This window comes from Pseudomonas sp. WS 5412, from assembly GCF_012985615.1.
GTDB classification, from domain to species: domain Bacteria; phylum Pseudomonadota; class Gammaproteobacteria; order Pseudomonadales; family Pseudomonadaceae; genus Aquipseudomonas; species Aquipseudomonas shahriarae.
Genome location: NZ_JAARMB010000029.1, coordinates 1 through 51,077, shown reverse-complemented (window position 1 = coordinate 51,077; position 51,077 = coordinate 1). Strand labels below are relative to the sequence as shown.

At 60.8% G+C, this 51,077-nt stretch carries 44 protein-coding genes; 20 read left to right on the top strand and 24 right to left on the bottom strand.

The genetic code is table 11. The features are described from left to right. The coding region (locus HBR94_RS26305; RefSeq protein WP_170045806.1) for a retention module-containing protein at positions 1-3,421 on the bottom strand (3,421 nt) is incomplete at its 3' end. 464 nt (positions 3,422-3,885) lie between these two features. On the opposite strand from HBR94_RS26305, the gene HBR94_RS26300 reads away from it, so the two are divergent. From HBR94_RS26300 to HBR94_RS26290, 3 genes are read left to right on the top strand one after another with little or no spacing between them, the layout of a single operon-like run. After that, complete coding sequence (locus HBR94_RS26300) at positions 3,886-5,244, top strand: TolC family outer membrane protein (RefSeq protein ID WP_115127631.1); 1,359 nt, start codon at positions 3,886-3,888, stop codon at positions 5,242-5,244. Between the two features lie 23 nt (positions 5,245-5,267). Next, the gene (locus HBR94_RS26295; RefSeq protein ID WP_170045804.1) at positions 5,268-7,427 is read left to right on the top strand and encodes a type I secretion system permease/ATPase; all 2,160 of its coding nucleotides are present in this window, start codon (positions 5,268-5,270) and stop codon (positions 7,425-7,427) included. 9 nt (positions 7,428-7,436) lie between these two features. Beyond that, a complete protein-coding gene (locus HBR94_RS26290; protein WP_170045802.1) occupies positions 7,437-8,792 on the top strand; it encodes an HlyD family type I secretion periplasmic adaptor subunit in 1,356 nt (451 codons plus the stop codon). Between the two features lie 102 nt (positions 8,793-8,894). On the opposite strand, the gene HBR94_RS26285 is transcribed toward HBR94_RS26290, so the two are convergent. Next, positions 8,895-9,491, bottom strand: a complete 597-nt coding sequence (locus HBR94_RS26285; RefSeq protein ID WP_170045801.1) for a DTW domain-containing protein — start codon at positions 9,489-9,491, stop codon at positions 8,895-8,897. 2 nt (positions 9,492-9,493) lie between these two features. Beyond that, positions 9,494-10,387, bottom strand: a complete 894-nt coding sequence (locus tag HBR94_RS26280; RefSeq protein ID WP_057441205.1) for a LysR family transcriptional regulator — start codon at positions 10,385-10,387, stop codon at positions 9,494-9,496. A 176-nt stretch (positions 10,388-10,563) separates the two neighbouring features. On the opposite strand from HBR94_RS26280, the gene speB reads away from it, so the two are divergent. Both speB and HBR94_RS26270 read left to right on the top strand, forming a co-directional pair. Then, on the top strand, positions 10,564-11,514 hold the full coding sequence (speB, locus tag HBR94_RS26275; RefSeq protein WP_120732183.1) for an agmatinase: 951 nt from the start codon (positions 10,564-10,566) through the stop codon (positions 11,512-11,514). Between the two features lie 53 nt (positions 11,515-11,567). Continuing rightward, on the top strand, positions 11,568-12,950 hold the full coding sequence (locus HBR94_RS26270; protein ID WP_170045799.1) for a sodium:solute symporter: 1,383 nt from the start codon (positions 11,568-11,570) through the stop codon (positions 12,948-12,950). 52 nt (positions 12,951-13,002) lie between these two features. Here the strand turns inward: HBR94_RS26270 and HBR94_RS26265 are convergent, their stop codons facing one another. The 4 genes from HBR94_RS26265 to HBR94_RS26255 form a co-directional block, all read right to left on the bottom strand. Further along, positions 13,003-13,383 (bottom strand): hypothetical protein, encoded by a 381-nt coding sequence (locus HBR94_RS26265; protein WP_178112939.1) that lies wholly within the window; start codon positions 13,381-13,383, stop codon positions 13,003-13,005. Continuing rightward, positions 13,380-13,946, bottom strand: coding sequence for an N-acetylmuramoyl-L-alanine amidase (locus tag HBR94_RS26260; protein WP_262153169.1), 567 nt, complete (start codon positions 13,944-13,946; stop codon positions 13,380-13,382). The genes HBR94_RS26265 and HBR94_RS26260 overlap by 4 nt, the downstream gene beginning before the upstream one ends. 281 nt (positions 13,947-14,227) lie before the next feature. After that, positions 14,228-14,350 carry a PA1414 family protein gene (locus HBR94_RS28830; RefSeq protein WP_003210728.1) on the bottom strand — a complete coding sequence of 41 codons (123 nt, stop codon included), beginning with the start codon at positions 14,348-14,350 and terminating at the stop codon, positions 14,228-14,230. 139 nt (positions 14,351-14,489) lie between these two features. After that, positions 14,490-15,383 carry a LysR family transcriptional regulator gene (locus HBR94_RS26255; RefSeq protein WP_057441212.1) on the bottom strand — a complete coding sequence of 298 codons (894 nt, stop codon included), beginning with the start codon at positions 15,381-15,383 and terminating at the stop codon, positions 14,490-14,492. Positions 15,384-15,485: 102 nt separating this feature from the next. On the opposite strand from HBR94_RS26255, the gene HBR94_RS26250 reads away from it, so the two are divergent. Continuing rightward, positions 15,486-16,649, top strand: a complete 1,164-nt coding sequence (locus HBR94_RS26250; RefSeq protein ID WP_170045797.1) for a YbfB/YjiJ family MFS transporter — start codon at positions 15,486-15,488, stop codon at positions 16,647-16,649. Here the strand turns inward: HBR94_RS26250 and HBR94_RS26245 are convergent. Both HBR94_RS26245 and HBR94_RS26240 read right to left on the bottom strand, forming a co-directional pair. After that, positions 16,639-17,046, bottom strand: a complete 408-nt coding sequence (locus HBR94_RS26245) for a DUF2177 family protein (protein WP_120732179.1) — start codon at positions 17,044-17,046, stop codon at positions 16,639-16,641. The two genes, HBR94_RS26250 and HBR94_RS26245, sit on opposite strands and share 11 nt — an antisense overlap. Positions 17,047-17,112: 66 nt before the next feature. Then, the gene (locus HBR94_RS26240; protein ID WP_170045795.1) at positions 17,113-17,949 is read right to left on the bottom strand and encodes a S1-like domain-containing RNA-binding protein; all 837 of its coding nucleotides are present in this window, start codon (positions 17,947-17,949) and stop codon (positions 17,113-17,115) included. Positions 17,950-18,283: 334 nt separating this feature from the next. On the opposite strand from HBR94_RS26240, the gene HBR94_RS26235 reads away from it, so the two are divergent. From HBR94_RS26235 to HBR94_RS26225, 3 genes are all read left to right on the top strand, one after another. Next, positions 18,284-18,463: a hypothetical protein gene (locus HBR94_RS26235; RefSeq protein ID WP_007946007.1), complete on the top strand. Its 180-nt coding sequence runs from the start codon at positions 18,284-18,286 to the stop codon at positions 18,461-18,463. A gap of 218 nt (positions 18,464-18,681) precedes the next feature. Further along, positions 18,682-19,404 carry a TorF family putative porin gene (locus HBR94_RS26230; protein WP_057958836.1) on the top strand — a complete coding sequence of 241 codons (723 nt, stop codon included), beginning with the start codon at positions 18,682-18,684 and terminating at the stop codon, positions 19,402-19,404. Between the two features lie 66 nt (positions 19,405-19,470). Continuing rightward, entirely contained in the window at positions 19,471-20,337 is an 867-nt protein-coding gene (locus tag HBR94_RS26225; protein WP_115127624.1) for a DUF6279 family lipoprotein, read from the top strand. A 165-nt stretch (positions 20,338-20,502) separates the two neighbouring features. On the opposite strand, the gene HBR94_RS26220 is transcribed toward HBR94_RS26225, so the two are convergent. Further along, complete coding sequence (locus HBR94_RS26220; RefSeq protein WP_057441218.1) at positions 20,503-20,892, bottom strand: hypothetical protein; 390 nt, start codon at positions 20,890-20,892, stop codon at positions 20,503-20,505. A gap of 155 nt (positions 20,893-21,047) precedes the next feature. On the opposite strand from HBR94_RS26220, the gene HBR94_RS26215 reads away from it, so the two are divergent. Next, a complete protein-coding gene (locus HBR94_RS26215; RefSeq protein WP_057441219.1) occupies positions 21,048-21,323 on the top strand; it encodes a hypothetical protein in 276 nt (91 codons plus the stop codon). A gap of 48 nt (positions 21,324-21,371) precedes the next feature. On the opposite strand, the gene HBR94_RS26210 is transcribed toward HBR94_RS26215, so the two are convergent. Next, a complete protein-coding gene (locus HBR94_RS26210) occupies positions 21,372-22,718 on the bottom strand; it encodes a DEAD/DEAH box helicase (protein WP_057441220.1) in 1,347 nt (448 codons plus the stop codon). Between the two features lie 193 nt (positions 22,719-22,911). On the opposite strand from HBR94_RS26210, the gene HBR94_RS26205 reads away from it, so the two are divergent. Further along, complete coding sequence (locus HBR94_RS26205; protein WP_057958828.1) at positions 22,912-24,210, top strand: mechanosensitive ion channel family protein; 1,299 nt, start codon at positions 22,912-22,914, stop codon at positions 24,208-24,210. A 121-nt stretch (positions 24,211-24,331) separates the two neighbouring features. Here HBR94_RS26205 and HBR94_RS26200 read toward each other — a convergent pair whose 3' ends face one another. The 3 genes from HBR94_RS26200 to HBR94_RS26190 all read right to left on the bottom strand — a co-directional run bounded on the left by HBR94_RS26200 (position 24,332) and on the right by HBR94_RS26190 (position 26,464). Continuing rightward, positions 24,332-25,201, bottom strand: a complete 870-nt coding sequence (locus HBR94_RS26200) for a carboxylate/amino acid/amine transporter (RefSeq protein ID WP_057441227.1) — start codon at positions 25,199-25,201, stop codon at positions 24,332-24,334. 203 nt (positions 25,202-25,404) lie between these two features. Next, entirely contained in the window at positions 25,405-26,004 is a 600-nt protein-coding gene (locus HBR94_RS26195; RefSeq protein WP_057444346.1) for an FMN-dependent NADH-azoreductase, read from the bottom strand. A 145-nt stretch (positions 26,005-26,149) separates the two neighbouring features. Beyond that, the gene (locus HBR94_RS26190) at positions 26,150-26,464 is read right to left on the bottom strand and encodes a hypothetical protein (RefSeq protein ID WP_057441229.1); all 315 of its coding nucleotides are present in this window, start codon (positions 26,462-26,464) and stop codon (positions 26,150-26,152) included. Between the two features lie 49 nt (positions 26,465-26,513). Here HBR94_RS26190 and HBR94_RS26185 point away from each other — a divergent pair, with 49 nt between their 5' ends. The 5 genes from HBR94_RS26185 (at position 26,514) to aqpZ (ending at position 31,604) form a co-directional block, all read left to right on the top strand. Next, the gene (locus tag HBR94_RS26185; RefSeq protein WP_057441231.1) at positions 26,514-27,437 is read left to right on the top strand and encodes a LysR family transcriptional regulator; all 924 of its coding nucleotides are present in this window, start codon (positions 26,514-26,516) and stop codon (positions 27,435-27,437) included. A gap of 14 nt (positions 27,438-27,451) precedes the next feature. Next, the gene (locus tag HBR94_RS26180) at positions 27,452-28,255 is read left to right on the top strand and encodes an alpha/beta hydrolase (protein ID WP_170045793.1); all 804 of its coding nucleotides are present in this window, start codon (positions 27,452-27,454) and stop codon (positions 28,253-28,255) included. A gap of 3 nt (positions 28,256-28,258) precedes the next feature. After that, the gene (locus HBR94_RS26175) at positions 28,259-28,822 is read left to right on the top strand and encodes a peptidylprolyl isomerase (protein WP_057441236.1); all 564 of its coding nucleotides are present in this window, start codon (positions 28,259-28,261) and stop codon (positions 28,820-28,822) included. Positions 28,823-28,905: 83 nt separating this feature from the next. Then, a complete protein-coding gene (locus HBR94_RS26170; protein ID WP_057441238.1) occupies positions 28,906-30,738 on the top strand; it encodes an ABC transporter ATP-binding protein in 1,833 nt (610 codons plus the stop codon). A gap of 164 nt (positions 30,739-30,902) precedes the next feature. After that, entirely contained in the window at positions 30,903-31,604 is a 702-nt protein-coding gene (gene aqpZ, locus HBR94_RS26165) for an aquaporin Z (RefSeq protein WP_057441240.1), read from the top strand. A gap of 102 nt (positions 31,605-31,706) precedes the next feature. On the opposite strand, the gene HBR94_RS26160 is transcribed toward aqpZ, so the two are convergent. The 7 genes from HBR94_RS26160 to aceK form a co-directional block, all read right to left on the bottom strand. Next, positions 31,707-32,831 (bottom strand): GNAT family N-acetyltransferase, encoded by a 1,125-nt coding sequence (locus HBR94_RS26160; RefSeq protein ID WP_170045791.1) that lies wholly within the window; start codon positions 32,829-32,831, stop codon positions 31,707-31,709. A 165-nt stretch (positions 32,832-32,996) separates the two neighbouring features. Then, positions 32,997-34,331, bottom strand: coding sequence for an OprO/OprP family phosphate-selective porin (locus HBR94_RS26155; protein ID WP_057441247.1), 1,335 nt, complete (start codon positions 34,329-34,331; stop codon positions 32,997-32,999). A gap of 336 nt (positions 34,332-34,667) precedes the next feature. Beyond that, positions 34,668-34,901: a zf-HC2 domain-containing protein gene (locus tag HBR94_RS26150; protein WP_057441249.1), complete on the bottom strand. Its 234-nt coding sequence runs from the start codon at positions 34,899-34,901 to the stop codon at positions 34,668-34,670. Then, on the bottom strand, positions 34,895-35,509 hold the full coding sequence (locus tag HBR94_RS26145) for an RNA polymerase sigma factor (protein WP_057441254.1): 615 nt from the start codon (positions 35,507-35,509) through the stop codon (positions 34,895-34,897). The genes HBR94_RS26150 and HBR94_RS26145 overlap by 7 nt, the downstream gene beginning before the upstream one ends. 43 nt (positions 35,510-35,552) lie before the next feature. Then, positions 35,553-36,674, bottom strand: coding sequence for a beta-ketoacyl-ACP synthase III (locus HBR94_RS26140; RefSeq protein ID WP_057958823.1), 1,122 nt, complete (start codon positions 36,672-36,674; stop codon positions 35,553-35,555). Positions 36,675-36,900: 226 nt separating this feature from the next. Beyond that, the gene (gene hrpA, locus HBR94_RS26135) at positions 36,901-40,812 is read right to left on the bottom strand and encodes an ATP-dependent RNA helicase HrpA (RefSeq protein ID WP_057958822.1); all 3,912 of its coding nucleotides are present in this window, start codon (positions 40,810-40,812) and stop codon (positions 36,901-36,903) included. A gap of 207 nt (positions 40,813-41,019) precedes the next feature. After that, complete coding sequence (aceK, locus tag HBR94_RS26130) at positions 41,020-42,753, bottom strand: bifunctional isocitrate dehydrogenase kinase/phosphatase (protein WP_057441325.1); 1,734 nt, start codon at positions 42,751-42,753, stop codon at positions 41,020-41,022. A gap of 226 nt (positions 42,754-42,979) precedes the next feature. On the opposite strand from aceK, the gene HBR94_RS26125 reads away from it, so the two are divergent. Further along, positions 42,980-43,876 (top strand): DMT family transporter, encoded by an 897-nt coding sequence (locus HBR94_RS26125; protein WP_170045789.1) that lies wholly within the window; start codon positions 42,980-42,982, stop codon positions 43,874-43,876. Positions 43,877-43,906: 30 nt separating this feature from the next. On the opposite strand, the gene HBR94_RS26120 is transcribed toward HBR94_RS26125, so the two are convergent. The 3 genes from HBR94_RS26120 to cysK form a co-directional block, all read right to left on the bottom strand. Further along, a complete protein-coding gene (locus HBR94_RS26120) occupies positions 43,907-44,767 on the bottom strand; it encodes a DMT family transporter (protein ID WP_057958820.1) in 861 nt (286 codons plus the stop codon). A gap of 689 nt (positions 44,768-45,456) precedes the next feature. Further along, the gene (locus HBR94_RS26115; protein ID WP_057441260.1) at positions 45,457-46,395 is read right to left on the bottom strand and encodes an aspartyl/asparaginyl beta-hydroxylase domain-containing protein; all 939 of its coding nucleotides are present in this window, start codon (positions 46,393-46,395) and stop codon (positions 45,457-45,459) included. Positions 46,396-46,600: 205 nt separating this feature from the next. Next, positions 46,601-47,575 (bottom strand): cysteine synthase A, encoded by a 975-nt coding sequence (cysK, locus tag HBR94_RS26110; RefSeq protein ID WP_057958819.1) that lies wholly within the window; start codon positions 47,573-47,575, stop codon positions 46,601-46,603. Positions 47,576-47,700: 125 nt separating this feature from the next. Here cysK and HBR94_RS26105 point away from each other — a divergent pair, with 125 nt between their 5' ends. From HBR94_RS26105 to HBR94_RS26095, 3 genes are all read left to right on the top strand, one after another. Beyond that, positions 47,701-48,777, top strand: a complete 1,077-nt coding sequence (locus HBR94_RS26105; protein WP_170045787.1) for a DUF748 domain-containing protein — start codon at positions 47,701-47,703, stop codon at positions 48,775-48,777. Positions 48,778-48,894: 117 nt separating this feature from the next. Further along, entirely contained in the window at positions 48,895-49,740 is an 846-nt protein-coding gene (locus HBR94_RS26100) for a MoxR family ATPase (protein ID WP_029292347.1), read from the top strand. 11 nt (positions 49,741-49,751) lie between these two features. Continuing rightward, complete coding sequence (locus HBR94_RS26095; protein WP_170045785.1) at positions 49,752-50,930, top strand: VWA domain-containing protein; 1,179 nt, start codon at positions 49,752-49,754, stop codon at positions 50,928-50,930. Positions 50,931-51,077: the final 147 nt, after the last annotated feature.

The window sequence follows — 51,077 nt, the reverse complement described above, 5'->3', positions numbered from 1 at the left end:
GGGTGCCGTTGCCGCCGCCATTCAGGGCCATGAACTGCGGGTCAGTCTTGTCGAGGGTGTAGACATAACTGCCATCGGCAAACAGTTGCAGGGTGCCGTAGGTACCCACGATGGTAGTTGGCGTAACAGGCCCGGTCGTTATGCGGTCAGCACCTTGTACATCATTGCCCAGCACGCTGCCGCTCAGAATGAGCTGGCTCTCAGAAGCAATACCAGCGGGGTTGTCGTCGACGGCTTTTGGCACGTCGTCGACCACATTGACGTCCAGTAAACCATTGTCGCTGCTGTTGTTGCTGTCGGTGGCGACCACCGCGAACGACTCACTGATGCTATTGGTGCCCGCGCCGTTTGGGTGGCTGTCGATACCGTTGAGGGTGTAGCTGTAGCTGATCACCCCCGTGCTGGCGTTGTAACCGGTGATGGTCAGGGTGTTTCCGAAGCCAGTGGGTTCCGATTGTGGGAAGGTCGCGGCGACGCCGTTGGTGACGACGCTGATGCCGCCCACAGTAAGGTTTTTCAGGCCGTCCAAGGCCGTCACCGTGAAGGTGCCGGATTGGGTCAGCGCAGGCCCATCGTTAGCGCTGCCCAACGGCAGGTTTTTCTCGTAGACGGTGACTTCGCCACCATTGACGTTCAGGCCGGTCAACACCACTGGGTCGTCGTTGTTATGCACCTGCAACACCAGGTTGGCGGTGCTGGTGTCGCCGTCGAGATCGTTAAGCTGATAGGTGAAGGTTTCGGTGCCGTTGCCGCCGCCATTCAGGGCCATGAACTGCGGGTCAGTCTTGTCGAGGGTGTAGGTGTAGCTGCCATCCGCGAACAGCTGCAGAGTGCCGTAGGTACCCACGATGGTAGTTGGCGTAACCGGCCCGGTCGCTATGCGGTCAGCACCTTGTACGTCATTACCCAAAACACTGCCGCTCAAGGTCAACAGACTTTCCGAGGCCACTTGTGTATTGGTGTCATCAACTGCAGTCGGCACGTCGTCGACCACACTGACGTCCAGCGAACCATTGGCACTGCTGTTGTTACTGTCGGTGGCGACCACCGTAAACGACTCGCTGATGCTATTGGTACCCGCGCCGGCTGGGTGGCTGTCGATACCGTTGAGCGTGTAGCTATAGCTGATCACCCCCGTGCTGGCGTTGTAGCCAGTGATGGTCAGGGTGTTGCCGAAGCCGGTAGGTTCCGACTGCGGAAAAGTAGCGGCAACGCCGTTGGTGACGACGCTAATCCCGCCCACAGTCAGGTTTTTCAGGCCGTCCAAGGCGGTCACCGTGAAGGTGCCGGATTGGGTCAGCGCAGGCCCATCAATAGCACTGCCCAACGGCAGGTTCTTCTCATAGACCGTAACCTCCCCGCCATTCACCTCAAGCCCCGTCAACACCACCGGGTCGTCATTGTTATGCACCTGCAACACAAGGTTGGCGGTGCTGGTGTCGCCATCGGCATCCGTCAGGGTATAGGTAAAGGTTTCAGTCCCATTACCGCCGCCATTCAATGCCAGAAAATCGCTATCGGCGGTATTCAGCGTGTACACATACGTGCCATTCGCCGCCAACTCCAACGTGCCGTAAAGCCCCGTGAAGGAGCCCGGCGTAATCGGCCCGGACGCGACCCGATCGGCGCCTTGCGCGTCATTGGTCAACACCGTGCCGCTCAGGGTCAGCAGGCTTTCGGAGGCCACTTGCGCATTGCCGTCATCGGCAGCGGTCGGTACATCGTCCACCACACTCACGTGCAGAGTGCCGGTGGCGGTGCTGTTGTTGGTGTCGTTGGCGATAACGCTGAAGCTCTCGGTCAGGTCATTCAACCCGCCCGCCGACGGATGCGCCTCGGTGCCCGTCAGGGTATAGCTGTAGCTGATCACCCCGGTGGCCGGGTCAAACCCGGTGATGGTCAGGGTATTGCCCAGGCCGGTGGCGATGGATTGCGGGAAGCCGGCGGCGACACCGCCGGACACCACGCTGATACCGCCCACCGACAGGTTCTGCAAGCCGTCCACGGCCGATACGGTCAGGCTGCCGGCGCGGGTCAGCGCGCCAGCGTCAGGGCTGCTGCCGTCCACCAGGTTTTTTTCATAGAGGGTCAGGTCGGCGCCATTTACGCTGATGCCGCCAATCACCACCGGGTCATCATTGTTGTGCACTTGCAGCACCAGGTTGGCGGTGCTGCTGTCGCCGTCGGCGTCGGTCAGGGTGTAGGTGAAGGTTTCGCTGCCATTGCCGCCGCCCTGCAGCGCGACAAAATCAGGGTCGGCGGTGTTCAGCGTGTAGGTGTAGCTGCCGTCAGCCGCCAGCACCAGAGTGCCGTATTGACCGCTGAACGTGCCGCCGGTGATCGGGCCGCTGGCGACGCGGTCGGCACCTTGGGTGTCGTTATCCAGGACGTTGCCGCTGAGGGTCAGCAGGCTTTCCGAAGCGCGGCCCTCATGGCTGTCATCCAGCGCCTTGGGCACGTCGTCGATGAGGGTGATATCCAGCGAGCCGGTGGCGCTGTCGTTATCGCTATCGGTGGCGACCACCGCGAATTGTTCACTCAGGCTGTTGCTGCCGTTGCCCGACGGATGGGCCTCATTGCCGGTCAAGGTGTAGCTGTAGCTGATCACCCCGGTGGCTGCGTTGTAGCCGGTGATGCTCAGGGTGTTGCCCAGCCCGGTGGTGATAGTTTGCGGGAAGCTGCTGGCCACCCCGCCGCTGACCACGCTGATGCCGCCCACGGTCAGGCTTTGCAGGCCATCGGGCGCCGAGACGTTGAAGGTACCGGTCTGCACCAACGCCGCCGGATTGCTGGCCGAGCCTTGTGCAAGATTGGCCTCGTTGAGCGTCAACTCGCCGCCCTCGACCTCCAGCCCACCCAGGCTCACCGGGTTGTCGGGAGGCACTACCACGGGCTGGTCGTTGCCGGTATCGGGCTGGCCGGCGACCTGGAACAACGGAAACTCAGGGATCCCGCCAAACCCTGCCGTGGGAAAGCCGATGACCGGCTCCACCCGCCCGGCGACTTCGGTCAACAACACAAAGGAGTGCCCACCGCCCAGCTCACCTGCCGCCGTGCTGCCGGTTTGGCCGGCGGCCGTGGCTTCAGCGGTCTGGGTCGGGTCGTCACCGGCGGCGATGGCTTTTTGCAGTTGCTGCACATCGGTCAACTGTGCCTGGCTCGGTGCGAGGTCTTCCGAGGCGTGAATCTGCGGCGCCTGGCCAGCCAGCAATTGCGGGGAAAGGCCCAGGCTGCTGTCGCGCCCCAGGGTCAGCTCCTGGCCGTTGGTCAGTTGCACCGCGACTGCACCGGCCGCACCGGTCTGCAGTTGCTCGCCGGCAAACAGTCGGTCGCCTTCGATCAGGCTTCGGCGACTGCCATCTCCTGCCACGGCAAAGACTTCCCCAACCACCTTGCTGACAACACCGATTAACTTGGCCATGCGCTTATCTCCCTGTCCGACCCCAGTAGTCGGCACCTCGGTTACGTGCACAAGTGCAGTGGATCGGGGGGGCCGGAAGTGGCACAAAACTGATTCAAATCAGCCGCCAACCCGCGCTTCAACCCCGTTACAGAGAGCCTTTCAAAAGAGGCAGCGACAGAAAACCGTCACAAAAAATCGCCCCTTTTTTCGCTACCCCATCACCTGCTTGCACTTGCGATTGAACTTTCCCCGAGCCGAAAAACACGCCACAGCGCACATAACTCAAGGCTTGTGCTTTGAACAATGTCTTGCTTCGCGCAGAACGCATAAGTTTTTTTGGACATAAACATTATGAGAAATCCTTCTTAGGTCCCCCCGCAAATGTTCTTAGCTGTGTTGTTACAAGCCTGAGACGGTTTGCCCTCTAAATTCGTCAAATAAATGGCGACAGACCAGTAACACTGACACCGGGAGATGTACCCATGCGCGCCTTTACCCCCCTCTGCAGCGCGATTCTGATCGCCATGGCCTGCACCAACACCCAAGCAATGTCACTGACCCAAGCGATCCAAAGCACGCTGGACACTCACCCGGAACTGAATGCCAGCCGTAACAGCCGGCTTTCGGCCGATGAAGATGTAAAAGTCGCCAAAGGCGGCTTCTACCCCAGCCTCGACCTCAATGCCGCCTACGGCCGTGGCTACAGCGACAACAGCACCACCCGCGCCCGTGGTGGCAATCACCACACCGAGACCGACAACTACACCCAGTCGGAACTGCGCCTGCGCCAGATGCTGTTCGACGGTTTCAACACCTCCAACGAAGTGCAGCGCACCGGGGCGGTGGTCAACTCCCGCGCCTATTACACCCGTGGCACCGCCGAGAGCCTGGCCCTGCGCACCGTCGAGGTGTACCTGGAAGTGCTCAAGCGCCGCGACCTGCTGACATTGGCCAAGAACAACCTGCAGGCGCACCTGCGCGTCACCGACCAGATCGGCCTGCGCACCGAGCGCGGCATCGGCAGCACCGCCGACCGCGACCAGTCCACCGCCCGCCGGGCCCTGGCAGACAACAACTACCAGACCGCACTGGTCGACCTGCAAGACGCCGAATCGAACTTCTATAGCGTGGTCGGGCGCATGCCGGATGAATTGGAAAGCCCGGCGTCGATCAAGGGCGAGCTGCCCAGCGACCAACTCGGCGCCCGGCGCAGCATGCTGGAGAACAACCCCTATCTGAAGTCGGCCCAGTCCGATGTGATGGCCGCCGAGAGCCAGTACGAGGTGGCCAAGTCGCCGTTCTATCCACGCTTCGATGCCGAGGCGGCGGTGGGCGCCAATAACAATGTGCAGGGCGACCTGGGCCACGACAACGAATGGCGGGTGGGTGTGGTGATGAACTACAACCTGTTCCGTGGCGGCAGCGACAAAGCCCGCCTGGCGTCGGACTCGCACAAGATCAACCAGGCCATGGACATCCGCAACAACGCCCTGCGCATGCTCAACGAGAACCTCAACCTGGCCTGGCATGCCATGGACAACGCCCGCATCCAGACCCCCACCGCCCGCGAATATGCCGAAACCACCCAGCGCGTACGCGCGGCCTATCAGGACCAGTTCGGCCTGGGCCAACGCACCCTGCTGGACCTGCTGGACAGTGAAAACGAGCTGTACAACGCCAACCGGCGCTACACCGAAGTGCGCTACACCGAAGAGTTCTCCATGTACCGCGTGCTGGCCAATATGGGCGAGTTGCTGAACAAGGAGCGCGTGGTGGTGCCGGCCGAAGCCATTGCCCAGTCGGAAGTCAGAAGCGAAGCCCACCTGCCTGACCTGAAGTAGCCAACGACGTGGAGCAGATCGCCGTGAGCCAGATGGAACCGCTGAACCCGGGTGTCGACCCGCGCCAGAGCTTTGATGACCCGTTGCTCGACGGCCTGCTGATCCTCTGCAAGCTGCACGGCTGCAGCGTCAGCCGTAGCAGCCTGAGCGCCGGCCTGCCCTTGGCGCAACAACGCCTGAGCCTGGACTTGCTGCCACGGGCCGCGGCCCGGGCCAGCTTGCAGGCGCGGGTATTGCGCCGGGACTTGAAGGCCATCTCGGCGCTGAACCTGCCAGTGCTGTTGCTGCTCAACGAAGGTCGCTGCGCGGTGTTGCGGCGCTGGGGCGAGGATGGCCAGGCGCTGATCCTGCCCAGCGAAGCCGAAGGCGGCGAACAGTGGGTCAGCCGCGAAGAGCTCGGCGCGGCCTACAGCGGCCAGGCCCTGTTTGCCCGGCCACGGCACGAAATCGAAGACCTGCGCGCGCCGCTGGTGCCAAGAGTCGAGGCGTGGTTTCGCGACACCTTGAAGCTGTCGCGCTGGCTGTACAGCGATGCAATTCTCGCCAGTTTGCTGATCAACCTGCTGGGCCTGATGGTGCCGCTGTTCGTGATGCAGACCTACGACCGCGTGGTGCCGAACCAGGCCACCTCGACCTTGTGGGTACTGGTGATCGGCCTGCTGATCGGCACGGCGTTCGAGCTGGTACTGCGGGTGGTGCGCGCCCATCTGCTGGACACCGCCGGCAAGAAGACCGATGTGATTTTGTCAGCGACCCTGTTCGAGCGCATCACCGGCATGTCGATGAAGGCGCGCCCCGCCACCATCGGCGGTTTTGCCCAGAGCATCCATGACTTCCAGGGCCTGCGCGAATTCCTCACCGCGGTGACCCTTACCAGCCTGATCGACCTGCCCTTCGCCGTGCTGATGCTGGTGGTGATCGGCCTGCTCGGCGGCTGGCTGGTGATCATCCCTTTGTGTGCGTTCCCGCTGACCATCGGCTTTGCGATGCTGATCCAGGTACGCCTGCGCGACACCGTGCAAAAAAGCCTGAGCCTGGGCGCCGAACGCCAGGCGCTGTTGATCGAAACCCTCAGCGGCCTGGAAACCCTCAAGGCCTGCAGCGCCGAAAGCGAGCGCCAGCACCAGTGGGAAAGCACCCACGGCGCCCTCACCCGCCTCGACAGCCATGCGCGCAACCTCTCGGCGCTGGCCACCAATGGCACGCTGTTCATCCAGCAGTTTTCCGGGATGGCGACCATTGTTGCCGGGGTCTACAGCATCATCGCCGGCAGCCTCAGTGTCGGCGCGCTGGTGGCCACCTACATGCTCGGCAGCCGGGTATTGGCGCCGCTGGGGCAGATCGCCGGGTTGATCACCCGCTACCAGCAGGCGCAATTGACCATGCGCAGCACCGACGCGCTGATGGCCCTGCCCCAGGAGCGCGACCCGCAGCAGCGCCCACTGGAGCGCACGCAACTGAGTGGCGCCCTGGAAGTCAGCCAGGTCACCTTCCGCTATGCCGGGCAGAACACCCCGGCCCTGAGCCAGGTCAGTTTCCAGCTCAAGGCTGGCGAGCGCGTGGGCATTATCGGCCGCAGCGGCTCGGGCAAAAGCACACTGGGCCGCCTGGTGATGGGCTTCTACGCGCCAGAAGAAGGCCAGTTGCTGCTCGATGGCCTCGACCTGCGCCAGCTGGATGTGGCCGACCTGCGCCAACAAGTGGGCTATGTGGCCCATGACCTGCCGCTGTTGGCCGGCAGCCTGCGCGATAACCTGACCCTGGGCGCGCGCTATATCAGCGATGTGCGGATGCTCGAAGTGGCCGAACTGACCGGCGTCAGCGAACTGGCCCGCCAGCACCCACAAGGCTTCGACCGGCCGGTGGGCGAGCGCGGGCAACTGCTGTCCGGCGGCCAGCGCCAGGCGGTGTTGCTGGCCCGCGCGTTGCTGCTCGACCCGCCGATCCTGCTGCTGGACGAACCCACCAGCGCCATGGACAACAGCAGCGAAGAAACCCTGCGCCAGCGCCTGGAGCTGTGGGTCAAGGGCAAGACACTGCTGTTGGTCACGCACCGCACCTCGATGCTCAGCCTGGTCGACCGCTTGATCGTGCTGGACAACGGCCGCATCGTTGCCGACGGCCCCAAAGAAAGTGTGATTGATGCACTGCGCAAGGGCCGTGTCGGCTCGGCCGCCGTCTAGGAGCCCACCATGTCAGCCACTCCCGCGCCACCGGGCTACTTCAAGAGCTTTGGCAAAACCGCCGACAGCGAATTCATGCCCGAACTGGCAGGCGCTGCGCTGCAGGACTCGCCGCGCCGTTCACGGATTATCGTGTGGCTGACCGCCGGCCTGATCATCTGCGCCCTGCTGTGGGCCAACTTTGCCGTTCTCGATGAAGTGACCATGGGCGAAGGCAAGGCCATCCCGTCGAGCAAGGTGCAAGTGATCCAGAACCTGGAAGGCGGCATCGTCACCCAGATCTACGTGCGCGAAGGGCAGATGGTGGACAAGGGCGACAAACTGCTGCAACTGGACGACACGCGGTTCCGCTCGAACAAGGGCGAAAGCGAAGTCGACCGGTATGCCCTCACCGCCCAGGTCGAACGCCTGTCGGCCGAGGCCGAGGGGCGGCCGTTCAAATTGTCCGATGAAGTGATCGCCAAGGCTCCGCAAGTGGCTGAAGACGAGCGCTCACTGTTTGAACAACGCCAGCGGCGCTTGAGCAGCGAGCAACGGACCTTGAGTAAACAGTTGCGGCAGAAAACCCAGGAACTGGCGGAGTTTCGCTCCAAACTGGGCCAATTCAGCTCCAGCCTGGCGCTGCTGCAACAAGAGATGAACATGTCGGCCCCTCTGGTGGGCACCGGCGCGGTGTCACCGGTGGAAATCCTGCGCCTCAAACGCAGCGCCGTGGAGATCCGTGGCTCGTTGAACGCCACCACCCTGGCAATCCCCCGGGCGGAATCGGCGATCAATGAGATCAAGAGCAAGATCGACGAATCGGTACAGACCTTCCGCTCGGAAGCGGCCAAGGAACTCAACGAAAAACGCACCGACCTGTCAAAAATCACCGCCACCAGCATCGCCATCGATGACCGCGTCAGCCGCACCACCGTGGTCTCGCCGGTGCATGGGGTGATCAAGCAATTGAAGGTCAACACCATCGGCGGTGTCGTCCAGCCGGGCAGCGACATGGTGGAAATCGTCCCGCTGGAAGACAACCTGCTGATCGAGGCCAAAGTACGGCCCCAGGACGTGGCGTTCTTGCATCCGGGGCAGAAGGCGATGGTCAAGTTCAGTGCCTATGACTACACGATCTACGGCGGGCTGGCGGCGAAACTGGAACTGATCGGCGCCGATACGATTACCGACGACAAGGGCAACAGCTTCTACCTGATCCAGGTGCGCACCGATAAGAACCATCTGGGCGGGGATAAAAAACCGTTGCTGATCATCCCGGGGATGGTGGCAACGGTGGACATTATTACCGGGGAGAAAAGCGTGCTGGATTACTTGCTCAAGCCGGTGTTGAAGGCACGCACGGAGGCGATGCGCGAGCGTTAGCGGTGTTTGGGCAGGCGCCATCGCCGGCAAGCCAGCTCCTACATCGACCGCGTATGTCTTGAGCGGCGCGGTCAATGGGGGAGCTGGACCTGGGTGAACCGGCTAATCACCCCCATGATTGCGCTGAAACACCTCCTCCCCCATCGCTGCAATCTGCCCGTCGATCAACGCCTCAAACGGCCGCAACAACGGATCAAATGACTGCGGCGCCTCCAGCACCTGCAACGCCTGCGCAATTGCCTCCACCGTCGACAACGCCCCTGGCCCCGGTGCCTTGCGCAACCGGTAACGGGACACTGCGCCCGCCGCCAGCGTCACCCGTGGCAACGCCGCCAGCAGCGGGTTGAGGTGCAGCAACTTGCGCGCCTTGCGCCAGGTACCGTCGGGCACCACCAGCAGCAACGGCTCATCGGATGGGCCATAGGTCTGCAGCGACTGCGCCTCTTCGCCAGGAAACAGCAGCCGTGCCTGATAGCCCGGAGGGTTGAGCAAGGTCTGCAAGTCTTCAAATACTTCGCCCACTACCAACTGCGTATTCACCAGGCCCAACGCGGCGAGGCGCGCGGTGTTGAGCGCATGGTTGACCTCGCTGGGATGCTGCAACAGCAACACCCGGGTACGGCTGTGCAGGCTCGGGATCAGCGCGCACAGGCAGTGGGTGGTCGGCCGCAGGCAGCGGGGGCATTGGGGTCTGGACATATTCAGGCCTGATTGAGCTGTGCTTTGAGTAAATCGCGAAAGGTCTGGATCAACGGTTCGCGGCTGCGCCCGCGGCGCATGATCAGCGAAAACGGCGCCTGGTAGCCAAAAGTCGCCGGCAACAGCACCCGCAAGTCGCCCTTGTCGGCCCAGGCCTGGGCGTAGTGCTCGGGCAAGTAGCCGATGTAGGCGCCGGACAACACCAGGATCAACTGCGCCTCCATACTTTCTACAGTGGCGGCGCTGTGTTTGAAGCCATGGCGCGCCAGTTCCGCCTGGCTCCAGTAACCGCGCCCGACCATGCGTTGCTGGGTAATCACCTGCTCCGGAATGCGTCGCTCGCTGAACAGCGGATGCCGCGAACTGCAATAGAGCCAGTGCTGCTCGCGGTACAGCGGCATGTAGACCAAGCCGCTCATGCGGTTGGAGAAGGCGCCGATGGCCAGGTCCAGGCGATTGTCCTGCACCCCCAGTTGCAGCTCGTAGGGGCTCATCACCGATAAGTGCAGATGCACCGCCGGGTGCTCAAGGCTGTAGGCGCCGATGACTTCGGCAAATGGCAGGGCCTTGTCGCTGACCGTGGAGTCGAGCACACCCAGTTTGAGCGTGCCGCGCAGTTCGCCCTTGAGCGCCGCCGCGTATTGCTCGAAGCCCTCCAGTTCGCCCAGCAGGCGCAAGGTTTCCTGGTGAAACAACTCGCCCTTGCTGGTCAGGCTGAACCCGCCACGCCCGCGATGGCACAGCACCAGGCCCAACGCGCCTTCCAGTTGGCTCATATAGGTGCTGATGGCCGACGTCGACAGGTTGAGCTCATGCTGGGCATTGGCAAACCCCTGGTGGCGCACGACGCTGACGAAGATGCGCAGCAATTTCAGGTCGGGCAAGGCATTGGCCATGGACGCTCCAGGCAAAAAGTCGGCGGACAGGGAACAGGTTTCGCAAACCGGTGGAGTCTACCCCAGGCATTAGTTTAGAAAAATCTGAACTAAGTATTTCCCCACAGCGATTCTTCCGTTGCCGGGCATTTCGCAGAATCGGCCTCTGATAACCACAACAACGATGAGGCACTGCCGTGGACAAGATCTTTCACCAACCACTGGGCGGCAACGAAATGCCGCGCTTTGCCGGCATCGCTACCATGATGCGCCTGCCCCACCTGCAAACCGCCGCCGGCCTGGATGCGGCCTTTGTCGGCGTGCCCCTGGATATCGGCACCTCGCTGCGCGCCGGCACCCGCTTCGGGCCGCGTGAAATCCGCGCTGAGTCGGTGATGATCCGCCCCTACAACATGGCCACCGGCGCTGCGCCGTTCGACTCGCTGTCGGTGGCCGACATCGGCGACGTGGCGATCAACACCTTCAACCTGCTGGACGCCGTGCGCATTATCGAAGAAGCCTACGATGAGATCCTCGGCCATAACGTAATCCCGCTGACCCTGGGCGGCGACCACACCATCACCCTGCCGATCCTGCGGGCGATCCACAAGAAACACGGCAAGGTCGGGCTGGTGCATATCGATGCCCACGCCGACGTCAACGACCATATGTTCGGCGAGAAAATCGCCCACGGCACCACCTTCCGCCGGGCCGTCGAAGAGGGCCTGCTCGATTGCGACCGTGTGGTGCAAATCGGCCTGCGCGCCCAGGGCTATACCGCCGAAGACTTCAATTGGAGCCGCAAACAGGGGTTCCGCGTGGTCCAGGCCGAAGAATGCTGGCACCACTCCCTCGCGCCGTTGATGGCCGAAGTCCGGGAAAAGGTCGGCGGCGGCCCGGTGTACCTGAGTTTCGACATCGACGGCATCGACCCGGCCTGGGCGCCCGGCACCGGCACCCCGGAAATCGGCGGGCTGACCACCATACAGGCGATCGAGATCATCCGGGGCTGCCAGGGCCTGGACCTGATTGGTTGTGATCTGGTGGAGGTTTCGCCGCCCTACGACACCACCGGCAACACCTCGTTGCTGGGCGCCAACCTGCTGTACGAAATGCTCTGCGTGCTGCCTGGAGTCACGCACCGTTGATGTAGCGCGTCACCTGATTAGTCCATAAAAACAATAACTGGAGAGGCGCCACCATGGCTCTGGATCTATTCGTCGTACTTATCTACGCCGCCGGCATGCTCGTGCTCGGCTATTTCGGCATGCGCCGGGCCAAGACCCATGAAGACTATCTAGTCGCCGGGCGCAACCTGGGGCCGACCCTGTACATGGGCACCATGGCCGCAACGGTGCTGGGCGGCGCGTCCACAGTGGGCAGCGTGCGCCTGGGTTATGTGCATGGTATTTCCGGGTTCTGGCTCTGCGCGGCGCTGGGCACGGGGATCATTGCGCTGAACCTGTTTCTCGCAAAACCCTTGCTCAAGCTGAAAATCTTCACCGTGACCCAGGTCCTGGAGCAGCGCTACAACCCCACGGCCCGCCAGGCCAGCGGGCTGATCATGCTGGCCTATGCGCTGATGCTGGCGGTGACCTCGATCCTGGGGATCGGCACCGTATTGCAAGTGATGTTTGACCTGCCGTTCTGGGCCGCCATCCTGCTGGGTGGTGGCGTGGTGCTGGTGTATTCGACCATTGGCGGCATGTGGTCGCTGACGCTAACCGATATCGTGCAGTTTGTGATCAAGACCGTCGGCCTGATGTTTATCCTGCTGCCGATCTGCCTGTACCGCGTAGGCGGCTGGGATGAACTGGTGGCCAAACTGCCGGCGGCCAGTTTCAGCTTCACCAGCATCGGCTGGGACACCATCATCACCTACTTCATGATCTACTTTTTCGGCATCCTGATCGGCCAGGACATCTGGCAACGGGTGTTTACCGCCCGTGACGCAAAAGTCGCCCAGTACGCAGGAACCTTCGCCGGCTTCTACTGCATCCTCTACGGCCTGGCCTGCGCCCTGATCGGCATGGCCGCCCATGTGCTGATCCCGGACCTGGACAACGTCAACAACGCCTTCGCCGCCATCGTCAAACTGTCGTTGCCCGATGGCCTGCGCGGCCTGGTGATCGCGGCGGCCCTGGCGGCGATGATGTCCACCGCCAGCGCCGGCCTGCTCGCCGCGTCCACCGTGCTGACCGAAGACCTGCTGCCGCGCCTGCGCGGCGGCAAGCAGTCGAGCCTGAACATCAACCGCTTGTTCACCCTGCTGACTGGGATGGCCGTGCTGGGTATCGCCTTGATAGTCACCGACGTGATCAGCGCACTGACCCTGGCCTATAACCTGCTGGTCGGCGGCATGCTGATCCCATTGATCGGGGCGATTTACTGGAAACGCGCTACGACGGCGGGTGCGATCAGCGCCATGGCATTGGGGTTTGTCACGTCACTGGTGTTTATGGTCAAGGATGGCTTGGAGGCAAACACGCCGATCTATTACAGCCTGGGCGTGAGTGTGGTGAGTTTTGTGCTGGTGAGTCTGCTGTCGCGTCGGCCAGAGGTGGCGGCGGCCGATGCAGCCTGATTGAAGCAGACTTGAGCGGGTGCGATGTCGGTTGTCGCACCCACCCTCTTATTTACTGTTCAGGTCTTTCAAACAGATCACCACATTCGTCACAGGCAAAGTACTGCTCTTTCGCCGAACACCAGATGACCCCAGTAGCTCCCGCCCTAACCTGCCATGTGCAGATATGCCCGTTGTACTTCAGGTTGCCCTCCAGATAACAAGGGGCCCACTCGTAACGGTCATGCAGGGTGCGGCTATCAATCTTCGAGGCGCGCTGGAAAAACGCCTGCACACGGTTTGGATCAAGGGGCACATCAGAAGGCCGGCAACTCTCAGGTTCTTGGGATTGGAAGCTGGAGACAACAATGCCTTCAAGGTCGGGCGTGTGCCGATCCGTACATCCCGCAAGAACGAGTAATGCGCCTATCGGCCATGCTTTGATCGGCATCATTCCCACACCGCACTACTGGCTTCACCCGGGTTTTTATAGGATATCTGCGGGTGCCTGTAGACATCACCCGAGGACAGGTTGAAATGAACATATAACTCGTTGACGAGCCATTGAAGGGATTGGTTCTGCAAGGGGGTAACGGACTCATACCGCGAGGTATCCAAGTGTTTGCCCACCAATTCGATGCCAATAGAGTCGGAGTTCACAGGATAGCTTTTTGCTCGCTCATGTGCGTCCAACGCCTTGATCTGCGCAGTCCACGATAACGCTTGAATACGGGCCATCTGGGCGCTGTCACACGATTTTTTATCAATCGCCAGACACTTCGAGCGTATGAGCTTTCCAACGTGGTAGCAGCGCTTTTTCAAGCTGGCCGTCTGGTAAACAAAGCCATTTTTATCAATCAGAAAGTGCGCACCACTGCCTTTTGCAAGGTAGCCGTTGAACGTATGTTGCGCAGTAGGTGCATCCGTCTGGTGGACAACTAAAGCATGTATACCGTCCAGATCCCCATGCTCAATCGCGTAAAACCGACGCAGTATCACCTTGGCGGAAACCAGCATTCCATCACTGTTAACACACGACATAGCCCTGTCTTCCTTCCTTGAAGAGAGCAGGAATATAAAGCGTCCAAACACGGAAGTGGTCGAGGGAGCAGACAAAAAGAAACGTCCGACCAGAATACTTCCAGGGTCAGACAAGGTGAGCGCAACTTAATTTAGGAGTCCGGACTTCGACTGGTACAAAGCAATCGCATACAACCGCACGCCCAATCTACTGTGCTTCAGGGACAGTGTGACAAGTGATCGCGCCCAAACACCAATGTCTGAGCGCTTTTCCGGACTTACCTGCGACGCGGGCGGCGCTGTTCGTCATCGGTGCGGATTGGCACCGGTTGCAGCGGTGGCTCGATCAAGCCGAGTGCGACGCCGAGGTCGTGCAGCCAGTTTTGCAGTTTTTCTTTCATGGTGCCCCCTTTGAGGGTAGTGCCGAGCAGCTGGAATTCTGTGGCTGCTTCCTACAGATAGTAGTACTAAGTCCCACGTAATGCTTGCCTGAAACCGCAACGAACCATTACTGAATTGATACAAATCCTGACGGGGCGGTCAGGCAATCGCCCGGGACTCTTGTACAGGCCGCGTCTTGCCCTCTTGCTGCAGGTCAATCCATGCATTGAGATTAGCCCCGAGCATGCCTTTGCGCCACATCAGCCAGGTGGTGGCATGGGCAAATGGCTCGGCCAGGGGGTGGATCGACACGCTGTCCTTGCCGGGCAGGCTGTCGAGCATCGACTCGGACATCAATGCAACCCCGGAACCGGCAATCACACATGCAAGCATGCCTTGATAGGACTCGATCTCGATGGCGCGGCCCATGGCCACACGGTCGTGGGAAAACCACGCCTCCAGGCGCGCCCGATAGGAACAACTGCGTCGGAAGGTGAACACCGCGCGCCCGGCCACATCCTGCGGGCCGCGTACCGGTGGGTGGTCCGCCTCGCAGATCAGCAGCAGGCGCTCCTCACACAGCGGTACGCCGTCCAGGGTCGCCAGGGTCAACGGGCCATCCACCAGCGCCGCATCCAGGCGCCCGGTGATCAGGCCTTCGAGCAGTTCACCGCTGGGCGCCGACTGCACTTGCAGGTTCACCATGGGGTAAGCCTTGTGATATTGCGCCAGCAGTTTCGGCAAATGGATCGCAGCGGTGCTGTACATGCTGCCCAGCACAAAATCCCCGGCCGGTTGGCCACCCTGCACGGCACCGTGCGCTTCATCATGCAGGGCCAAAAGGCGCGTGCTGTAGTCGAGCAGCACCTTGCCGGCAGGCGACAGTTGCAGGCGCTGGCGCTCGCGCACGAACAGCTCGACGCCCAGTTGCTCTTCCATTTGCTTGAGGCGGGTCGAGAGGTTCGATGGCACCCGGTGCAGACGCTCTGCAGCACGGGTGATGGAGCCCTCTTCGGCCACGGCCTGGAAAATACGCAGTTGGCTGAACTCCACGACCTTTCTCCTAAACTGAACAAGTTACTCAGCATTATTCATTTTTACTGAACACTAATCCACCTTAGCCTGAGGTCATCGCTTCTTCCTGGAATTTGGCCCATGTCTCCCCTGATTCGTTTACTCGCCAGTTTTATCGCCCTGATGATGGCCATGGGCATTGGCCGCTTTGCTCTCACCCCGCAGATGCCGCACTTGCTCAGCGAAGGGCAAATCGACCTGACCGCCGCCGGGCTGATTGCCGCGGCCAACTACCTGGGCTATTTCGTGGGGGCCGTGGACTCGATGTTCGCGCGCAGTAATCACCACATACGCGGACGGTTGCTCGGCGGGTTGTGGTTGTGTGTGCTGCTGACCCTGGCGTCGTTCTGGGCCAACGGCTTCTGGTCGCACCTGTTGCTGCGCTTCGGCACGGGTGTGGCCAGCGCCTGGGTGCTGGTGATGATTACCGGCCTGAGCCAGCCGCTGGCGATTGCCGCAGGGCGCCCGCGGCTGGGGGCACTGGTGTTTGCCGGGCCTGGACTGGGGATCCTGCTGACGGGATTGTTGGCACTGGCCTCCAACCTGTTGGGCGAGGATTCGGCAACGCTGTGGCTGGTGTACGGCGTGGTCGCCCTGGTCATGTTGCTGGTGATCCTGCCGTTCCTGCCCAAGCCGGACAGGGGGGCGCCGCAAAGCAGCGCCCCTGCCGAGCGTAACGGCAGCATCGCGCATCTGGGCTGGATTTACCTGCTGTATGGCCTGGGCTACATCATTCCGGCCACCTTCCTGTCGCAAATGGCCAGCGCGCAGTTCAAGGGCGCCTGGCAGGCAGACCTGTTCTGGCCATGCTTTGGCTTGGCGGCGGCCCTGGGCGTGTTGCTGGTCAGTCTGCGCAAGCCCAACCCCGACACCACACGCTACTGGTTGATGGCAACCCTGTGGATGCAAGCGATTGGCGTCTTCGCCTGTCTGTGGGGCAATGGTGTGGGATTGGTGCTGGGTGTATTGCTCTGTGGGCTGCCATTTCTGGCCTGCATGCAATTGGTGATGCAACGTTCGCGGGAAGTTGCGCCCCACGGCGCGCAACGGAGCACCGGCCTGCTGACGGCGTGTTTTGCCCTGGGCCAGTTAAGTGGCCCGCTGCTGGCGTCGTTGAGCAACCATTTTAGCGGCGGCTTGCAGCCGGCACTGACGTTAGCCGGCAGCGGCTTGATACTGGCCGGAGCGCTACTGCTACGCCCCGCCCAGGTAAAGGTTGATTGCCGGGCGCCGGTCAGCCGCTGACGCGCCGCGCCGCCCAGTATCCCAGCGAGCAGCAGGCCGCGGTGAGAAAGGTGCCCCACGCCATGTCCATCACTGCCAACCCCGCAGACCAGCCTTGCAAGGTCGCCCAGTTGCTCAGGTCGTAGGTGCCATAGGCGACCAACCCAAGCAAGGCACCGAGGCGGGCAGCCCGTTGCCAGCCGCCACTGGCCAGCGCCGGCAACACTACAAAGGCCACGCAGCCGAACACATAAAGGCAGTAGAACAGCGCCGCCGGGAGCAATCGCGGTTGCTCAAGCATCAGCGGCCCGAGCAGGCCCTTGTAGGTCGGCCCCATCAATACCCCAAGCCAGAGGCCATCGAGCACTAAAAAAGCCAACAACGTACCGAGGTAAGCAAACACGACTTTTTTGCTCATGGCGATGACCCACTGCAGGAGCCGGCTGACCGGCGATAGCGACGCCTACACAAGAGCAGGTTGCAATCAGCTTAGTTCAATACGATCAGCGTGAATTACGATCTGCCCCTGCTTGTACAGCGCACCAATGGCCTTCTTGAAGTTGCCCTTGCTCACGCCAAACAAGTTGCTGATCACGGTCGGGTCACTCTTGTCGCTGACCGGCAGGCTGCCGTTGTTTTCACGCAACTTGGCGAGGATCTTCGAGTTCAGGCTGGACGCCGCTTGCTCGCCGACCGGCTGCAGGCTCAGGCTGATATTGCCGTCGGCGCGGATTTCCTTGATGAAGCCCTTCTCTTCCTTGCCCGGACGCAGGAACTTGAACACTTCGTTCTTGTGGATCAGGCCCCAGTGCTTGTTATTGATGATTGCCTTGAAGCCCATATCAGTGGCTTCGGCAACCAGCAAGTCGACTTCCTGGCCCACGGTGTAGTTGGCCGGCGTCTTGTCCAGGTAACGGTCCAGGCGCGCGGTGGCGGTGATGCGCTTGGTGTGTTTGTCGAGGTAGACGTGCACCACACAGTATTCACCGGCGGTCAGCTGGCGTTTTTCTTCGGAATACGGCAGCAGCAGGTCCTTGGGCAGGCCCCAGTCGAGGAACACCCCGATGCTGTTGACTTCAACCACTTTCAGGCTGGCGAACTCGCCCACCTGCACTTTTGGTTTTTCAGTGGTGGCGATAAGTTTGTCATCGCTGTCCAGATAAATAAAAACGTTAAGCCAGTCTTCATCTTCACTGGGAATATCTTTGGGAATATAACGATTGGGCAAGAGGATTTCGCCCTCTTGATCACCGTCCAGATACAAACCAAAGTTAGTGTGTTTAACCACTTGCAAACTGTTGTAGCGCCCGACTAAAGCCATTTCCAATACCCTCATTGCGTGGGCGGCATTCTACCCGAGTTGAAGGCGGCGGTCCCGTGTCCAGGCGCGCAACCCTGAAAAATCGCGGGTTTGCCGGGCACTTGCCGACAATTGCCCCGCTCGTCAGGTCAAGCTGCCGCCGTGCAGCAATGGCCAGGTGCTATTTTTACCCACGGTTTCTATTTAAAACAGCGAGTTAGGGCCTTCGACCAAAGACCAACTTTGGGCTTTTATAATAGCGCAGCTTATTCCTGGGAGATATTTACCAAGCAATTGTCAAGCATTTCATGTACGATGCCTGGCCAAGTTAATTTTCTACAGGTTAGTGGCCGCCATGCGCGTAAAAGCATCCAACAGCAAAGCAAAGCCAGCTCCCGCCGTTGAAACCAGCGAATCGATCAACAACCAAATCGCCGCGTTCCTCAAGTCCGGTGGCGAAATCCAGCAGATCGCCAAGGGCGTGAGCGGCCAGACATTCGGCCCGTCCAAGCAGATCACCCTGGGTAAGAAGTAAGCGCGCAAGCCGCCTACGCACCCCACCTGGTCCCTAAGCGCCTTGCCTATCAAGGCGCTAGGACTAGAGCCAGCAACATCCCCCCGACACACATTCCACCACGCCAATCGACGAACGGGTCTCAATACCTGACTTTCGCCGGTATGCTTGCACACGTCTAGAACGGGCATTTGCCCGATTTCTCCCGTTACTGCTCCTCGCTTTTCATGGAGTGAAGCGTGCTCAAACCCTGTATTTTTCTGGTCAGCGCCCTGCTTGCCAGCCCCCTCGCCGAAGCGCAGGTTTTCCAGCGCGAACTGGGCGACTTCGACTTGAAACTGGGCACCACGCCCGGCCGCAGCATGGCCCAGGGCCTGGTCAAACCCACCACACCGGGCAGCAACTCGTTTCACGGCGGCCTCGACCTGAGCCACGCCAGCGGCCTGTACTTCGGCCAGTTCTCTCCGAGCATGGGCCTGTCGCCCGCGAGCAAACTGGAAGTCGATTCCTACATGGGCTTCAAGCGCCCGTTCGACCAGACCCTGGGCTATGAACTGGGGATGATTCACTACAGCTACCCCAAGCTGAGCCCCCTCGACAGCCAGGAGTTCTACGGCGGCCTGAACCTGCTGGGCAATCGGTTTGGTGTGTCACTGGGCAACGACCCCGACCGCCGCGACAGCACCCTGTTTGCCGACCTGGGTGGCACCCAGCCGTTTGGCATTGGCGTGAGCATGAAGTACACCACTCATCAGTTGGGCGCCCCGGCCTCGGTGGAGGGCGGCTCGATCCGCAGTTTCAGCGACTGGTCGGTGAAATTCTCCCGACCGTGGATGGGCATGGACCTGGACCTGATCTACAGCGACTCCAACCTCAACGGCAGCGACTGCTCAGCCTACTCTGGACACAATTCGCAATGTGATGGCCTGTTGACCCTAAAGGCCGAGCGGTCGTTTTATTGATGGGCTGAACTGTCACGCCCCCGGCGGGTTCAGATGAACATCCCTGGTCTGCGCAAGGACTCGCCCATGCTGCGTCGGTTAAGAATCCTGGCTGCTTTACTGGTCCTGAGCGTCCTGCTTGCCGGCTGCAACCGCGTGGGCCTGGCCTATCGCAATCTCGACGTGATCATCCCCTGGACCCTCAACGACTACCTGGACATGAACGCCGGGCAGAAAAGCTGGTTCAACGAAACACTCAAGGAACACCTGGCCTGGCACTGCACCACCCAATTACCTGGCTACCTGGACTGGCTCGACCGCCTGCAGCAGATGGTTGACAGCCACCAGGTCAGTGACGCCGCCCTGCAAGCCCACGCCCTTGAAGCCAAGCAAGCAATCGCCGACGTCGCCCGGCAAATCACCCCATCAGCCATCGAGTTGCTGCGCGGGCTGGATGAGCAGCAAGTGCGCGAGATGGATGCCGCGCTGACCAAGGACCTGGGCAAACGCCAGGACGAATACCTCAAGCCGCCCCTGGAGCAACAGATCAAGGAGCGTAGCGAGCGCATGAGCAAGCGCCTGGATGCCTGGCTAGGCCCACTGAGCGCCAGCCAGCAAGAGCGTGTGCTGGCCTGGTCCACTGCCCTCGGCGCGCAGAACCAGCAATGGATCGGCAACCGCGCCCATTGGCAGGCGCAGTTCATCGCCGCAGTCAATCAACGGGCCAGCAGCGACTTCCCACGCAAGATGGAGCAGTTGCTGGTGGACCGTGAAAGCCTGTGGACCGCGGACTATCGCCAGGCCTATGCCCAGACCGAAGCCGCAGCCCGCAGCCTGCTGGTGGACGTGATGGCCGAAAGCACGGTGCAACAACGCCAGAAGCTGGTGCAGAGAATCGCTAAGGTGCGCAGCGATTTCCAGGCACTCAAGTGCCTCAAGGGCAGCGCGGCCTAGACGTCTACACCTCCCTCAGAACCACAGGCGCACGCCCAGGATGGTCAGCTCGGTGCGCACTCTACCGGTGATATTGACTGCGGCCTGGCCGATAGACAGATGCCCGCCAGCACACCCGGTTGCCCGGGGCTGTACAAGATTACCGATTTGACAGTTGCAGCCGGTTCAGGCGATTTGCGCCTTGGCCGCCACCATCTCGAACGTCGCCGGGTCCAGCGCGTCGGCCTGCTCGTCGAGCACTTGGCGCGGGTGATCGTTACCCGGGATGGCGCTGTCGATCAATGCCAGCAGCTGCGCGCCCAAGGGCGTCAAAATGAAATTCTCGCCGTTGCCGCCCTCGTCTTCAGGCCGGGACTCGATAAAGCCGCGCTTGAACAACAGCGCTTCGTAATCGGCGGCGGTCTTTTTCAACGCATCCAGATCGCCAGTGAACTCGCCGGCCGTGGCCTTATCGGCCGCTTCCTGTTCGGCATATTTGCGCGGGGCAAAGCTGCCCTCGCCGTTCTGTACTTCATGCAACAGACGTTCGATCAGATCCCAATTGTAAGTGCTCATCCTGAATCCTCCTGCAGGCACACCGACTGGGTGCCTCCAAAAGTTGTGACCTGTGGCGGCTGCGGGCGTTCAGCCGGGTAGACAGGCGTGATTGCACTGAACTTTTCACAGGCCAGCCCTCTCAACCGGGTATCACCGCCAAGGAGGTCTACCCCATGAAAACCCTGATGCAACTGGCTGTCGCCGCCGCCCTGTTGAGCGCCCTGCCCGCCTGGGCCTGTACCCCGGAAGAAGCCACGGAAAAACGCGAACAACTGGCCAAGGAAGTCAGCACCCTCACCCAGCAGAACCCGACCAAGGCCAAGGAAATCAACGACGAGCTGCAGCAGATGGACCTGGACACCGAAAGTGCGAAATTTCCCGACAAGTGCCAGTTGATCGAGGCGCGACTCAAGGAGTTGAAGGAAGCGGCGGCCAAGGCGAAAAACTGAGAGCATAAAAAAACCGGACATTGTCCGGTTTTTTAGTGCGCTGGCGTATTACTCGGCAGCCGGTGCTTCTGGCTTGCGGCGCTTGAGCGGCGCCATGCCGTCCTTGCTGACCAACGACAGGTTGTCGGTCTTCGGCCGGTTGGCGATCTTGCGCTTGGTCGGCGACTTGGCGCCGGTTTTCTTCTTGTCGCCCTTGGCGTCGACCTTTTTCTTCTTCACGCCCACGGCCTTGCCCGAAGCCTTGACCTTCTTCGGCCCGGTGTAGGTGCCTTTGACTTCCTTGATGGTGCGGCGCTCGAACGACTGCTTGAGGTAGCGCTCGATGCTCGACATCAGGTTCCAGTCGCCATGGCAGATCAGCGAGATGGCCAGGCCATCGTTGCCGGCACGCCCGGTACGGCCGATACGGTGCACATATTCGTCGCCGCTGCGCGGCATATCGAAGTTGATCACCATGTCCAGGCCTTCCACGTCCAGGCCGCGGGCGGCGACGTCGGTGGCTACCAGAATCTTCACGCCGCCCTGCTTGAGGCGGTCGATCGCCAGCTTGCGGTCCTTCTGGTCCTTCTCACCGTGCAACACAAACGCCTTGTACTCCTGCGCCACCAGGCGCCCGTAGATCCGGTCGGCCATGGCACGGGTGTTGGTGAACACGATGGCTTTCTGATAAGTCTCGTTGGCCAGCAGCCAGTTGAGAATCTGCTCTTTATGCACATTGTGGTCAGCGGTGACGATCTGCTGGCGGGTGGTGGAGTTCAGGTCGCTGACGTTATTGACCTGCAGGTGCTCAGGGTTGTTCAGGACCTTGGCGACCATCTCGCGCAGGGTCGAGCCGCCGGTGGTGGCGGAGAACAGCATGGTCTGCTGGCGGTTGACGCACTCTTCGACGAGGCGCTGCACGTCGTCGGCAAAGCCCATGTCGAGCATGCGGTCGGCTTCGTCCAGCACCAGCACTTCGACTTCCTTGAGGTCCAGGTTGCCGGCGTTCAGTTGCTCGATCATCCGCCCAGGGGTACCGATCAGGATATCCGGGACCTTGCGCAGCATGGCGGCCTGGACCTTGAAGTCTTCGCCCCCGGTGATCAGGCCGGACTTGATGAAGGTGAACTGCGAGAAGCGTTCCACTTCCTTCAAGGTCTGCTGGGCCAGCTCACGGGTAGGCAGCAGGATCAGGGTCTTGATGCTGACGCGGATCTTGGCCGGGCCGATCAGACGGTTGAGGATCGGCAGGACGAAAGCGGCGGTCTTGCCACTCCCGGTTTGAGCCGTCACCCGCAGGTCACGCCCTTCGAGCGCGAGCGGGATGGCCGCTGCTTGCACAGGCGTAGGCTCGACAAATTTAAGCTCGGCCACGGCTTTGAGCAGGCGTTCGTGCAGGGCGAATTGGGAAAACACGGGTGCTACCTCGAAGAAATACAAAAAATCAGCTGCATAGGGTAACGGTTTCGGGCGCTCAGGCCGAGTTTCTTTACGCGAAGTGGGCCAAACAGATGGTTTTTTGTCAGGTGATTTGTCTGCCTGCACAACTTTGCAGCACTTAAATGCTCTAATCGCCCCGTCATGTCTTACAGAAGAATCGCGTTAAACCATGGATATCAAACAGCTCTGGCTCAACGTCCAAGACCTCTGGGGTGCCCTGGACCAACATCCGCTACTGCATTCAAGCCTGGCTTTGCTGGTGCTGCTGGTGGTGGCCCTGCTGGTCGGACGGGTGGCACGCTACCTGATCCTGCATGCGGTCAAGTTGCTCGGCCGCCAACCTGCCCTGCATTGGCTCAATGACCTGCGCCATAACAAAGTCTTCCACCGCCTGGCCCAGATGACGCCGTCGCTGGTGATCCAGTTCGGCCTGCACCTGGTGCCGGAATTGAGCAAGACCAGCACGCTGTTTATCGGCAACGTGGCGCTGGCGTTCACCATTCTGTTCCAGGTATTGGCCATGAGCGCCCTGCTCAACGCCCTGCTGGATATCTACGCACGCACCGAACATGCCCGCACGCGCTCGATCAAGGGCTATGTGCAACTGGCGAAAATGGTGCTGTTCGTGTTTGGCGCGATCATCATCGTTGCAACCTTGATCGACCGCTCGCCGCTGTTGCTGCTGTCAGGGCTGGGTGCGATGTCGGCGGTGATCCTGTTGGTCTACAAGGACACGCTGCTGTCATTTGTCGCCAGTGTGCAATTGACCAGCAACGACATGCTGCGGGTCGGCGACTGGATCGAAATGCCCCAGGTCGGCGCCGATGGCGATGTGGTGGACATCACCTTGCATACGGTCAAGGTGCAGAACTTCGACAAGACCATCGTCTCGATCCCCACCTGGCGCCTGATGTCCGAATCGTTCAAGAACTGGCGCGGCATGCAGGCCTCGGGCGGGCGGCGGATCAAGCGCAGCCTGTTTATCGACGCGGCCGGCGTGCGTTTTCTGCGTGATGATGAAGAAGTGCGGATGACCCAGGTCCACCTGCTGACCGACTACATCAGCCGCAAACAGGCAGAATTGAAGGCCTGGAACGAAGCCCAGGGCCACAGCGCGCAGTTGTCGGCCAACCGCCGGCGCATGACCAACCTGGGCACCTTCCGCGCCTATGCCCTGGCTTATCTGAAGAGCCATCCGGATATCCAACCGAACATGACCTGCATGGTGCGCCAGATGCAGACCACCTCCCAGGGTGTGCCCCTGGAAATCTACTGCTTTACCCGCACCACGGCGTGGGCGGATTACGAGCGGATCCAGGGGGATATTTTTGACTACTTACTGGCGGTGCTGCCGGAGTTTGGCTTGAGCCTGTATCAGCAGCCGAGCGGTAATGACCTGCGGGCCGGAGTGCTGCCGGCGGTGTTGGGTGCCAGTCATTTGCCGGTGCCGGAGAAGGCTACGCTCTAACCAGGCGCAAAGCAGCGCCCCTGTGGGAGCGGGCTTGCCCGCGATAACGGTGGGTCAGTCAACACATCTGTTACTGATCGTCCGCTATCGCGGGCAAGCCCGCTCCCACCTTTGGGAACGATCATTGCCGGCTGAGCGGCGCCGGGCGAATGCCCAACCGGCTGATCCACACCGCCGCCACAATCACCGCCCCGCCCAGGAACAGGCGCCCCAGCGGCTCATGCTGGTTCCAGATCAGCAGATTGAGCAGCAGCCCCACCGGCACATGCAGGTTGTTCATCACCGCCAGGGTGCCGCCGTTGACCAGGCAGGCGCCCTTGTTCCACCAGTACAGACCCAACGCAGTGCTGACCAGGCCCAGAAACAGCAACACACCCCACTGCAACGGTGCTTCAGGCAGGAAGTTGGCCTTGCCGAACAGCAGGAACGCCGGCAACACCACGGCCAATGCCCCCAGGTAGAAATAGCCAAAGCGCCGGTAGTGCGGCAGGTCGCTCGGGTGTCGTGCCACCAGGCGCCGGTACAGCACCTGCCCGGCGGCGTAGGTGAAGTTGGCCAGTTGCAGCAACAAAAAGCCCATGAAGAAGTCCGGGTTGATCTGGTCAAAGCGGATCACCGCCGCCCCCGCCACCGCCACCAGCGCGGCAATCAGCGCCCAGGGGTTGAAGCGCCGGTTCAACGCGTCTTCGATCAAGGTCACATGCAACGGCGTGAGGATGGTGAACAGCAACACCTCCGGCACCGTCAACACGCGGAAGCTCAAATACAGACACACGTACGTCACGCCGAACTGCAACGCGCCGATCAGCAGCATGCCGCGCATGAACGCAGGCTCCACCGAGCGCCAGCGGGTCAGGGGGATAAACACCAGCCCGGCCAGCAGCACGCGCACCAGCACGGCGAAATAGCTGTCGACATGACCCGCCAGGTATTCGCCGATCAGGCTGAAGGAAAACGCCTGGATCAGCGTGACAATCAGTAAGTAGCCCATGTGCGCCTCATATTCGAATGGGCGCGACATTAGCGTCTTTCACGGCGGGGCGAAACTCGGCGCAAAAAAAACCCGACCTCGCTAAAGCGGCAGTCGGGCAGGAGCACTCAGGAGCAACAAGTGCAAAGGGAGGTTCGATACGCGTACTTGAAGGGTTGCGTGGAGCTATAAAAACATCGCGCGATTATCTGGCGATTAACGCGTCAGGCAACCTGTGCCAGCAGGGCCTTGGCGTGGTTCAAGCCCTTTTCCTGGAAGTCGCCACCCAGGTTCACCCCTTCGGCGTGGATAAAGGTCACATCATGGATCCCGATAAAACCCATGACCTGGCGCAGATACGGTTCCTGATGATCGCTGCTCGCGCCGGTGTGGATGCCACCACGGGCGGTCAGCACAAACGCGCGCTTGCCAGTCAACAGGCCCTGGGGACCGGTGGCGGTGTACTTGAAGGTCACCCCGGCCCGCAACACATGGTCAAGCCAGGCCTTGAGGGTGCTGGGGATGGCGAAGTTGTACATCGGCGCGGCCATCACCAGCACATCGGCGGCCAGCAGTTCGTCGGTCAGGTGGTTGGAGCGCTCCAGGGACGCCTGCTCATCCACGCTGCGCTGCTCGGCCGGCTTCATCCAGCCGCCCAACAGGTTGGCGTCCAAGTGCGGCACTGGGTTGACGGCCAGGTCGCGCACGGTGATCTGATCGGCCGGATGGGCCGCCTGCCATTGGCTGATGAACTGTTGGGTCAGTTGGCGGGAAATAGAATCCTGCTGGCGGGCGCTGCTTTCGATGATCAGAACGTTAGACATGGCTTTGTAAGCTCCATCGGTAATTGCTGTAAGTCGATGGAGTGAAGGTTAAACAGAGCTCATTCGATAAAAAAGCGCAAAAAACTGCTATAACCCATCTATAAAGTTGTTTATAAGCGGGGCATGGCCAAGGCCCCGCAGCGAATTATTTGGGTTCGCAGGTCAGTTTGATCCGCATCTTGATAATCGCGCGGCTGAACTTGACCGTAGTGTTGGTGCTTTTCCCGGCAGGGACCGTGACCTTGCGCACCCGCGCTGGCTCCGGGCCATTGGTAAACGCGACCGTACACGCAGCGTCATTGCTGCCGTAGTTACTGAGCTGGATGGAGCTGATATCACCGTCAACATCGGAAGCGTTGTAGTCGATGCTGACCCCCTTGATCGACTTTGACACGTCGATCGGATAGGCGAACGCGCTCAACGGCAACAGTGCCAGCAATACACAACAGAATTTTCTCATTCGGCAGTCTCCAATAAGGACCGCCAGCTTAGGACAAGAGGAGCTCATCTTGAAAGCGCCCCGCGTGACCCTTGATCAATGGCGCACGTTGCAAGCCGTGGTTGACCATGGCGGCTTCGCCCAGGCAGCCGAAGTGCTGCACCGCTCGCAATCCTCGGTGAGCTACACCGTGGCCCGCATGCAAGACCAGTTGGGCGTGCCTCTGTTGCGCATCGACGGGCGCAAGGCCGTGCTCACCGAGGCCGGCGAGGTGCTGTTGCGCCGCTCCCGGCAACTGGTCAAAAACGCCAGCCAGTTGGAAGACCTGGCCCATCATATGGAACAAGGCTGGGAGGCCGAAGTACGCCTGGTGGTCGATGCCGCCTACCCCAACGCCCGCCTGGTGCGCGCCCTCACCGCCTTTATGCCGCAAAGCCGGGGCTGCCGCGTGCGCCTGCGCGAAGAAGTGCTGTCGGGTGTCGAGGAGCTGCTGATTGAAGGCGTGGCCGACCTGGCGATCAGCGGTTTCAGCATTCCCGGCTACCTGGGCACGGAAATGAGCGACGTGGAATTTGTCGCCGTGGCCCACCCTGAACACCCGTTGCACCGGCTCAACCGCGAACTGAGCTTCCAGGACCTGGAAAGCCAGATGCAGGTGGTGATCCGCGACTCCGGTCGCCAGCAACCGCGGGACGTCGGCTGGCTCGGCGCCGAGCAGCGCTGGACCGTGGGCAGCCTGGCCACCGCCGCCGCCTTCGTCGGCAGCGGCCTGGGGTTTGCCTGGCTGCCCCGGCACATGATCGAGCGTGAGCTAAAGGAAGGCCTGCTCAAGCAACTGCCCCTGGAGCAAGGCGGCAGCCGCCACCCCACGTTCTACCTGTACTCGAACAAGGACAAGCCCCTGGGCCCGGCCACGCAGATTCTGGTCGAGCTGCTGCGCACCTTTGACACTGCACCGCTGGACGCACCCTTTGCCGCTCCCCGGCAAGCCTGATACGGAGTTCACCCATGGCCTATTTCGAACATGAAGGTTGCACCCTGCATTACGAGGAATATGGCCACGGCGTGCCACTGATCCTGATCCACGGCCTGGGCTCCAGTTGCCAGGATTGGGAACTGCAAGTCCCCGTGTTGTCCCGGCATTACCGCCTGGTGCTGCTGGATGTGCGCGGTCACGGGCGCTCCGACAAACCCCGGGAGCGCTACAGCATCGCCGGCTTTACCGCAGACCTGGTGGCGTTGATCGAACACCTGCAACTGCCCGCAGCCCATGTGGTCGGCCTGTCGATGGGCGGGATGATCGCCTTTCAACTGGCGGTCGACCAACCGCAGTTGCTCAAGAGCCTGTGTATCGTCAACAGCGCGCCCGAGGTCAAGGTGCGCAGCGCCAATGATTATTGGCAATGGGCCAAGCGCTGGGGCCTGGCCCGCGTGCTCAGCTTGAATACCATCGGCAAGGCACTCGGCGACCGGTTGTTCCCCAAACCCGCACAGGCCGACCTGCGGCGCAAAATGCGCGAACGCTGGGCAAGAAACGACAAACGTGCTTACCTCGCCAGCTTCGATGCCATTGTGGGCTGGGGCGTACAGGAACGACTCTGCAGAATCGCCTGTCCAACCCTGGTCATCAGCGCCGACCACGACTACACCCCAGTGGCGCAAAAAGAAATCTATGTAAAACTGCTGCCTGATGCGCGGTTGGTGGTGATCGAGGATTCGCGTCACGCGACACCGCTGGACCAACCCGAAACCTTCAACACAACCCTGCTCGATTTTCTCAAGACAGTCGAAACCACTTCCCAGGATCACTGACCCATGCTGAAAAAAATCGCCGTTTTTGCCGGTTCTGTTCTGTTTGCTGCCAACCTGATGGCGGCCACGCCGGCCAAGGCACCACACGTATTGATCTCCACCACCAATGGCGACATCGAAATCGAACTGGATCCGGTCAAGGCGCCGATCAGTACCGAGAACTTCCTGTCCTACGTCGACAAGGGCTTCTACACCAACACCATTTTTCATCGGGTGATCCCGGGTTTTATGGTGCAAGGTGGCGGGTTCACCCAGCAGATGTCGCAAAAGCCTACTGAAGCGCCGATCAAGAACGAAGCCAGCAACGGCTTGCATAACGTGCGCGGCACCTTGTCCATGGCCCGCACCAGCAATCCGAACTCGGCCACCAGCCAGTTCTTTATCAACGTGGCCGACAACGCCTTCCTCGACCCAGGCCGCGATGCGGGCTACGCGGTGTTCGCCAAAGTGGTCAAGGGCATGGACGTGGTCGATATCATCGTCAACTCGCAAACCACTACCAAACAAGGCATGCAAAACGTGCCTATCGACCCTGTCCTGATCAAGTCGGCCAAGCGCATCGACTAAGGTTCACAGGGAGTTGCGCGCGCCGCCCACAAGGCCGCGCGCGTCTTTAACAAGGAGAGCCCGCCCGGCGGGCGTCAGACCTAATGCTCTATCGTCGTTTTGAACAACTGATCGACATCTTCCGCGACGCTCCCAGCGCGGCACCTCCGGATAAAGTCCTACCCTTCTACCTCTATTACCTGCGCCAGGTGTGGCCGTGTTTTGCCGCGCTGTTGGTGGTGGGCCTGATCGGCGCGCTGATTGAAGTGGCGCTGTTCAGCTACCTGAGCCGCATCATCGACCTGGCCCAAGGCACGCCGCCGGCCAACTTCTTCCAGATCCACGCCACCGAGTTGATCTGGATGGCCGTGGTTGCCTTGCTGCTGCGCCCGATCTTCGGTGCCCTGCACGATTTGCTGGTGCACCAGACCATCAGCCCCGGCATGACCAGCCTGATCCGCTGGCAGAACCACAGCTATGTGCTCAAGCAGAGCCTGAACTTCTTCCAGAACGACTTCGCCGGGCGTATTGCCCAGCGCATCATGCAGACCGGCAACTCGCTGCGCGACTCGGCCGTGGCCGCCGTCGATGCCATCTGGCACGTAGCAATCTACGCCATCAGCTCCCTGGTGCTGTTCGCCGAAGCCGACTGGCGCCTGATGATCCCGCTGGTCACCTGGATCATCGCCTACAGCCTGGCGCTGCGCTACTTCGTGCCACGGGTCAAGGAACGCTCGGTCATCTCGTCCGAGGCGCGCTCCAAATTGATGGGCCGCATCGTTGATGGCTACACCAATATCACCACCTTGAAGCTGTTCGCCCACACCCAGTCCGAACAGGAGTACGCCAAGGAAGCGATCATCGAGCAGACCGAAAAAACCCAGCTGGCCAGCCGCGTGGTCACCAGCATGGACGTGGTCATCACCACCATGAACGGCCTGCTGATCGTCACCACCACCGGCCTGGCCCTGTGGCTGTGGACGCAGTCGCTGATCTCGGTCGGTGCCATTGCCCTGGCCACCGGCCTGGTGATCCGCATCGTCAACATGTCCGGCTGGATCATGTGGGTGGTCAACGGCATTTTCGAGAACATCGGCATGGTCCAGGACGGCCTGAAAACCATCGCCCAGCCGCTGGCGGTGATCGACCGCGAAAACGCCCCGCGCCTGAGCGTGCCCCACGGCGAAGTGCGCTTCGAACAGGTCGACTTCCACTATGGCAAGAGCAGCGGCATCATCGGTGGCCTGAACCTGGTCATCAAACCGGGGGAGAAGATCGGCCTGATTGGCCCGTCCGGCGCCGGCAAATCGACCCTGGTCAACCTGCTGCTGCGCCTCTACGACCTGCAAGGCGGACGCATCCTGATCGACGGCCAGAACATTGCCGAAGTGGCCCAGGAAAGCCTGCGCGAGCGCATCGGCATGATTACCCAGGACACCTCGCTGCTGCACCGCTCGATCCGCGACAACTTGCTGTATGGCAAGCCCGATGCCACTGACCAAGAGCTCTGGGACGCGATCCGCAAGGCCCGCGCCGACGAATTTATCCCGCTGCTGTCGGACGCCGAGGGCCGGATTGGCCTGGATGCCCACGTCGGTGAGCGCGGGGTGAAACTCTCCGGCGGGCAACGCCAGCGCATCGCTATCGCCCGGGTCCTGCTCAAGGACGCACCGATCCTGATCATGGACGAAGCGACCTCGGCCCTGGACTCGGAAGTGGAAGCGGCCATCCAGGAAAGCCTGGAAACCCTGATGCAAGGCAAGACGGTGATCGCCATCGCTCACCGCCTGTCCACGATTGCCCGAATGGACAGGTTGGTGGTCCTGGAAAAAGGCCAGATCGCCGAGAGTGGCAGCCATGCCCAGTTGCTGGCACATGGCGGCCTGTACTCGCGATTGTGGCAGCACCAGACCGGAGGTTTCGTAGGTATCGACTGATTTCGGACTACTAACGGCGCTATCAATTCCGAACAATTCTGACAGTTTTTTCTATCTTGCTGGCCGTGTATCACAATCCTGCTGTACTGCAATCAGGGTCCAGGAGGGCCCTGACATCAGACTGCAGGGAAGCATCACACCCGTTGATTTAGAAGGACGCGTTCATGTCTCTGTTCAGACGTTCCGTTACGGAAGGGTTGGGTACGTTTTGGCTGGTGTTGGGTGGCTGCGGGAGTGCCGTTCTGGCCGCAGCCTTCCCGGATGTCGGAATCGGCCTGCTGGGTGTATCGCTGGCCTTCGGGCTTACCGTGTTGACCATGGCATTTGCCATTGGCCATATCAGCGGCTGTCACCTCAACCCGGCAGTCACCGTAGGCTTGGTGGTCGGCGGCAGGTTTGCGGCCAAGGAGATGCCTGCGTATATCGTCGCGCAAGTCATTGGCGGCGTGGTGGCGGCGGCCTTGCTGTACTTCATCGCCAGCGGCAAACCGGGTTTCGAACTGGCGGCGGGGCTGGCATCCAATGGTTACGGTGAACATTCGCCGGGCGGCTATTCAATGGCGGCGGGGTTTGTCACTGAACTGGTGATGACCGCGATGTTCGTGCTGATCATCCTCGGCGCCACCGACCGTCGTGCGCCTGCTGGCCTGGCGCCCATCGCCATTGGCCTGGGGCTGACGCTGATCCACCTGATCTCCATTCCGGTCACCAACACCTCGGTCAACCCGGCCCGCAGCACCGGCCCTGCGCTGATTGTCGGCGGGTGGGCAATCCAGCAACTGTGGCTGTTCTGGCTGGCGCCGATCCTTGGCGCGGTGATAGGTGGCATCACCTACCGTTGGTTAGGCAAGGAAGAAAAGGCCTGATCCAACCGCAATGCACCTTGTAGACGCTGGCTTGCCGGCGATAACGGACTCCCTGCCAGCACATCATGGGCAGATACACCGTCATCGCCGGCAAGCTGGCTCCTACACCTGTCGATAAGGCAACGCCAAACGCGCCTCCTCGGCATACGCCAGAACCCCCACCCGCTCGCGTTCCAGGAAATCCGCCACAGCGGTTTTCAAGCCTGGATGGCGCAAGTAGTGCCAGGAATGGGTAATCACCGGCTCAAACCCACGAATCAACTTGTGCTCGCCCTGGGCCCCGGCGTCGAAACGCTGCAGGCCATTGGCGATCGCGTAGTCCATGCCTTGATAGAAACAGGTCTCGAAATGCAGCCGGTCAAATTCGCCCAGGCAGCCCCAATAGCGGCCATATAGGCTGTCGCCCCCCACCAGGCTGAACGCCATGGCCACCGGCCGCGCCCCTTGCTTGGCCAGCACCACCCGTATCGCCTGCGGCATGCGTTCGGCCAGCAGGCTGAAAAACGCGCGAGTCAGGTATGGCGACTGCCGGCGCACGGCGTAGGTGTTGGCGTAGCAGGCGTAGACAAAATCCCACTGGGCCTCGCTCAGCTCATGACCTTGCAGCCACTCGAACTCGATGCCCTGCCCCGCGACCTGTTCGCGCTCCTTGCGCATCTGTTTGCGTTTGCGCGAACTCAGGGCGTCGAGGAAGTCCTGGAAGTCGCGATAACTGCGGTTCTGCCAGTGGAACTGGCAACCCAGACGCGCAAGCCAACCGGGTTGCTGGCCCAGGGCAGCATCGGCCAGGGCATCGGTGAAGTTGATATGGGCACTGGAAAGGCCTTCGATTTCCAGGTAACCAGGCAGGCTCTGGAGCAACTCCAGGCCGTCCGCACCATTGGCCACCAGCAAGCGCGGCCCGCTGACCGGGCTGAAAGGCACTGCTGTCAGCAGTTTGGGGTAGTACTCGATGCCCGCGCGTGCGCAAGCGTCAGCCCAGCCATGGTCGAACACGTATTCGCCATAAGAGTGCCATTTGCGGTAGCTGGGCAGCGCCGCCACCAGCCGCTCTCCCTCGTAATGCAGCAAGTGCTCCGGCTGCCAGCCAGAATGCCGGCCAAGGCTGGCACTGTCTTCCAGCGCACTGAGGAAGGCATGGCGCAGAAACGGCTGATCCTCGGGGACCAACGCGTTCCATTCATCAGGCGATACTTCGGACAGGCTATTCAAACGTTTCAACGGCATGCCATTCCCCGACGGTAAACGCTCGCTCACAATATTCAGGCCATTCTGACAGAACCCGCCGCCCGCGCGGGCAGCAAAAAAAAACCCCGCCAATCGGCGGGGTAAAAAAGAGGATCGCGCTTTAACGGATGAAGAAAGAGCGCGTTGGAGCGGTATGACCGTTGCTTAGAACACGTACTGCACACGACCGACGATGGAATCACCGCTGTCATCGCCATTGGCGTTGGTGATCTTGTCGGTGCTGACCTTGCTGTAGTTCAAGGACAGCTTGACCGCTTCGTTGGCGTACCAGTTCACACCCAGGGTGTTGACGTTGGCCTTGGCATCGCCGGTTTCGCGGGTAGCGCTGCTGACGACGATGTTTTTGTCGTCAACCTTGATGTTGTCGTAGCGGTAGAACACTTCCCAGGCGCCGTACTGCTTGTTCTCAGGCTTGATGGCGTCGAACTTGCCGCCGTCGAGCTTGTAGGCACGGGATTCGCCGGTCAGGGTGTAGGCCAGTTGGCCGTAGAAACCGCTGGTTTTCACGTCCTGGTAGGCATTGCTGTCAGCTTTCATCTTGCGGCTCAGGGCTTCAGCCTGCACCGAGAATGGGCCGCTGGCGAAGGCAAATTCACCCCCGAATACCGTGTCGGTATCGTAGGCGCCAACCGCCGTCAGGTTGCTGGCGTTCAGGCCCACACCACCGCCGAAGGTCGCGCGGTTGCCGTTGGAGCCGGCATCGTTACCACCGGTAGTTGCTACACCACGGGCGCCGAGACGCGGACGGATCCGCGAGTCGAAGGCGGCGTCGTTCAGGTCACGTGCCGCCAGGTTCAAGCCGAAGTGCAGGACGTTGCCGCCTTTGTTCATCGGTGCCAACACGATACGGCCGTTGAATTGCTTCACGCCCTTGCCGTCTTCGTCGTTGATGTCCTTGGAAGCCAGGCTGGCGGAACCGTAGAACATATCAGCCGCAGTGCCGCTGACCTGGATGCCCATGCCGTTTTCGTGGGTGTTGACCCAGTCTGCAACCTCGTAAGCCGAGTTACGCTCCATGGCGGTGATCCACTTGGAGCTGGTGGCTTTTTCCAGACCGAAATCCGGGTCAAAGCGACCGACGCGGATGGTCACCGGCTTGAAGCCCACATAGGACATGGACGCTTCGTCGAAGTAACCGTCGTCGGAGTTACCCGAGTTGTGGGAGAAGTCGTAGTTGAGCTGGTATTTGAAATCCTTGTAGACGGTGCCACCCAGTTCCAGGAAGGCGCGACGGAAGTAAGCAGCGTCGCCCGAGTCACCGTTCTTGGTGTAAAAGCCGTCAAATGTGCCGTAATCGGCTTGCAAGCGACCACCCAGCTTGAAGCTGAAGTTCTGGTCGGTGGTAGCAACCTCAAGGCCGCCCTTGGTTTTGACAACGATATCGGCGCCGTCAGTAGTGACAGTACCAGCGAAAGCCTGGGCGGTAACGGCCAGGGCCAGGGCGCTGGCCGCGAAACCGGCGAAGTGCTTACGGATCATCGAAGAATTCCCCTAATTGGTGGTCTTTTGCGTTGGAAAACACACGGGTTCTGGCCCGCTGGTGTTGGGAGGGGATCTTGGCGAGGGGATATTTCAGACAAGTTGCCGCAAGATAAATATTTTATTACAGGGGAACTTTCTTACAACCACCGGGAATAAGCGCAACGCTACGGCCGGCGTGGGTTTGAGCAGAAAAAGTACGAGAAATGCCAGGTAAAAAAAAGGTGAAAAAAACTTACAAACCTGCAATGTTTTTCACCGAAAGGCTTTTCAACGACGTAAAAAAACCCACGACAATGACGTCGCAGGCCTTGGGAAGCGCAGACAGCTCTGGGGTCAGGAGTTGCGTTTACGCTCCGAAGCCAGGCGTTCAGCCAACGCCTCGGCATCGCTCACCGGCGGTTCGGGCAGGAGGCGCAAGGTGGCCTGCATCAGGCGCATCTGGCGAATGAAGCGCCGGCAATTGGCACAAAACATCAAGTGATGGCGCATCAACAGGCGCTCACGAAAGGTCAGTTGCCCATCGAGAAAATCGCTGGAGCGCGCCACTTGTTCTTTGCAGGTCAACATTCGCCGGTTTCCTCGAAATGCTCCACCGTAGCGAAGACTTTAAGCCGCGCCCGGTGCAGCAGTACACGCACATTGGAGAGCGAGATCTGCAGAAGATTACAAATCTCCTCCAGCTCCAGCCCCTGGCGCTCGCGCAACAGCAGCACGCTGCTTTGCAGCTCGGAAAGGCTCAGCAAGGTGTGCTCCAGACACTCACGCAGCTCGTTTTCGGTGAGCAGCGCCTCGGGAGTGTCCTGGTGCCAGGCAAAGGGCGCGATCAGCCAATGCTCATCGCCGGCGGCAAAGCGCTCATCGCCAATGGTGCCGTGGGGCGACGGCAGGTCGTCCAGCAACACCTCGCGACGGTTCTGCTTGTAGCGCCCCTTGGCCGAGTTGGCGGTAATGGTCAGCAGCCAGGTCTTGAGGCTGGAACGCCCCTCAAACCGGGCAAGGCTGCGCACCACCGAGAGCCAGGCGTCCTGCACCACCTCGTCGGCATGGCGCTGGCCAACGATGGCGTAGGCCACCGCACGCATCGCACTCTGGTAGGTGGTGACCAACTCCTTGTAGGCCTGCTGCTCACCCTTGAGCAGGCGTTCAAGCAGGTGCGCGTCGTCGGCTGCTGCCATTCAAAACCTCATTGTGCAAGACGTGACCGCAGTTGCCTGGCTCTTAGCGCTTGCGCAGGATCACGCTGCCAATCGAATACCCGGCGCCAAACGAGCTGAGTACCGCCAGCGCGCCCTTGGGCAGGTCGTCCTGGTAGGTGTGGAACGCAATCACCGAACCTGCCGAACTGGTGTTGGCGTAGGTATCGAGAATCACCGGTGCTTCTTCGATCTCGGCTTCACGGCCCAGCAGCTTCTTGACGATCAGATGGTTCATGCTCAGGTTGGCCTGGTGCAGCCAGAAGCGTTTCACATCGGTAACGCTCAACTGGTTTTCCGTCAGGTGCTGGCCGATCAATTCGGCAACCATCGGGCAGACATCACGGAAGACTTTGCGGCCTTCTTGCACGAAAAGCTTGTCGGGTGCACCAATCCCCTCTTCCGCCGCGCGGTTGAGGAAGCCGAAATTGTTGCGAATGGTGTTGGAAAACTTGGTCAGCAACTTGGTGCTCACCACGTCGAACTGGTGCTCGGACGTCGCCAGGTCGGCACGCTCCAGAATCACCGCAGTCGCCGCGTCGCCAAAGATGAAGTGGCTGTCACGGTCACGGAAGTTCAGGTGGCCGGTGCAGATCTCCGGGTTGACCATCAGGATCGCACGGGCCTGGCCCAGCTGGATGCTGTTGCAGGCGTTCTGGATACCGAAAGTCGCCGAAGAACACGCCACGTTCATGTCAAAACCAAAACCCTGGATGCCCAGGGCTTCCTGGACTTCGATGGCAATGGCCGGATAGGCGCGTTGCAGGTTGGAGCAGGCGACGATCACCCCGTCGATATCGGCGGCGGTCTTGCCGGCACGCTGCAGGGCTTGCTCGGCGGCGCCCACGGCCATCTGGCAGAGGATCGACCACTCGTCGTTGGAGCGCTCCGGCAGGCGGGGGGTCATCCGCTTGGGGTCGAGGATGCCGTCCTTGTCCATGACAAAACGGCTCTTGATACCCGAAGCCTTTTCGATAAAGGCGGCGCTGGATTCGGTCAACGCCTGAACGTCGCCCTGCTCGATGGCCACGGCGTTGTCGGCATTGAACTGTTGAACGTAAGCATTGAAAGACTGCACCAGCTCTTCGTTGGAGATGCTGTTGGCCGGGGTGTACAGGCCTGTGCCGCTGATGACGACGTTATGCACGGTCGTTCCTCTAAATCTGTTCAGGCAGAAGGGATTGGTACCTTCGTACCAAACCGTAAGTCGCTCTAGTCCGCCGCGCGGACATCAAACGGGGAAACGCTTTGTCCCGGCGCGTCGAGGCTGATACAGCCAATCTAGACGATCCCGGCATTTATAGCGGCGAAGTTTGCCATAAACCGGGGGGTTTGGCGCCTGTCACGCGCACACCCGCCCCCGGCACTACAGGTCAAGGTTCGACCTGGCTCCACTGTTTGCTCAAGCGCTTATCGGAAATCGGTGCCTTGGTGCCCAACTGCTGGGCAAACAACGACACCCGGTATTCCTCCAGCCACCAGCGGTAAAGCGCCAGCTGCGGATCGCGCTTGCCTTCCTGGGTGTGCTTGTTCAGGCGCGTCTGGTACTGGCTCCACAGACCACTCAACTCGCTGCTCCAGACCCGGTCCTTCTGCACTTGGCTGGGCAGTTTTTCCAGGCGTAGCTCGATGGCCTTGAGATAGCGCGGCAGTTCCTTGAACCACTGCGCCGGGGTTTCGCGCACAAAGCCCGGGTACACCAGGTTGCTTAGTTGCTGCTTGATATCGTTGAGTGCCACGGCCTGGGCCAGGTCGATCTTGCCCTTGAAACGTTTTTGCAGGCCATGCCACAGCTTCAATACTTCCAGGGTCAGGCGCGCCAGGCGTTCAGCGTGCTCGGTCCAGCTACCACGCTTGCGCTCGGCCAGGGCTGCCAGGCCCGCGCCATCCCGGGGCAGGCTGGCCTCGCCTTCCAGCACGCAGGTGTCGAGGCTGGCCAGCAAAATGTCTTCCACCAGGGCGTCGATACGTCCCAGCTCGCGGTACATCAGCCCCAGCTCGGTAAGGCCCGGCAGCTTGCCGCGCAGGAATTTTGCCGGCTCGGCCAATTGCTGCATCAACAAGCGCTGCAAGGCGCGGCGATGCTGGAACTCGGCTTCGGCGGCCGTGGAGAAACGTCCTTCCTTGACCGTGCCGTTTTCTTCTACCAGCGCCGGATACACCGTCATCGACAGGCCCGCAATCTTCTGCTGGGTAGTCTCGGCAACCGCCGCGAAGACCTTGGCCTCCACCGGCTGCTGGCTTTTGGCAGTTTGCGGCACTGCCAGGGCGGCCTGGCTGGCTTCGACAAACCGCGCAGTCAGCGCTGCCAGGTCACGGCCCTCACCGAGGAACTTGCCCTGGGCATCGACCACTTCCAGGTTCATCTTCAGGTGGTTTTCCACCTGCTGCGCGGCTTCGCTCCAGGCTTCGTCGCTGACCCGCGCGCCGGTCATGCGCAACAGCTCACGCCCCAGCGCCTGGGGCAGCGAGCCCTGGGCAAATTCGATCCGTTGCAGCGCGGCCTTGACGAAGTCCGGCACCGGCACGAAGTTCTTGCGCAGGGCCTTGGGCAGGTTGCGCACCAGGGCAATGCACTTGGCTTCGATCAGCCCGGGCACCAGCCACTCCAGACGCTCGGCGGGCAAGGCCGGCAACAGCGGTGCGGGCACGCGCAAGGTCACACCGTCGCGCGGGTGGTTGGGTTCAAAGTGATAACTCAAGGCCAGGGCCAGGTCGCCCAGGTGCAAGGTGTCGGGGTAATGGGCGGCGGTGACTTCACTGGCTTCGCGGGCCAGCACGTCTTCTTCGCGCATGATCAGCAGTTGCGGGTCTTTCTGGCTGGTGATCTTGTACCAACTGTCGAAGGTCGCCGTCTGGTGGATCTCTGCCGGCAGGCGCGCGTCGTAGAAGGCGTACAGGGTTTCTTCGTCAGCCAGGATATCGCGGCGCCGGGCCTTGGCTTCCAGTTCGTCCAATTGCTCCAGCAGCTGTTGATTGGCAGTCAGGCACTTGGCCCGGGACTGGATCTCGCCACGCACCAGGCCTTCGCGGATAAACAGCTCGCGGGACACCACGGGGTCCACCGGCCCGTAATGCACGGGCCGGCGCCCCACCACTATCAGGCCGAACAGGGTGATCTGTTCAAAGGCCACGACCTGGCCGCGCTTCTTCTCCCAGTGGGGTTCGAAGTGGTTTTTCTTGATCAGGTGCCCGGCCAATGGCTCGATCCAGTCGGCATCAATCTTGGCCACCATGCGCGCATACAGCTTTGTGGTTTCCACCAGTTCGGCGGTCATCAACCATTGCGGGCGCTTCTTGCCGATGCCCGATGACGGATGAATCCAGAAACGCCGCTGGCGGGCGCCGAGGTAGTCGCCGTCTTCGGTTTTCTGGCCGATCTGGCTCAACAGGCCGGACAGCACCGCCTTGTGCAGTTTCGCGAAGTCCGCCGGTTCCTTGTTGACCGTCAGCTGCATATCACGGCAGATCAGGCTCAACTGGCGATGGGAGTCACGCCACTCACGCAGGCGCAGGTAATTGAGGAAGTTCTTGCGGCACCAGTTGCGCAGCGGGCTGGCGGTCAGTTCCTGGCGCTGCTCTTCAAAGCCGCGCCACAGATTGACCAGCCCGGCGAAGTCCGAATCGGGATCCTTCCATTGCGCGTGGGCCTGGTCGGCCGCTTGCTGGCGCTCCGGCGGGCGCTCGCGCGGGTCCTGGATCGACATGGCACTGGCGACGATCAGCACTTCCTGCAAACTGCCGAGCTTGGCCGCTTCCAACAGCATGCGGCCCATGCGCGGGTCCACCGGCAGGCGCGCCAGTTGCCGGCCCAGGGGTGTCAGCTGGCTGTTACGGTCCACCGCCGAGAGTTCCTGCAGCAGGTTGAAGCCATCGCTGATGGCCTTGCCATCCGGCGGCTCGATAAACGGGAAGTCGGTGATTTCACCCAGGCGCAGGTGCAGCATCTGCAGAATCACCGCCGCCAGGTTAGTGCGCAGGATCTCCGGGTCGGTAAATTCCGGGCGCCCGATAAAATCTTCTTCGCTGAACAGGCGCACACAAATGCCCGGCTCGACCCTGCCGCAGCGGCCCTTGCGCTGGTTGGCGCTGGCCTGGGAGATCGCCTCGATCGGCAGGCGCTGGACCTTGGCCCGGTAGCTGTAGCGGCTGATGCGCGCGGTGCCGCTGTCGATCACATAGCGGATGCCCGGTACCGTCAGCGAGGTTTCCGCGACGTTGGTTGCCAGCACCACGCGCCGCCCCGGATGGGACTGGAAAATGCGCTGCTGCTCGGCCGGCGACAGGCGCGCGTACAACGGCAGGATTTCCGTGTGCTTGAGCTGGGCCTTGCGCAGCATATCGGCGGCATCGCGGATCTCGCGCTCACCGGGCAGGAACACCAGCACATCGCCTGGGCTCTTGCGCTCGCTGCGTTCAAAGGCGGCGATTTCATCAAGGGTGGCAAGGATCGCCTGGTCCACGGTCAAGTCGTCTTCGACGCGGTTGCCTTCCTCGTCCTGCTCCAGGGTCAGCGGGCGATACCAGGTTTCCACCGGGAACGTGCGCCCGGAGACCTCGACAATCGGCGCATCGTCGAAGTGCTTGGAAAAACGCTCCAGGTCGATGGTCGCCGAGGTGATGATGACTTTCAGGTCCGGGCGGCGTGGCAGCAGGGTCTTCAGGTAACCAAGCAGGAAGTCGATGTTCAGGCTGCGCTCGTGGGCTTCGTCGACGATGATTGTGTCGTAGCGCTCGAGGTATCGGTCGTTCTGGGTTTCGGCCAGCAGGATGCCGTCGGTCATCAGCTTGATCAGGGTGTTGGCGTCGCTCTGGTCCTCGAACCGCACCTGATAGCCCACCAGCGCCCCCAGCGGGGTGGCCAACTCTTCCGCAACCCGGCTCGCCACACTGCGCGCGGCGATCCGCCGGGGCTGGGTATGGCCGATCAAGCCGTACTGGCCGCGACCGATTTCCAGGCAGATCTTCGGCAACTGCGTGGTTTTACCCGAGCCGGTTTCGCCCGCGATGATCAGCACCTGATGCTTGAGCAACGCCGCCTTGATCTCGTCGCGCTTGGCGGCGATGGGCAGGCTGTCGTCATAGCGGACCTGCGGCACGCTGGCCGCGCGCGCCGTGACCTGGGCACAGGACGCCTGCATGCGCGCCACCCACTGCGCCAGCTTCTCCTCATCGGGCTTCTTGCGCAGCTCAAGCAACTGCCGACGCAAGCGGTGGCGGTCGGCGAGCATGGCGTGATCGAGGTTTTTCAGGAGTTGGTCGATAGCGGGCGCTTGGTCAGTCATCAGGTACTTTGAAGGTCGTCTATTTATGCACGGCCGGCAATTGTGGCAGAAAAGCGCACACAACGTTAAAGGCCGCGTAAATCACGTGTGGGAGCTGTCGAGCCCCGGCGAGGCTGCGATGACGGCGGCACGGCCAACATCAATGCTGCCAGGCCCAGCGCTATCGCAGCCTCGCCGGGGCTCGACAGCTCCCACAGGGTTTAGCCCCTATTCGTTATCCAGGCCCTTGCGCCGATACGGGAACACATCAATCACCTTCCCCGCCCGAATCGCCTCCTGCAGGCCTTTCCAGTAGTCGGCGTTGTACAACTCGCCGTGCAACTCATCGAACAAACGCCGTTGCCCGGCATCGGCAAACAGAAATGGCGGGAACTCTTCGGGGAACACGTCCAGCGGGCCGATGGAGTACCAGGGCTCGGAGGCCATTTCATCTTCCGGGGTACGCGGTGCCGGGATATGGCGGAAGTTGGCTTCGGTGAGGAAGCAGATCTCGTCGTAGTCGTAGAACACCACGCGACCATGACGGGTGACGCCAAAGTTTTTCAGCAGCATGTCGCCGGGAAAGATATTCGCCGCCGCCAATTGCTTGATGGCCAGGCCGTAGTCTTCGAGGGCTTCGCGCACCTGGGCCTCGTTGGCGTTCTCCAGGTAGAGGTTGAGCGGGGTCATGCGCCGCTCGGTCCAGCAGTGACGAATCAGTACCGTATCGCCTTCCACCTCGACCGTGCCGGCAGCCACTTCCAGCAATTCGGCCAGGCATTCAGGCTCGAATTTGCTCAAGGGGAAACGGAAGTCGGCAAACTCCTGGGTGTCGGCCATGCGCCCGACCCGGTCGACACTTTTTACCAGGCGGTACTTCTCGATCACCGTGGCGCGGTTGACGTTTTTCGATGGCGAGAAACGGTCCTTGATGATTTTGAACACCGTGTTGAAACCCGGCAGGGTGAACACGCTCATGACCATCCCGCGCACGCCCGGGGCCATGATGAACTGGTCATCGGTGCTGGCCAGGTGGTTGATCAGCGCCCGGTAGAACTCCGACTTGCCGTGTTTGTAGAAGCCGATGGAGGTGTAGAGCTCGGCGATGTGCTTGCCCGGCAGGATGCGTTTGAGAAAGCCGATGAATTCCGCCGGCACCGGCACATCCACCATGAAATAGGAGCGGGTGAACGAGAAGATGATCGACACATCGGCTTCATCGGTGATCAACGCGTCGATGCGGATACCCTGCCCTTCGCGGTGCAGCAGCGGAATCACCAGCGGCCACTGTTCATCGCGGGTGTAGAGGCGGCCCACCAGGTACGCGCCCTTGTTGCGATAGAGCACCGAGGAAAACAGCTCGACGTTGAGGTCCGGATCCTTGCACACCCAGTCCGGCAGGTTCTCGCGCAGTTGTGCTTCAAGGCGCTGCAGGTCGGCGGGCAGGTCGGCGTAGGGCTCGCTGAAGCGGTAGTCGCTGAAGATCTGCTCGAGCATGCCCGCCAGTTGGCCCTGGGGCTTGTAGGTACGGGTTTGCGCAGCACGGGCGCGGCGCAGGCTCGGGCGGGTGGTATGGATGAACATGCAGCCGTCGCTGATCAGGTCGTGGCTGAACAGCCCGCAAAAGATCGAGTTGTACCAGGTCTCGGACAGCTCATCGTCAAACCGCAGGTCGATCAGGCTGATATAGGCACTCTTGACCAGGGGCCAGGACTGGATATCCAGCAGCGCGCCCTCGTCGAAGGTAGCCCGCAAACGCGTGGTGACTTCGCCGACCTTCTCTTCATACAGGTTGATCCGCGCCGCCGAGGCAGTTTGCGCCTCTTGCCACTGGGCCTTTTCAAAACGCTCACGGGCGCCGTCGGTGATCTGGCGAAAGTGTTCGCGGTAATCGTCGAAGCCATCGAGGATCATCTGGGCGATGGACTGCGCGGTGTCGATGGCAGACGTTTGCTGCGGCATGTCGGAGACCTCTGCGGGCATTCGGAAGACCTGAGATTAGCCAGTGTCCGCAGCCAGGAGAAGTACAATTTTTGCTGGGAGCTGTGTCCCGGATAGAGGGGCTTCAAACCCGGGCCGTGCACCTCAGTGGCAGGGTGACGCGCTTTATTGTGCAGTGGATACGTAAAAGATTGTGTCAGGCAGTCCCCTGGGCAACACTCTCGCCCTGGTTAAGAAGGAGTTGTCCGTGAGACCTGTCGACACCCTGTACCTGCTGGTACTGGCCGCCATCTGGGGCGCGAGCTTTTTGTTCATGCGAATCATCGCACCGGAAATCGGTACGCTGCCCACGGCGTTTTTCCGCGTTTCGATAGCCGCCGCCGGCCTGCTGGTGATCCTGGCCCTACTGCGGGTGCGCTGGGACTTCCAGGGCAAGTTCAAGACCGTGCTGTTGCTGGGGGTGATCAACTCGGGGATCCCCGCCACCATGTATTCGGTGGCGGCCCAGGTCTTGCCGGCGGGTTACTCGGCGATTTTCAATGCGACGACGCCGTTGATGGGGGTGTTGATTGGCGGGCTGTTTTTCCATGAACGGCTGACCCCCTCGAAAATCGCCGGGGTGTGCCTGGGGCTGTTCGGCGTAGGCATCCTGACGCGGGCCGGGCCGGTGGCATTTGACCTGGAACTGCTGATGGGCGCCCTCGCCTGCCTGTTGGCCACCACCTGCTACGGCTTCGCCGGCTTCCTGGCGCGCCGCTGGCTGGATCAACAGGGTGGCCTGGACAGCCGTCTTTCAGCACTGGGCAGCATGCTCGGCGCCACATTGTTTCTCTTACCCTGGTTTGGCTGGAACGCCATCAGCCATCCGCCGGCCAGTTGGGGCGGCTGGAGTGTGTGGTTGTCGTTGCTGGGCCTGGGGCTGCTGTGTACGGCGTTCGCCTACATCTTGTACTTCCGTTTGCTGACCTCCATCGGGCCAGTGAAGTCGATGACGGTCACCTTCATGATTCCGCCATTCGGCGTGTTGTGGGGGGCGTTGCTGCTGGATGAGCCATTGTCCATGGCGCACCTGTATGGCGGGATGTTGATCGCGGGGGCATTGTGGCTGGTGCTGCGGCCGGGGAAATTGATCAAAGCTGTGTAGGAGCCGGCTTCCGGCTCCTACACAGGGGGATCATGCTTTACGGAAGACGAATACCAACCCAATGATGATCAAACCCATCCCCAGCACGCTCAGCACTGCCAGCCGATTGCCGAAGATCAGGTAGTCCATCACCGCAGTGACTGCCGGCACCAGGTAGAACAGGCTGGTGACATTCACCAGGTTACCCCGTGCAATCAGGCGGTATAGCAGCAGCGTCGCCAACACAGACACCACCAGCCCCATCCACAGCACCGGCAGGTAGAAGCCGCTGTTGTGCTCGAAAGCAAAGGGCTGGAACGGCACGAACACTGCGCACAGCAACAAGCCCGCCAGGTACTGCACCGGCAAGGTGCCCAATGGGTTATCGGTGATGCGCTTCTGCATGATCGAGCCCAGGGTCATGCTCGCCAGCGCCAGCAAACCAAACAGCATGCCGGCCAGGGACATGCCGGCCAGACCGATGCCCTGGTACACCACCATGATCAGGCCCGCCAGGCCCAACGCCAGGCCGAACATCCGGCGCCATGAACGCTGGCGCTCCATCAGCACCACGGTGAGGATCGGTTGCACACCCATGATGGTCGCCATCACGCCGGGGGTGACCTTCAGGTCCAGGGCCAGCAGATAAAAAATCTGATAGGCCCCCAGTAGCACCAGCCCGGTGGCCGCCGCATACCACAGCGGTTTGCCCGCGCGCGGCAACTGCAGCTTGAGGATCGGCACCAGCAGCACCAGGCCCGCCAGGGCAATGGCAAAGCGAATCAACAGGAAGGCAAAGGGTGACGCATGGGCCAGGCCCAACTTGGAGAAAATCGCCCCGCTGCTCCACAGCAGGACAAACAGGCTCGTCGAGGCCGCCGCGGCCACGGATTGTTTCGAAATAACAGACATAAGAACACCTGTAGTCAGGCAAAAAGCCAACTCAGCCAAGGCTGAAATTCAGTAGGTTCGGTACAGGCGGGCAACGGGGAACAGCGGTCTGCTGATCAGCCCGAAACGCCAACGCCCGGCGGTGATACGACTGCGTACACCGGCGTGCTACTGACAGGTGGGGGGTAATGACTGATCTGCACAGGCTGCTGATTCCCGCACGGCACGACCGCAGCGTTGACCGCTGAATCGACTACCGCTATGCATGGGGATGCAGGCATGGGCTGATCTTTTTTGAAGGGATGAAAGGTGCTGCGAAACACCTGGCGCCGACTATAACCAGCCGGCGACACGCTTTGCAATGGCTTTGCCAAAAGGCCAGTAAGGACACGTTGAGAAACCACCTCTAGCCTTGGGAAAAACCAACGCACTCCACTTAAGGAGACTTTCGACGCATGACCGCCAATGCCAAAAACACGCGGCGCCTTGCGATACCAGCTCTACCGATCCAAAGCCTTACGCCTTGCTACTGCATCGACGCATCTCCCCTCTATCAAAACCTGGGCTTTGACTTCGATTCACGGGGCAGGCTTGTGATAGCGGTAGAGAACAAATAGCTTCGAAAACATGTTCAATTAATGATCAATTGTGGAGGCTGCATGGGAGAACGTATAAAAAAACCGCTCATACGAGCGGTTTTTTTGAACCCATCAGCCAAATAACCAATACACCAACGCCACAACCACCACCGCCGCCAACACCGGCCGCATGATGCGATAGGCTTTGGGATGCTTGCGCTTCCACTGCTTGACCACCCCACTGAAGCGATCGCTGAAGCTCTTGCTCCAGGCGTAGGCCTGGTTGATCCCGCCCACACGCTCGTCATCCAGGTTCTGTGGCGCGGTTGCACGGCCTAGCTGGGCACTGACCCAACGGTTGATGCGGGTCATCAGCCGGTTGCTCAGTGGTCGCTCGATATCACAGAACAGAATCACCCGGGTCTTCTCGGTTTCGTTCTTTACCCAGTGCACGTAGGTTTCGTCGAACATCACGTCTTCGCCATCACGCCAGGCGTAGATCTGGCCATCGACGAAAATGCGGCAGTCGTCGGAATTGGGTGTCGACAACCCCAAGTGATAGCGCAGGGAGCCGGCGAACGGATCGCGATGGGGGTTGAGGTGGCTGCCACCGGGCAACAGCGCAAACATGGCGCCCTTGACGTTGGGGATGCTGCTGACCAGGGCCACGGTTTTCGGGCACAGCAGCTCGGCCGACGGCAGCGGTTTGTCGTACCACTTGAGGTAGAAGCGCTTCCAGCCTTTCTTGAAGAACGAGCCAAAACCGGCATCGTTGTTCTTCTCGGCGGCGCGGATATAGCCTTCGTCGAACAGGTGCATGGCCTCGTCGCGAATCACTTCCCAGTTGTCCTTGAGCACATCCAGCTCGGGGAACTTGCTGCGGTCCAGGTAGGGCTTGGACGGCACCGCCGAGAAGATGTACATCAAGGCGTTATACGGGGCGAACAACGCCGAATGGTTGACGAACTGGCGCAGCACCGGCAAACGTGCCTTGCCGCGCAAATGCACGTACAGCGTACTGCCGATAAACAGCAACAGCACCGACAGCTTGGCGGCCAAAGAAAAGGTCATGCAGCAACTCCTGGAAATAGCCTCCCGGCAGCGGGAAACCAGACATAGCAGCCGGCCATGATAAACACTCCGGGCCGGAGGAAAAACCCGCGTTATCCAACAATCCGTTTTAAGGGGCCCGCGGCGAGCAATCAATTATGCATATGAGGCATAAAACCGGGCTGATATGGATCAACCCGATTTCGGTACACCGACACCTGCAACCTCAGGCCTGGTTTTCCTGATCGGTGAACAGATCGCTGAACAGCATGCTCGACAGGTAGCGCTCACCGGAGTCCGGCAGGATCACCACGATGGTCTTGCCCTGCATTTCCGGTTTTTCGGCCAGACGCACCGCCACCGCCATGGCCGCGCCACAGGAAATCCCGCACAGGATGCCTTCCTCCTGCATCAACCGCAGGGCCATGGCCTTGGATTCGTCGTCACTGACCAACTCCACCCGGTCCACCATCGACAGATCAAGGTTCTTCGGCACAAAACCCGCGCCAATCCCCTGGATCTTGTGGGGGCTGGGCTTGATCTCTTCGCCAGCCAACGCCTGGGTAATCACCGGCGAGCTGATGGGCTCCACCGCCACCGAGAGGATCGGCTTGCCTGCAGTGTTTTTGATATAGCGCGATACACCCGTGAGGGTCCCGCCCGTGCCAACGCCTGCCACCAGCACATCCACCGCGCCATCGGTGTCGTTCCAGATTTCCGGGCCGGTGGTTTTTTCGTGGATGGCCGGGTTGGCCGGGTTGTCGAACTGGGCCGGCATGAAATAGGTCGCCGGGTCGCTGGCAAGGATTTCACTGGCTTTCTCGATGGCGCCTTTCATGCCCTTGGCCGGCTCGGTCAGCACCAGTTCGGCACCCAGGGCCTTGAGCACCTTGCGCCGCTCGATACTCATGGACGCGGGCATGGTCAGCAACAATTTGTAGCCACGGGCCGCGGCGACAAAGGCCAGGCCAATCCCGGTGTTGCCTGAGGTCGGCTCGACGATGGTCATGCCCGGCTTGAGTTTGCCGCTGCTTTCCGCGTCCCAGATCATGTTCGCGCCGATCCGGCACTTCACCGAATACCCAGGGTTACGCCCTTCGATCTTGGCCAGGATGGTCACGCCACGGGGCGCGATACGGTTGATCTGAACCAGGGGCGTGTTACCGATGGAGTGCGCGTTGTCTGCAAAAATGCGGCTCATGGCGGGGTCCTTTAGGCGGTTTTCAGGAAGGCAACAAGGGTATGCCTCGTACTCCAAGGCGTCCAGTCGAGGAACGTTGCCGCTGCCTGTGTAGTCAATCGCCTATACACAGGGAGGAATAACCTATGAAGCGTCGCTACAGTTGGCCGATATGGACGGTCGCCGGGCTGGTGGTCGTGCTGGTGGCACTGGATATCGCCCTGCCCTACCTGGTGCGCAACTACCTCAATGAAAAACTCGCCGACATGGGCGACTACCGTGGCCAGGTGACCGATGTCGACCTGGCCCTGTGGCGCGGCGCGTACCGGATCAATGGCCTGCAGATCGTCAAGGTCGATGGCAAGGTGCCCGTGCCGTTCGTCAAGGCGCCAGTGATCGACTTGTCGGTCAGTTGGCATTCCTTATGGTACGACCACGCGGTGGTGGCCGAAGTGCAATTCGTCAAGCCGGAACTCAACTTCGTCGACGGCGGCGCCAACAAACAGGCGTCCCAGACCGGTCGCGGCACCGATTGGCGCGCCCAACTGGGCAAGCTGCTGCCCATCACCCTCAACGAAGTGCGGATCGACGACGGCAAGATCTCCTTCCACAACTTCAGCTCCAAGCCGCCGGTCAATATGGGCGCCACCCAGGTCAATGCCAGCTTCTACAACCTGACCAACGTGGTGGACGTCGAAGGCAAGCGCGATGCGCGCTTTGACGGCAAGGCCCTGTTACTGGGGCATGCGCCGCTGGAAGCCAGCGCGACCTTCGACCCGCTGAGCAATTTTGAAGACTTCGAGTTCCGCTTGCGCGCCCGTGATATCCAGCTCAAGCGCATGAACGACTTCGCCTCGGCCTACGGCAAGTTCGACTTCAATGCCGGCACCGGCGACGTGGTGATTGAAGCCCAGGCTGAAAAAGCCCAATTGACCGGCTATATCAAACCGCTGCTGCGGGATGTGGAGGTGTTTGACTGGCAACAGGACGTGGAGAACCAGGACAAGGGGATTTTCCGCTCGATCTGGGAAGCCGTGGTCGGTGCCAGCGAAACCGTGCTGAAGAACCAGAGCAAAAACCAGTTCGCCACCCGGGTGGAACTCAGCGGCAGCGTTCACCAGCAAGATATCAGCGCGTTCCAGGCGTTTTTGCAGATTTTGCGCAATGGTTTCGTCCAGGCATTCAACGCCCGCTACGAACAACCCAAACCCAGTGCGGAGTGACCCTGGCGTGACTGGTCATTCAGAGACTGAATAACCCGTCTGCGTTCACAGTCACCGGGGCTGCGCGCTATAGTCGCAGGCATGCTGACTACCGGCGTCATGTTCGAGGATTGAGAAATGAAGTTCGAAGGCACCCAGGCCTACGTTGCCACCGATGACCTGAAACTGGCTGTCAACGCTGCCATCACGCTGGAGCGTCCGCTGCTGGTCAAGGGCGAGCCGGGCACCGGCAAGACCATGCTTGCCGAACAACTGGCCGAATCGTTTGGCGCGCGGTTGATCACCTGGCACATCAAGTCCACCACCAAGGCGCACCAGGGCCTGTATGAATACGATGCGGTCAGCCGCCTGCGCGACTCGCAACTGGGCGTGGACAAGGTCCATGACGTACGCAACTACCTGAAGAAAGGCAAGCTGTGGGAGGCTTTCGAGTCCGAGGAGCGGGTGATCCTGCTGATCGACGAGATCGACAAGGCCGATATCGAGTTCCCCAACGACCTGCTGCAAGAACTCGACAAGATGGAGTTCTACGTCTACGAAATCGACGAGACCATCAAGGCCAAGAAGCGCCCGATCATCATCATTACCTCCAACAACGAGAAAGAGCTGCCGGACGCCTTCCTGCGTCGCTGCTTCTTCCATTACATCGCCTTCCCCGACCGCACCACCCTGCAGAAAATCGTCGACGTGCATTACCCCGACATCAAGAAAGACCTGGTCAGCGAAGCGCTGGACGTGTTCTTCGACGTGCGCAAGGTCCCCGGCCTGAAGAAAAAGCCCTCCACCTCCGAGCTGGTGGACTGGCTCAAGCTGCTGATGGCCGACAACATCGGCGAGGCGGTGCTGCGCGAGCGTGATCCAACCAAGGCCATCCCGCCCCTGGCCGGCGCCCTGGTGAAAAACGAGCAGGATGTGCAACTGCTTGAGCGCCTGGCGTTCATGAGCCGTCGCGGCACTCGATAAGGGCTTTTGCCATGCTGCTCAACCTGTTCAATGAAATGCGTGCAGCCAAGGTGCCGGTCTCGGTACGTGAGCTGCTGGACCTGATCAACGCCCTGAAACAACGGGTGACCTTCGCTGACATGGACGAGTTCTATTACTTGTCCCGGGCGATCCTGGTGAAGGACGAACGCCACTTCGACAAGTTCGACCGGGCTTTCGGCGCCTACTTCAATGGCCTGGAGAAACTCGACGACCACTTGCAGGCATTGATTCCCGAAGACTGGTTGCGCAAGGAGTTCGAGCGTTCGCTGAGCGATGAAGAGCGCGCGCAGATTCAATCCCTGGGCGGCCTGGACAAGCTGATCGAAGAGTTCAAGAAACGCCTGGAGGAACAGAAGGAGCGCCACGCCGGCGGCAACAAGTGGATCGGTACTGGCGGCACCAGCCCGTTCGGTTCCGGCGGCTTCAACCCCGAGGGCATTCGCGTGGGCGATGCCGGCAAGCGCCAGGGCAAGGCGGTCAAGGTCTGGGACCAGCGCGAGTACAAGAACCTCGATGACTCGGTGGAACTGGGCACGCGCAATATCAAGGTGGCCCTGCGCCGCCTGCGCAAGTTTGCGCGCCAGGGTGCAGCCGAAGAGCTGGATATCGACGGCACCATCGACCACACCGCCCGTGACGCCGGCCTGCTGAATATCCAGATGCGCCCGGAACGGCGCAACACGATCAAGCTGTTGTTGCTGTTCGACATCGGCGGTTCGATGGATGCCCACGTCAAGACTTGCGAAGAGCTGTTCTCGGCCTGCAAGACCGAGTTCAAGCACCTGGAGTACTTCTACTTCCACAACTTCATTTATGAATCGGTGTGGAAGAACAACATGCGCCGCACTTCCGAGCGCACCTCGACCCAGGACCTGCTACACAAGTACGGCGCCGACTATAAGGTGATCTTTATCGGCGACGCGGCCATGGCCCCCTACGAAATCACCCAGGCCGGTGGCAGCGTGGAGCACTGGAACGAAGAGCCGGGGTATGTGTGGATGCAGCGCTTCATGGAGAAGTACAAGAAGCTGATCTGGATTAATCCGTACCCGAAAGACACCTGGGGCTATACCTCGTCGACCAATATCGTGCGGGATTTGATTGAGGACCAGATGTATCCGTTGACCTTGCGCGGGCTTGAAGAGGGGATGCGGTTTCTCTCCAAGTAGGGGGTGGATTCACCGCCGCTATCGCAGGCAAGCCAGCTTGTATGGTTAGACTTGTAGGGGTGGTGGGACTAAAAGCCAGCATCTGACTCTAGCCAGTACAGACCGTGGGAGACTTCGCCCCACCCCTTCACCAAAGCGCCGATAAGG

What these genes read in the sequence shown, in the direction of transcription:
- HBR94_RS26300 (WP_115127631.1), top strand. Translation starts at nt 3,886, where the DNA reads ATGCGCGCCTTTACCCCCCTCTGCAGCGCGATTCTGATCGCCATGGCC.
- HBR94_RS26290 (WP_170045802.1), top strand. Translation starts at nt 7,437, where the DNA reads ATGTCAGCCACTCCCGCGCCACCGGGCTACTTCAAGAGCTTTGGCAAA.
- HBR94_RS26285 (WP_170045801.1), bottom strand. Translation starts at nt 9,491, where the DNA reads ATGTCCAGACCCCAATGCCCCCGCTGCCTGCGGCCGACCACCCACTGC.
- HBR94_RS26280 (WP_057441205.1), bottom strand. Translation starts at nt 10,387, where the DNA reads ATGGCCAATGCCTTGCCCGACCTGAAATTGCTGCGCATCTTCGTCAGC.
- HBR94_RS26270 (WP_170045799.1), top strand. Translation starts at nt 11,568, where the DNA reads ATGGCTCTGGATCTATTCGTCGTACTTATCTACGCCGCCGGCATGCTC.
- HBR94_RS26265 (WP_178112939.1), bottom strand. Translation starts at nt 13,383, where the DNA reads ATGATGCCGATCAAAGCATGGCCGATAGGCGCATTACTCGTTCTTGCG.
- HBR94_RS26260 (WP_262153169.1), bottom strand. Translation starts at nt 13,946, where the DNA reads ATGCTGGTTTCCGCCAAGGTGATACTGCGTCGGTTTTACGCGATTGAG.
- HBR94_RS28830 (WP_003210728.1), bottom strand. Translation starts at nt 14,350, where the DNA reads ATGAAAGAAAAACTGCAAAACTGGCTGCACGACCTCGGCGTCGCACTC.
- HBR94_RS26250 (WP_170045797.1), top strand. Translation starts at nt 15,486, where the DNA reads ATGTCTCCCCTGATTCGTTTACTCGCCAGTTTTATCGCCCTGATGATG.
- HBR94_RS26245 (WP_120732179.1), bottom strand. Translation starts at nt 17,046, where the DNA reads ATGAGCAAAAAAGTCGTGTTTGCTTACCTCGGTACGTTGTTGGCTTTT.
- HBR94_RS26240 (WP_170045795.1), bottom strand. Translation starts at nt 17,949, where the DNA reads ATGGCTTTAGTCGGGCGCTACAACAGTTTGCAAGTGGTTAAACACACT.
- HBR94_RS26235 (WP_007946007.1), top strand. Translation starts at nt 18,284, where the DNA reads ATGCGCGTAAAAGCATCCAACAGCAAAGCAAAGCCAGCTCCCGCCGTT.
- HBR94_RS26225 (WP_115127624.1), top strand. Translation starts at nt 19,471, where the DNA reads ATGCTGCGTCGGTTAAGAATCCTGGCTGCTTTACTGGTCCTGAGCGTC.
- HBR94_RS26220 (WP_057441218.1), bottom strand. Translation starts at nt 20,892, where the DNA reads ATGAGCACTTACAATTGGGATCTGATCGAACGTCTGTTGCATGAAGTA.
- HBR94_RS26215 (WP_057441219.1), top strand. Translation starts at nt 21,048, where the DNA reads ATGAAAACCCTGATGCAACTGGCTGTCGCCGCCGCCCTGTTGAGCGCC.
- HBR94_RS26205 (WP_057958828.1), top strand. Translation starts at nt 22,912, where the DNA reads ATGGATATCAAACAGCTCTGGCTCAACGTCCAAGACCTCTGGGGTGCC.
- HBR94_RS26200 (WP_057441227.1), bottom strand. Translation starts at nt 25,201, where the DNA reads ATGGGCTACTTACTGATTGTCACGCTGATCCAGGCGTTTTCCTTCAGC.
- HBR94_RS26195 (WP_057444346.1), bottom strand. Translation starts at nt 26,004, where the DNA reads ATGTCTAACGTTCTGATCATCGAAAGCAGCGCCCGCCAGCAGGATTCT.
- HBR94_RS26190 (WP_057441229.1), bottom strand. Translation starts at nt 26,464, where the DNA reads ATGAGAAAATTCTGTTGTGTATTGCTGGCACTGTTGCCGTTGAGCGCG.
- HBR94_RS26180 (WP_170045793.1), top strand. Translation starts at nt 27,452, where the DNA reads ATGGCCTATTTCGAACATGAAGGTTGCACCCTGCATTACGAGGAATAT.
- HBR94_RS26175 (WP_057441236.1), top strand. Translation starts at nt 28,259, where the DNA reads ATGCTGAAAAAAATCGCCGTTTTTGCCGGTTCTGTTCTGTTTGCTGCC.
- HBR94_RS26170 (WP_057441238.1), top strand. Translation starts at nt 28,906, where the DNA reads ATGCTCTATCGTCGTTTTGAACAACTGATCGACATCTTCCGCGACGCT.
- aqpZ (WP_057441240.1), top strand. Translation starts at nt 30,903, where the DNA reads ATGTCTCTGTTCAGACGTTCCGTTACGGAAGGGTTGGGTACGTTTTGG.
- HBR94_RS26160 (WP_170045791.1), bottom strand. Translation starts at nt 32,831, where the DNA reads ATGCCGTTGAAACGTTTGAATAGCCTGTCCGAAGTATCGCCTGATGAA.
- HBR94_RS26155 (WP_057441247.1), bottom strand. Translation starts at nt 34,331, where the DNA reads ATGATCCGTAAGCACTTCGCCGGTTTCGCGGCCAGCGCCCTGGCCCTG.
- HBR94_RS26150 (WP_057441249.1), bottom strand. Translation starts at nt 34,901, where the DNA reads ATGTTGACCTGCAAAGAACAAGTGGCGCGCTCCAGCGATTTTCTCGAT.
- HBR94_RS26145 (WP_057441254.1), bottom strand. Translation starts at nt 35,509, where the DNA reads ATGGCAGCAGCCGACGACGCGCACCTGCTTGAACGCCTGCTCAAGGGT.
- hrpA (WP_057958822.1), bottom strand. Translation starts at nt 40,812, where the DNA reads ATGACTGACCAAGCGCCCGCTATCGACCAACTCCTGAAAAACCTCGAT.
- aceK (WP_057441325.1), bottom strand. Translation starts at nt 42,753, where the DNA reads ATGCCGCAGCAAACGTCTGCCATCGACACCGCGCAGTCCATCGCCCAG.
- HBR94_RS26120 (WP_057958820.1), bottom strand. Translation starts at nt 44,767, where the DNA reads ATGTCTGTTATTTCGAAACAATCCGTGGCCGCGGCGGCCTCGACGAGC.
- HBR94_RS26115 (WP_057441260.1), bottom strand. Translation starts at nt 46,395, where the DNA reads ATGACCTTTTCTTTGGCCGCCAAGCTGTCGGTGCTGTTGCTGTTTATC.
- cysK (WP_057958819.1), bottom strand. Translation starts at nt 47,575, where the DNA reads ATGAGCCGCATTTTTGCAGACAACGCGCACTCCATCGGTAACACGCCC.
- HBR94_RS26105 (WP_170045787.1), top strand. Translation starts at nt 47,701, where the DNA reads ATGAAGCGTCGCTACAGTTGGCCGATATGGACGGTCGCCGGGCTGGTG.
- HBR94_RS26100 (WP_029292347.1), top strand. Translation starts at nt 48,895, where the DNA reads ATGAAGTTCGAAGGCACCCAGGCCTACGTTGCCACCGATGACCTGAAA.
- HBR94_RS26095 (WP_170045785.1), top strand. Translation starts at nt 49,752, where the DNA reads ATGCTGCTCAACCTGTTCAATGAAATGCGTGCAGCCAAGGTGCCGGTC.